Genomic DNA, 48,700 nt, shown 5'->3' with positions numbered 1-48,700 from the left:
ACCGAGACATCCGCTGGAATCCGCATTCCCGCCTCTGTCGCTGCCTTCATCGCACCGATGGCCATGTCGTCGTTGCAGCAAAACACCGCAGTTGGCCGCTCCGGCAACGCCAGCAACTTGTGCATCGCCAGATAACCGCTCTCCACGTCGTAGCGGCCCTCGACAAGCCATTCCTCCCGTACGGCCAAGCCCGCATCCTTCATCGCCCGCAAATACCCTTCCTTGCGCTCCTGCGTCGACTTATAGCCGGCAATTCCCTCTACCAGGCCAATGCGCGTATGCCCGCAGCCCGCCAAGTATCGCGTCAACTCGTAAGCCCCTGCCCGGTCATTGGACACGAAATTGACGATGGTCGGATCGTCCGCATTCCGATTCAGCACGACCAGAGGAATTCCTTGCTCCCGCACATGACGAATAAATGTGTCGTCACGCTCACTTTGGCTCATGAGCAGGATACCGTCGAACCGCCGCCGATGGATTGAGCTAAAGTCCTCAAAATCGTCGATCCCCCGCAGAAACAAGTTGTACTGGACGCCAACCTCCTGACTCACACCGCGGATCGCCTCGGCCAAGAAGCTGGAGGAAGTCCCTTGAACCATACTCGTAAAAAACAATCCAATCGTATGCGAACGCTGCAGCACTAAACTTTTGGCATTATAATTCGGCACGTAGTTCAGCTGCTCAGCAATCTCCATAATCTTGCGTTTGGTCTCCTCTTTAATCAGCGGGCTGTTGTTCAACGCCCGGGAAACCGTCATATGCGAGACATTCGCCAGCTTGGCGATGTCTTTGATCGTAGCGGACATGAAGCAGCGTCAATCCTTTCTATGCCTCAGGAAAAGCAAAATACCGCTTAGCATTGCCGTAGCAAATATCCGTGACGATCCGGCCCAGCAGAGCATAGTCCTCCGGCGCCTCGCCGCGCTCCACCCAATCGCCAAGCACGTCGCATAAGAGGCGGCGGAAGTATTCATGCCGCGTATAGGACAGGAAGCTGCGGGAGTCCGTCAGCATCCCGATGAACTGCGACAACACGCCGAAGTTGGCCAGCGTGTGCATCTGCTGAATCATACCGTCCTTGTTGTCGTTGAACCACCAAGCGGTGCCAAATTGGATTTTACCAGGAACGCCGCCGCCCTGGAAGCTGCCCATGATGCTGGCGAGCGCCCAGTAATCATTGGGGTTCAGCGAATACAGGATCGTCTTCGGCAGCCCGCTCTCCTGCTCGATGGCGTCCAGCAACCGGGCCAGCGCTTCAGCCAAAGGACCGTCGTTAATCGCATCATAGCCCGTATCCGGACCCAGCCGCCGGAGCATCGCCGTATTCGTGTTCCGCAACGCATGGATATGCAGCTGCATCGCCCAGCCCCGAGCGGAGTACTCCTTGCCAAGGAACACCATCGTATACGATTTGTATTTCCGTTCCTCCTCCGGCGTCACCGAACCCTGACTCAGCGCCTTAGCAAAGATCGCTTCCACTTCCTCCAGCGTCGCTTCCTCGTATTCCAGCGTATCCAGCGCGTGGTCTGATACGCGCCCGCCGGCCTCATGGAAGAAGTCGATCCGTTCCCGTAACACATCCAACAGCGTTCCATATCCCTGAATCGACTTACCCGCCGCCGCCTCCAGCTTCGCCAGCCAAGGTTTAAAGGTATCGCGATTAATTTCCAGGAACTTGTCTGGACGGAAGCTCGGCAGCACCAACGTATCGAAGCCTTCCAGCTCCTTGATCTTCAAATGGTACTCCAGCGAATCCGCCGGATCATCCGTAGTGCAGACCACCGTCACCTTCGACTTCGTAATCAAATCTCGCGCGCCAAATCCTTCACTTTGCAGCTGGGCATTCGCTTGTTCCCAGATGACCGGTGCAGTCTCCTCATTCAGCAACTCATCAATCCCAAAAAAACGCTGCAACTCCAAGTGCGTCCAATGGTACAGCGGATTCCCCAGCAGCTGCGGCACCACCTTCGCCCAAGCGAGAAACTTATCGTAATCATCCGCCCCGCCGGTGATCCGTTCCTCGTCGATGCCGCAAGCCCGCATCACCCGCCATTTGTAATGGTCGCCGCCCAACCAAGCCTCGGTTAAGTTGCGGAACGTCTTGTTTTCGTAGATTTCCTGCGGGCTTAAATGGCAGTGATAATCGATAATAGGCAGGTCCTTCGCATACTGATGATACAATTTCTCCGCCGTCTCGCTGCCAAGCAGAAAGTTTTTCCCTAAAAATGTCTTCGCCACTTCTCATTCTCCCTTCCCTTTAATTCCGAAGTTCAACCAATTGTTAACGTTAACAATAGCCGTGATGCTTATATTGTAAACGTTTTATCAGAAAACGCAAGAGAGAATATCGGCCCTGGCCCGCAGATCACATTCAGCAAAAAAGCCCCCTCAGCCGCGAATGCAGCCAAGAGGGCATGAGCCTAGATTCGACAAAACCTCAGCGTGTGTTGAAATCAAACGGATTCGTTCCCGGCGGCAGCAGTTGGCTAAACGGGAAGTAGAATTCCGGGAAGCCAAACACGTAAGGCAAGTATTCGTATAGTTGGAAAAAGATCGTCACGCCCTCGTCCTTCACATAATACGACGGATTCGAGCCGATCGTTTTGAAGTTCCCGAAGTAACCTTCCGTCTCCTGCAGCTTCTTGGCAATTTCCGGATCCACGATGCTGCGATAATTCGGGTTTGCCCGGAGCAGCTCGTCCAGCGTCAGCAGCTTTCCGTTATCCAGCCGGAAGGTCAAGCCGTCACGTACGGTAATCCCGTGCGCACCGCCAGTGTAAGAGTACCAATCCTGATAAAGACTGAGCACCCCGTCACGGTTGTACGTCACTTTGTAAGTCCCGACATACTCATAAGGGTTCCCGCTGGGGGTTGAAGGCTGTCCCGCTTTCGCTTCCTTCAACGCATTGGCCACAAATTTCTCGGCTTTTACCTTAAACAGCTTATTGATCTTCTTCTGTACCGACTTGTGCTTTAATCCGCTCACCTGCGGATAGTCGACTTTAATCGACGCTTCGGGAATTTTCTTCACGATCGTATGATTCGTGATTTTAACGCCTTGCCGCTCCTGCACCATTGCCGAGCCTGTCTCTGGCTTCTCCCCGCTGATCTGGACCGGAGCCTGCGGCGCGGCTTCTGCCGGAACAACGGTCAAGCCGGAGATCATCAAGCCTGCGGTCATCAGCGAAGTGATCATTTTTACCGTATTACGCTTCACTTGTTATCGCCACCCTCTATCGGTTAATACCTAAATTATGACCCGGGTGGCAAAAATTCATGTACGCAAAAACGCCAGCACGCCTTCCCTCACGGAAAGCGCCTGGCGCTGTTGCAATAGGTAAGCCGATCTTACTCGCGGCCGCTCTTCAATTCGGTCCAGTACCGGTCGTACAGCTGCAGCTTATCGCCTACGTCACCCAGCCATTCAGTACGAGACAGCTCATCCTCGGACAGATTAATCATCTTGTCGTTCCGGTATTCTTCGCTGTGGAACTCCGCAGCTTTCACATTCGGATCGCTGTATCCGATTGCTTCGTAGTTCTTCGCGCTTACTTCCGGATCAAGCATGAAGTTGATAAACTTCTCAGCCAGCTCTTTATGCTTCGAATCCTTCGGAATCGCGTAGTTATCCGACCAGATCGTGCCGCCTTCCTTAGGTACCACATAAGCGACATCCGGATTGTCTTGGGCAATGTAGGAAGCGTCACCCGACCATACGGTGGCGATCCAGCCTTCTTCTTGAATCATTTTTTGCTTGATGTTGTCGGTATCGAAAGCCAGCACACTTGGCAGCAGCTTCTTCAAATCCTCCACAGCCGTCGTGATTTCACCTTCGTCGGTGGAGCTGTTGGAATAGCCGTTCTTTTTCAAGGCCATGCCAATCACTTCGCGGTTATCGTCCAGCAAAATGACCTTGCCCTTGTATTCCGGATTCCACAGGTCCTCCCAGCTGTCGATCTCGTCTTTCACGTATTTCTTGTTATACGCAATCCCCGTAACCCCCGAAGTGTATACGATCGAGTATTTGTTCCCCGGATCGTAGGAAGGGTTTTTATACGCGTCAGACACGTTCACAAAGTTCGGAATGTTGTTCATATCCAGCGGTGCCAGCAGATCCTGCTTGATCATCGTAGCCACCATGTAATCGGACGGTTGAATCAAATCGTAACCGCCGCCGCCCGCCTTAATTTTAGCCAGCAGATCCTCATTGTTGGCAAACACGTCATAATTGATTTTTACGTCAAACTCTTTCTCGAACTGCTCCAGCACTTCCTCGTCAAAGTTATCCGCCCAGCTGTAAATGTTGAGCGTCTCTTTCGACGATCCGCAACCCGACAATAGTCCGGCAACCAACATCCCTGCCAGTACGAGACCAGCCCATCTCTTTTTGTTCAATTCCCAATCTCCCTTCGATTTCGTCTTATGGAATATCAAAAATCGCCTAAAATGGCAGCACTGATTGTTTCTTCTGGCCCTTGCCGCGATTGAGTACAAATTGCGCCAGGAAGATCAAAGTGACCGTCACCAGAATCAAAATCGTACACAGTGCGTTAATTTCCGGGGAAATACCCCGTTTGACCTGCCCATAGATATATATCGGCAATGTGGTCGAATTTGGCCCGCTGACAAAGAAGCTGACCATGAAATCATCCAAAGACAGCGTAAACGCGATCAAGGCCCCGGAGATAATACCCGGAGCAATTTGCGGCAACGTCACATATCGGAAGGTTTGCCACGAGCTCGCCCCCAAATCCTGCGCCGCTTCCTCCAGTTGACCTCCCATACCGGAAAGCCGGGTGGTGACAACAACGTAGACATAGGACAAGCTGAACGTGATATGAGCGATGATGATCGTTATTTTGCCCAGCGGCATATGGAGCTGATTAAACAACACCAGCAACGACAAGCCCATGATGATATCCGGAATGATAATCGGCAAATACAGCAAGCCGCCCATCCCCGACTTCAAGCGACGTCCGATCTTCCGCATCGCCAGCGCCGCCAGCGTGCCAAGCACCGTCGAGATTACCGTTGAGACGATCGCCACGGTTAAGCTGTTGGCCAAGGCCTCCATGACATGGCGGTTATCAAACAGCGAGATGTACCAGTCGAACGTAAAGCCGCTCCAATCGGCCGCTAGCCTGGAACTGTTAAACGAATACGCAACGATAAACAGGATCGGCACATAGATGAAAATCATCATGATCAGCGAATGAACGCCGAGCAGCGGATGGCTTTTGGTTTTCATGAACGCACCTCCCGCACCCTTTGATAACGGGACGTCATCGCCCGATTAAACAGCGCAATCAGAATCAGCGAGGTGATCACGAAGATCACGGACAGCGCCGAACCAAACGGCCAGTTGCGCGCCCCAAGAAACTGACTTTGAATGATGTTGCTGATCATCGCCGATTTCGCCCCGCCGAGAATATCCGTCACGACAAACATGCCGGTCGTCGAAACGTACACCAGCACAGAACCCGTCATGATCCCCGACTTCGTTTGCGGCAGCGTAATGTGCCAGAACGCTTTCCAGCGCGACGCGCCCAAATCGCTGGCCGCCTCCAGCAGTCGTTTGTCCATCTGCTCCAACGCGACAAAGATCGGCAACACCATAAACGGAATAAACGTATACACCATACCGAGCAACACCGCGCCCTTCGTGTACAGCATCTGCAGCGGCTCAGAGATCAGTCCGATGCCAAGCAAGAACTCATTAACGATCCCTTGCGTCCGCAGCAGCAGCACCCAGGCATAGGTACGGATCAGGAAGTTGATCCAGAACGGCACGGTAATTAGCACAAGGCCCCAGGTTTGCATTCTCGGACCGGTGTTTGCGATATAATAGGCCAACGGGTAACTAAGCAATAGACATAATGCGGTCGTCAGCACGGATAACACAATCGTATCCCAATAGATGCCCAAATATAACGGGTCAAAAAATAACGCATAGGCATCCAAATTAAAGTCCAGTACCACATTGCCCAGCTCGTCACGTCCCATAAAAGAGATGCCTACGACGATCAGCATCGGCACAACTAGGAACAGGCATAACCACAGGAACACCGGCAGCATGCTTAAGCCAGATTTTTTCATGATCCGATGACCACCTCATCCTCCGGCTTCCAATCCACCCCAACCGTCTCCCCGATTTGCCACGTACGCTCATCGTTGACATCCAGCACAATGGATACGGTCATCGGTTCATTCTCCAGCTGCACGATCAGCTTATGCACGCCGCCGAGGTATTGCACGTCCATCAGCTCGCCGCTGCGCTTCGTTTCGACGCCTTCCCCGCTCTGTACGGCCTTGAGCTTCTCCGGACGCACAGCGAATAACTGCCCGTCTCGGGAGAAAATATTGTTCTCGCCCACGAAGGTGGCCGAAAACAACGTGGCCGGCTGTGCGTAAATTTCCCGCGGGGTGCCGATCTGCTCCACTCTGCCGCTGTTCATCACGACGATGCGGTCAGACATCATCATCGCTTCTTCCTGGTCATGCGTGACGTAAACGAATGTAATGCCCAAGCTGCGCTGCAGCTGCTTAAGTTCAGCCTGCAGGCTCTTACGAAGCTGCAGGTCGAGCGCGCCCAGAGGCTCATCCAATAGCAGTACCCGCGGCTTGTTGGCGATCGCCCGCGCGATGGCCACCCGTTGCTGCTGCCCGCCGGACAGCTGGTGCGGGTATCGCTTCGTGAGCGCGGTCAGTTGCGTCATTTCAACCGCCTCCCGCACACGTTCCTGTTGCTGCTTGATCGGCATCTTCTTCATCTTCAATCCAAAGGCGACATTCTCTTCCACCGTCATATGAGGAAATAAAGCATAATGTTGAAAGACAAGGTTCAAATCCCGGCGATTTGGCGGCAAATTCGTCAGGTCCTTTCCGTCCAACAGGATTTTCCCGGAGGTCGGTTGCTCGAACCCAGCGATCATGCGCAAAATCGTCGTCTTGCCGCAGCCGCTTGGGCCCAGCAAGGTGAGGAATTCCCCTTCCTTAATCGTGAGCGATAGCGGATGCAAGGCGACCTGTCCCGCAAAGTGCTTCTCCACCGCGGCCAGTTCTATCATCTTTGCATCAACTCCTTCAATGTAGGCTTGTCTTCCTAAGAAAAAAAAGCCATATCCATTGGTATGGCTTTATCGGGTACTTCGATTCATTTTTTCGCATATTCACTATACCTTGTTTTGGCGCGGGTTACAATAGTTTTGCTATAATTCCCTTGGGTTTTCAAGGAACCTCTGAGTAACTTTACTCACTGTCTCCGAGCCTCATCATTTGATCTATAACTTCAGAAATCCCCCTATTAACAGAAATCATGGTGTCTCTATATTGGGGTTGCGTAATGAATTCCCTGGGATAGCTTGTAATATTATACAAGGTTAAATCCTCCGTGGATGAAGATGCTAATAAAGGTCTTATTTTCATCAGTGAGCCTTTTACTTCCGCCCAATTTTCAGGGAATTCTGAATTATTTTGTTGACTAAATAAATATTTATTTAGAACATAGACCATCCTTTGCAAGTTCTTATTCGTTTCAACAATGTTAGTAAGTTCATAATTGTATTCTTTCCCATCCATTTTTTCCAATAATAAATCCAGTTTTGTATAATAATCAGAGCTAATTCCCATTAAAAAACCCTCTGAGAATAAGTACGCTTCCTTTGGTGTTCGATCATCATCTTCTAATTCAATTAAAAATCTATAGGTACTTAGAACGCGATCAGAATAAGTAGTAAATATATCATAAATATTTTGAGTTTCAGATTTCTTTTCTACCTTGGTTTGATCGAATATGATGTATTGGATTAAATTCGATAACAATACAACTATAGCTGTGATTAAAATCCACTTGAAATTAACATCTTTTTTCACTATTGGGAACACTTCCCTTTATTAGGAATAATAATCCAAAAAAATAAAGTAAACGGGAACAAAATCACTTCCCATTTACTTTATTATACATAAAATGTACTATTTTGAAAGTGTAACAGAGGCAGTTGCGGCCTTTGTCCAATTTTTTTCGACATCTGTTGTTGTTACTGTGTAGTTCACACCTATCTCAAGAGGACTACCCCATGTCCAGCTTGCTGTACCTGAATATTGTTCTGATTTTTGAGTTGTATCATAAGTATGAGTATACTTGGCAGCTGTTGTAGTTTGTCCTGTTGTTTTTGCAGATAATTTTGCATATGCACTTACTGTCCATGCATCTCCACCGCCCTCAAGGTTATCATAGATGTTGAAAAGTATTGTTCCTGAGTTTCTATTATCGGCATCGGCTAACCACATATTCGCAGAATTACTTGTCCCACTCGACACGTAATCAAACTTTTTAGAATCCCAGTTAATAGAAACAACGTCGTATGAAGCTGGATACAATTCATAGGTAGCATCTGCAGGAAGTGATGCTTTTTTCTCAACCTGTACCCAAGCGTAGTACCTGTCACTATCCTTCGTAATATAGTTTGTAAGTACTCTTAATTGGGGACTGAGTGCCATTGGAGTCATGCTATTAGATTCATTTCCTTTAGCATCAAAAATAACAGTATCACTTGCTAGTACTTCAATACCCTTTGATTCCAGAAATTGTATGACATCTTGTTTTGTAGCACCGTTAGTTTTCATTCGGTCAACTTGCTGTACTATTTTGCCGAAATCTTCTTCACTGCGCCCTATATCTGCACTTGCAACTCCTGAAAAACTACTGAGAATAAAAGATAAAACCAATAAAAATAAACTTAATCTTTTCATTTTTCTTTCCTCCTTAATTTTAGTATTTTATACCTGTTTCTATCTTATTTTCCCATGTTAAATTTGTCAATATTTACTATATAAATTCCTTTTTCTATCTTAATTTATGGCACACTTCTATATGGCGCCTGCCCCGTTGTCATTCAATGCCGATACCTACTAATGCAGCAAAGGACAATTTTCGATATAAACTCCACCGCCACTCTTAGGTTGAATATAAATAGCGTCGACTGTAGACAGGGTTTCAAGAATCTTCAATTGATCTGGGCTAACTATCAAATTAAATGTGTTATATCCCACTTTCTCAACAGTCATTTTATCTCCAAAGGCTTTAAAGTTAGTAAAATACAAAAATGAGCTATCACACAAACCTATGCGGTAGCTCATTAAGTAACTGATATAGATTCCCTATATGCCCTATTTCAACTCATACATCACTGTTAACGTGGTTTGCAGGTCGATTTCGCCTGGTTCCACCGGTGTGCTCACCGCAGAATCCGCTGCCGCCATTTCCATCATTTTCACGTTCTGCGTGAAGATCGGTGTGCTTGTGCTGCCTTGGCTGATGCTAAGCACAATACCCAGCTGGCGGTTGGCGGCTTTCGCGATCGAGGCGGCTTTCTTGTTCGCATCATTCATCGCTTTTTGAATCACTTGGTCTTGATACTGATCCGGATTTTCGGTGCTGAAGCGAATATTATTGATCCGGTTGGCTCCCGCCGCAGACGCCGCATCCAGCAATTGTCCTACCTTCGACAAATCCCGGTAAGTGACCTCCAGCGAATGCGAAGCGCTGTATCCCTTGATCTGTTGGCCTTCCTTGTCGCTGTACGTATAGTTCGGCTGTACGTAGAATTGACCGGTTTGAATGTCCTTGTCGGCAATCTTCCACGTCTCCTTCAGCAGCTTCGTCAGCGCAGCCACTTTAGTCGCATTGGCGCTTTGAGCCTCTTTCGCTGTCTTGGCCTCCGTCACCACGCCAATGGACAGATACGCCACGTCCGGCTTCACGGACAGCTCACCGCTACCCACCACTGTCACGACATTCTTTTGCATTTCGCCATCCGCATAAACCGGCACCGGCGCGTTAAGGGCACCGCTTACAAAGATTCCTCCGGCAATCAAGGTTCCCGCAACCAGCAAAGAAGCTGCCGGCTTCAACCAGGTTTTCATTTTTCATGACCTCCATTCTGTTTTCGGTTAAAGATTGGTAATTTTACCTTCTAAACGTAAATCGTGGACAAATGTTGCAGTATAAAGCAAAAAAGGATGATCCCGTGATCCTTCCACGGAAACATCCCCTTGTTTCGCTAAGGCTTAACCAGCGTTTACTGGTTCTCCAGCTCCTCTTTGCTGACTAAATTGATTAAAGCGTTTGCAGCCTGCTCAGCGTCCGCACCTTCCGCACTAATGTAAATCTCGGTACCTGTGCTGATTGCAAGGCTCATAATCCCCATGATGCTCTTGGCGTTCACTTTTTTATCGTCTTTCTCAACGAAAATCTCTGAAGAATATTTATTCGCTTCCTGAACGAAAAGCGCAGCCGGCCGAGCATGCAGCCCCGTTTTCAAACGAACGGTAACCGGGTGTTTAACCATGAAAACTTACCCCCTATACGAATTCAATCCATTTCGTCACATTCGTTGACATTATAATTTCTATCATTATAGCATACGGAATACAAATCACACTAGCAGCAAAACCAGATTAGCCTCCGCGAATTTTTTCAGCAAGCTCATCGATCTTGCGTAACCGGTGATTTACCCCCGATTTGCTGACGGTTCCTTTCAGCAGTTCGCCCACTTCCTTCAGGTTCATATCCGGATGAGCCAAGCGAACCTCGGCGACCTCCCGCAGCTTCTCCGGCAGGTTCTCGAGCCCAACTTCCTTCTGCAGCAGCTTGATGTTGTCAATCTGCCGGACCGCAGCGCCAATCGTTTTGTTCAAGTTGGCCGTCTCGCAGTTCACGATGCGATTGACGGAATTGCGCATGTCGCGCATAATTCGCACGTCCTCGAATTTGAACAACGCCTGATGTGCGCCGATGATGCTGAGGAGCTCGATGATTTTTTCGCCTTCTTTGATGTAGAAAATAAAGCCTTTCTTCCGCTCGATACAACGTGCGTTCAGATGAAACTCGTTCGCCAGATCGACCAGCGCCTTGCAATGCTCTTCGTACATCGAGGCGATCTCCAAATGGTAAGACGAACCCTCCGGATTGTTGACCGACCCGCCGGCCATGAACGCCCCGCGCAGATAAGCCCGCTTACAACAGTTTTTCCGAGTGAGCTCCGGATTAATCCCGGGATTAAAAATAAACCCCTCGGAGACGATTTTCAGCTCCTTTAGAATCTCCTCCACCCGGGCCGGAATGCGAACGATGTAGACATTGTTTTTCTTGAGGCGCATCTTTTTGCGGACCAGCAGCTCCGTGTGAATGTGGAAATGCTTCTTCAACAAGGAGTAGATCCGCCTTGCGATCGCGGCGTTTTCGGTGGAAATATCCAAAACGATCTTCTTGTTCGAAACCTGCACCGATCCGTTCATTCGGATGAGGGCGGATAGTTCAGCCTGCTCACAGCAGTCTGAGGCTTCGACCATCGTCAGCTCTTTTTTGGTTTGCGCCGCAAAGGACAAGAGACTCACCTCTTTCGTAAAATCCAGTTTTCTACTAGTTGGTATATATGATGGCTTAATTTATCGGCATCATGCCGCAAATATCTGCGGAACAACACCAGGGTATCGGCAATCACCTTATAGCCTTGACCCGTCACGTTATCCCAGTCCACCTGGACGGGCTTGGCGCCCTTCTCCGCGTAAAAGTCTTGAACCTGCGGTGGAATTTCGCCATCGTTCACGATAACGTAGTCGAACAAATGCTTGCCCACGTGATTATACACGGCTTGCAAATGGTCGCTGACCGTATAATCGTCCGTTTCGCCCGGTTGGGTCATGACGTTGCATATGAATATTTTGATCGCGGAGGTATTCTCCAACACGGCCTCTGCCAGCTTCGGTACAAGCAAATTCGGAATAATGCTGGTGTACAGGCTGCCCGGTCCAATCAGAATGGCGTCCGCCTCCCGAATGGCCTCTACGGCCTCCGGCAATGGCTCGACCTCCTCCGGTTCAAGGAAAATTCGCTTGATCTTGCCTCGAACCTCCGGAATCTTCGATTCCCCGGTTACGATCGTACCGTCTTCCATCTCCGCATGCAGCACGACCGCCTGACCCGCAGCCGGCAACACGCGCCCGCGTACGGCAAAGACGCGGCTCAGCTCACGCACCGCGGTCACGAAATCGCCGGAAATATCGGTAATTGCCGCTAAGATCAGATTGCCCAAGCTGTGCCCGGCCAACCCCGAACCCGATGCAAACCGGTAGTTCAGCATATCCGACAGCAACGGTTCGACGTCAGCCAGTGCCGTAAGTACGTTGCGAATATCCCCGGGCGGCGGCATTTGTAATTCATTGCGCAAGATCCCGGAGCTGCCCCCATCGTCGGCTACAGTTACGATAGCCGTGATATCGAGCGGTCTCTCTTTCAACCCGCGGAGCATGACAGACAAGCCAGTACCGCCGCCCATCACAACGATCCGCGGAACTCTTATATCCTTAGCCCGATGTATCACTAGGTTCACCTCTTAATGAGGGTTCAAAAAGGGAACAGGTTATCCTTTTGAATGTCCTCTATACTTGCAGGGGGCTTGGTTAGCGGTCCCGGCCTTCGTCGCGATGACTGACGCGAACCGTTTCCGTTTCGCTGACGCCAAGCATCTTACCCAGGTACTCGGCAATGGCAACCGAACGGTGTTTGCCGCCGGTACAGCCGATGCCGATGATGACTTGGCTTTTCCCCTCTTTATGGTATTGCGGCAGCAGGAAATGCAGCATATCCAGCAATTTAGCCAAGAATGTCTGCGTCTCCGGCCACTTCATAACATATTCATATACCTCGCTGTTTTGTCCCGTGAGCGGCCGCAGCTGCTCGATATAATGGGGATTCGGCAGGAAGCGCACGTCGAACACCAGGTCGGCATCGATCGGAATCCCGTATTTGAATCCAAACGAAGTGATGTTCACCGATAAATTGCTGCTCTCCAAATGCGAGAATCGGGAAATGATCTTCTCCTTAAGCTGTGCCGGCTTCATGTTGCTGGTATCGATCACTTGAGTTGCCGACATCCGCAGATCATCCAACATTTTGCGTTCCAGCCGGATACCGTCCAGCGGCATCCCGTCCGGGGCCATCGGATGGCGGCGGCGGCTCTCCTTATACCGCTGCACGAGGATCGAATCGGTGGCATCGAGGAACAGGATTTCACACTTAATGGTGAAATGCTCCTTAATAAAGCTAAGCGACTCCGAAAGCGCCGTGAAGAACTCCCGGCCGCGCAGGTCGATGACCAGCGCAACCTTGGCGATTTTCCCTTTGGATTGTTCAATCAATTCTGCGAATTTGGGAATCAGCACCGGAGGCAAATTATCTACGCAAAAAAATCCGAGATCCTCCAAACTGCGCACGGCCAGCGACTTGCCTGCCCCCGACATGCCCGTGATAATGATCAGATTGGCGACCGAACTTGTTTCTTTCTCCGGCATGAGTATTCCCTCCTCGCGTACTTCTCCTTGTCCATAATCTAATTGTAACGGACCGTAATGACTCTATTTCTCGATTTCCCGGCTATTTCCCACTGTAACGGACCCCAGATACCTTAAAGGGCTCTGAGAATGGCCACTGAGCAGCATTTCCCACAAATAAGGTCTCCTCAGTCCGCTAGAAACTGTCATCCGTTCACGACAGGCAAATAACGGCTCTGGTGTCCGTTAGATGCTTCGTGATGGAAAGACGACCTCTTGAACTACCTTATGATTAAGAACGGAGGAAGAGGCCAGCGGCACCGACCATTCCCGCGTCATTGCCCAAGGTTGCAGGAACGATTTGCATGCCGCGTTGCACCGGCTCCGGCGTCAATTTGGCGAATACGCTGCGAACTTCGTTAAACAGAATGTCACCGGCTTTGGACACGCCCCCGCCGATAATAAACAGCTCTGGATTCAGAACGACAGCGACAGCCGCCATCGATTTGCCCAGATAGAAGGCCGCCCGGTTCACGATGCGAATTGCCGCTTCGTCACCCGCTTTAGCTGCGTCAAACACATCCTTCGCCATAATGTTCTCCACATGAGCCAGCGAGGTCCGGTCACCGCGCGCCACAGCGTCTTTTGCCATGCGAATAATCCCCGTAGCCGAGGATACGGTTTCCAAGCAGCCCATTTGGCCGCAGCCGCAGCCGATCGCTTCCAGATCCGGAACTACAGACATATGTCCAAGCTCTCCGGCCATTCCGGAGAAGCCTTGATAAATCTTCCCGTTAATGATGATCCCGCCGCCAACGCCGGTTCCCAGCGTGTAGCATACGCAATTGTCGATGCCTTTGCCTGCACCGCCCCAAGCTTCACCAAGTGCGGCCACATTGGCATCATTGTCTATTTTGATTGGCTTGCCCAGTCGCTCCTCCAAAATGGCGCGAATCGGGAAATCCTTCAAACCTACATTCGGCGCCAAAATGATGATCCCTTCGCGGACATTCGTAAACCCGGCGACCCCGGCGCCTACCCCGGCCACCTGTTCCCAGGCGAACGGCGATTCTTCCACGACACGCCGGACGTACTTCTCGATATTCGCCACGACCGTATCCGCGCCCTTATCGACTTCGGTCGGTCCTTCGTACGTATGAAGAAGCTGCCCTTCTTCATTGCAAATGCCGACTTTGACTGCCGTACCTCCCAGGTCAACGCCAATGTAGATTTTTTCAGACATTTTCACAAGCCACCTTTTTCATAAATATATAGATCATTTACATACCTATACGTGCAAAAAGGCCATTCTCGATCCATCGCCGCTTTATTCCGCGCCATGACTGAAAACGCCTTCGCAAGTAGTTTTCTCCTACGTACCAACTATAAGCGAACCCATCGGTTCGGTCAAGAGAAGGGAAGAAACGGCAATCCCAATACCGATAAGGGATTTTGCGTAAATGACACAGATCACAGGCAAGCGTCAGCGAGTGTAGTTTCCGTTATATGAAAAAACCGGCATTCGCAAATGCAAACGCCGGATGCAAGAAGAGGAGTGAGCCATATTGGACAGGATCGAGCCGCTTTTGCTCGGAACTAGGACAAAATACGTTTCTGCCCTTGCAGCTCGCGAATAGGAGCGATGTTCTGCGTGAACTCCAGCGTTCCTAAATAACGTCCATCCTCACTGCGTACAGCGAAATAGCGGATGTACACAAATTTGTCCTTCACCGGAATCCAGAAGTCCTCGACATCCTTCCGCCCCGCCTTGAAATCCTCCAACAGCTGGTTGACGACATGGACGCTTTGCGGCGGGTGGCAATTTTGTACGGTCCGGCCAATGACCGCCTTCGTCCGGGCAAAGATGCGCTCTTTACCGTGGGAGAAATATCGGACGACATCGTTCTCATCGATAAACGTCAGATCCACTGGGAGATGGTTCATTACCGCCTCCAGCTGTTCCATCGAGAGAACGCCGGTCTCAAATTTAACGTACCCTTGCGGAACTCCTGCTTCCGTACCTGCCTGCGCGGTTCCTTCCTCTTCTTCACCCAAGGATTGCAGCGGTACGCGCTCTGGAATCCATTCGCGCTCCGGCGCGGTTAAGCAGAAGCCGATCTGATCGCTTTCCCGGGCAATGCTGACCCATTCGTCCTCCGTTAACTTCTCAAGGGCCATCGGGAGCAGAATATTTTCTTCTTTAAAAATCATCTCATTGACTTCCTTAATAATCCGTTCCAGATCCATCACTATCGTCTCCGGATCCGCGCTGCCGTCCGCCAGCTTGCCCTTCGTTTCCTTGATCATCATGCGGATGCCGTCGTCCACGCCCCACATCACCTTCGTCGGTCCGTAGATGCCGTACTTCTCCAGATACGGGAACAGCAGGTTTTCCTTACGGCTATAGTGCTTATCAAGATCCATCAGCAGGTTTAAATCCTCTAACAATTTGTATACGATCTCGCTGCTGGGGGCCTTTCGGTACTTGTCCAGATGAAGCTGAAGCTTGAAATTCACCAGCCGCTCGATCTCGCGATTTTCCAGCTTGAAGGTATGCACCGGGTGCCCCGGCTGCTCCTCCGGCTTGGACGACCGGTGAATGTCCTCGATCGAGCCCTTAAAAATCGCCGTATGCACCGAGCACAGCCGCTGAACCTCTTCGACTGGAATGCCCTCCTCATCCATCAGCGCATGCTCCATCGCAGAAATTTCCGCAACCGTCACGTCACCGACAGCCTCTTCAAACCGCGCCTTCACTTCCTCCACGCTCTTCCCCTGATGAAGCTCCTTAATAATCTCCTTTAGCATCTGCTGCCGGCGGCTTTGTTCCGGTGCGCCATACTCCCGGTTATTAATCAGTTCGCTCATCGCCTAACCCCTCCTTATAGAAATCGATCTGATTTCAGCTTCGAAATGTCCCGTTGACTTTCGTTGATAACCATTCTCAATAACAACGTAGCACAGGGAAAATCACCGACTTGTGATTGCAATCACAAATATTTCACGGAACCCCCCGTTTCTTTTTGTTCCGTCTTTTGCCAAAATAGAGTCAGGAGGAGTGTCATTATGCCTACTACACATTTGCTATATATTGAAGACGATCCCGAAATCGGGGAATGGGTCAGCTCCAACCTGGAAGCGCGCGGGTATACAGTCACCTGGCTGAAGCACGGGGATCAGGCGGTGGAGAAAGCTGTCGATTGCCAACTAGTTATCCTGGACGTAATGCTGCCAGGGTTAGACGGCTTCACGATTGGGGGACGGTTGAAGCAGAAGTATCCGAAGCTGCCGGTATTGATGCTATCGGCTCGCACTTCGATTGACGACAAACTGCAAGGATTGAAGTTTGCCGACGACTATTTAACGAAGCCGTTCCATCCGGATGAGCTCGCCGCGCGAATCGAGGTGCTGCTTCGCCGCAGCGGGGGGATTGCTGACCCGGCGCCGCTGCGGATCAAACATTTGCTTGTGTATGAGAAAGAAAACCGGATTATCCATCAGGATACCAACGAGGAGATCGTGCTGACCGGCAAGCAGTTTCATATTTTCGCCTACCTGCTGCGCCACCTCGGGCAAATCCTGACCAAGGAGCAGATCTATGAGGCGGTATGGAACGAGCCCTACCTCGACGGGGACAAAACCTTGATGGTGCATATCCGCCACCTGCGCGAGAAGCTCGAACGGGATCCTGCCAATCCTGAAGTAATCGAAACCATCCGCGGGATCGGCTATCGGGTGAGAACATGAAATTTCGTCCAGTGCGCAAGTTCCGTAAATCCCTGCTGACGCGATACGTTTTGATTTTAGGGATCGCATTTGTCTTTATTCCTGTCATGATTCCTATCAGCTTCATTGCAGCCTGGGGGGTGAATGTGCTCCTAAACCCTGACCATTACGGACACGAGATCCGTCCTTATGGCACCGGAAAACAAATTGAGGCCGCTTGGCATCAAGCGGCTGCTGAACTCAAGGGAGCTCAAGATGAGACCATCGACGCGAAGCTCAAAGAGATGAAGCAGCGGTATCCTGACGCCGCGCTGTATTGGGTCGACACCGCCGGCATGACCCGCCTGCAGCTGCCGGAACAAGCGTCGGTGCCCCCGCAATGGTCCCTAGAGGATACCATCGCCTTCATGAAGCAGCGTGTAGATGCTGATCCTTTTACGGTCGTCGCTTTTATTGGCGGGGACGAACAAGCTCAACAAGGCTTCATGGTGCTGGAGCTCCCGCGTAAATATATGGTGATTCAAAAAGGGGAGCAGTTTAGCGACAATCGCTTTTACGGCGTGTTCATCGCGATTCTGCTAGGGGCGTTCGTCTTGCTCTCCTATCTGTTCTTCAGCGATATCCGCAAGCGCCTGCTGCGCCTGGAAGCCGGCATGACCCGTCCGGGTCCCGATGGTCTGCCGTCCCCCATCGAGGAAGGGCGTCCGGACGAAATCGGCCGATTGGAGCTCGCTTTTAACCATATGGTGTTCGCCCTGAAGGACAGTCGCCAGCGGGAGCGTGAGGAAGAGGAGCTGCGCAAGAGCCTGATCAGCCACCTGTCCCATGACTTGCGGACGCCGTTAACCGTGCTGGGCAGCCATTTGTATTCGCTCCGTCAGGAATCTCTATCCGAACAGGGAAAGCAATCCCTGGCTTTGATGGAGACGAAAATCAGTGATTTATCCGGACTGATGGATCATCTGTTATCGTACAACCTGCTCTCCAGCGGACGGTATGCCATGTCCTTGGAGCGGCTGGATATCCTGCGGATCGTGCGGGAAAGTGCGGCGGCCTGGTACCCTGTCTGGGAGAAGAACGGGATTACAGCCGATATTGAGCTGCCAGAGCAGCCGATTTACTGGAACGTGGATGCCCAAGGGTTCCGCCGCGTACTCGATAACCTGTTCCAGAACCTGGTCCGCCATGCCGGATCGGGTCGGTATGCCGGGATTGCGGTAGAGCCATACGAGGGCACTACGGCTCTCACGATCAGCGACCACGGCCCTGGAATGGAGTCGGTTTCCGCAAATGGAGGCGCGGGGCTAGGCCTGCAAATCGTCGATCTGCTGCTCCGAGAAATGGGACTCACACGAGCCACCATATCCAGTGAAGCCGGAACGAAAGTGTATATTTATCCAGCGGCGAAATTGTCGTTGAAATAAGGAGAGAGACTGTCTCCAAAGCTGCTTCCTTTCCCTCGATTCGGAGGAAGTATCTCAGCGATTCGCGATGCCTTCAATGATACATTTTTGTGAGGGAGCAATCCCCGTTTTGTGTGTAAAAATGTTTCATGCCCCAAAATTAAACGAATCTTAAACTTATCCCGCCTTTGCCTTTAACCTCCGGGCGATATGATCATGACGAGGTGATAATTCGTGAGTGAAATGATCATTCAAACGGAAGGTTTAACCAAAAAATATCGCGGCCGTTACGCCGTGGACCACTTAAACCTGGAGATTGCGAAGGGGGACATCTACGGGTTCCTCGGACCTAACGGTGCAGGGAAAACCACAACAATCCGCATGCTACTGGGCTTAATTCAGCCCACTTCGGGCAGCATCCGCATCTTTGGCCGCGAGCTGCAACGCGATAAGCTGGCGATTCTGCGCCGCATCGGTTCGCTGGTCGAATCCCCGTCCTATTATGGACATTTGAGCGCCATCGACAACTTGGAAGCGATCCGCCGTATCTTGCAGGTGCCGAAATCGCGCATCGACGAGGTGCTGGATATCGTCTCGCTGTCTAGCGAAGCACGACGGCCGGTGAAGGGCTTCTCCCTGGGGATGAAGCAGCGCCTGGGCATCGCCGCATCGTTGCTGGGTAACCCTGAACTGCTCATCCTGGACGAACCGACCAACGGACTGGACCCGTCCGGGATTCATGAGATCCGCGAATTAATTAAGAGCATGCCGAAGCGTTACGGCATCACTGTGCTCGTATCCAGCCACCTGCTCGGGGAGATGGAGCTGATGGCCAGCAAAGTGGGCATTATCCGCGAAGGTCGGATGGTGTTTCAGGATACGATCGACAATCTGCGGCTTCAGGCGGCTCACGATATGGAACTCGTTGTTTCAGAGCCGGATGAAGCCCTTTGGGTAGCCCGTGATCTAGGCGCCATCGGCAAGCTGCGAAGCGGAGTTCTCTCGTTCCCGGGGATGGCTGACGCCCAGGTCGCACGCCTGGTCAAACAGCTGGTGGAGAACGGACATGCGATCTATCGCGTTGAGCAGAAGAAGAAGTCGCTGGAGGATATCTTTATGCAGGTCATTGGGGAGGGGACCGCGGTATGATGTTACGCTCCCTCTCAGCCGACTTTTTGAAGATCCGGCGTAAAGGTATCTGGTTTCTTATCTTTCTCGCTCCGCTCGGATTGGTCGCCATGCAGGCGCTCAATTTCGGGCTGCGCTACGACTGGTTGACCAAGCAATATGCCGATGACCTGTGGGGAGGTCTCCTGCAGAATATTTCCTTCTTCGTGCCGATTGCGATATATCTCGGCTGTACCTTGGTCAGCTCGCTAGTGGCGAACGTCGAACATCAGCTTAGCTCCTGGAAACAACTGCTGGCTTTGCCGATCTCACGGACCGCGGTGTATTGTGCCAAGTTCCTGTTATGCTTCCTGCTGCTGTCCGTTTCCTGCGTGCTGTTATCGGTCGTAACCGTAATTCTAGGTATCGCTCTCGGTTTCGAGGCCAGTTCCATCCCTTACGCGGATTTGGCTCGCCTTGGGTTCTATCCGTTTTTTGCCGCGTTGCCGCTGCTGGCCCTCCAGCTCTGGCTGTCGCTCTCCTATCGGAACCAGTCGTTGCCGGTATCTCTTGGCGTCACGATTTCCATCCTTTCGCCGTTTACATTGAACCTGTCCGAGTGGTTTCCACTGAACTGGCCGTTGTTCGGCTTCGAAGGACCGCACCGCGAATGGTTTGTCGCTGCCGGACTTGCCTGCGGCGCAGTTATCCTGTTGACTGGACTTGTTCATTTCAACCGAAAGGACGTGGATTAAGATGAAGACGTTCCTGAACGTACTGGCCGCAGAACGGCTCAAAATGTCACGCTCGCGCCTCTGGCTCGTCCTGCTGATCAGCCCGGCCCTGTCTGCCTTGATCGGCGCCCTGGTTAATCTGCCAAAGGGGGCTGATGCAGCAGTCTGGCCGCTCTTGATCAGCGCCATGTCGATGCTTCATGCACTACTATTTCTGCCAATCATGTCCGGCTTATTTCCGTCGTTCCTCTGCCGTTATGAGCACACGGGCGGCGGTTGGAAGCAGCTGCTGGTGCTTCCTGTCTCACGGAGCGCAGTTTATCTGGCCAAATTCACCGTCGTTGCCGTCTTATTAGCCGCCTCTCAGCTGCTCTTTCTAGCTGCCCTGTTGATTGTAGCCCTATTCCAAGGGATCTCTGGCCCAATGCCATGGGGGATGATCGCCACGAGCCTTATCGGCGGCTGGATTGCCTGTATGCCACTGGTTGCCTTACAGCTGGGCGTCTCGCTGGTGTGGTCCAGCTTCGCAGCGCCGCTTGCGGTGAACGTATCCCTGACGATTCCAAATCTGCTGATCATCAATTCAGACAAGATTGGCCCTTTCTATCCTTGGGCACAGCCGTTGCTGGCCATGATGCCGCGCGGGCAAGCGGATTACGGTGCCTTTAACCTGCCGTACGAGAGTTTGCTCATTACGGTTCTCGGCAGCTTCCTGTTGTTCCTGATCGCTGGGATGTTGTACTTCCGCCGCAAAGCGGTATAAATCAATCAAACTACATCAACCTGATCCACTGAATACAAAAAAGGCCTTGTAGATGAGCCGGATGAGCATGTTAGCCATCCAGACCCTCTACAGGCCTTCTATTTAATGGGGAGGTTATTCATCTTTCATTTGGCTTTCAAGCCAGGCAAGTGAGTTGCCCGATTATTCTTTGACGCCGCCCAACGCTACGCCGGCAATAATGTACCGGGACAGCAAGAAGTAGACAATAAACAGAGGCAACGCCGTCAAAGCCAGACCCATGTAGATCGAACCGAATTCTGTCTTGTAAATATCGCCGCGCAGCAAGCTGACCATAATCGGCATCGTATATTTACTCTTATCCGTCAACAAAATGAGCGGCATAAACAGGTTATTCCAGTTCGCAACAAAGGCGAAAATCGCTTGCGTTGCAATCGCTGGCATCATCAGCGGCAGAATGATCCGGTTAAACGTCTTGAATTCACCGGAGCCGTCAACACGCGCCGCTTCCACGATTTCAAGCGAGAGCGTACCCAGCAGGTACTGACGCATGAAGAACACAACGGCCGGAGCCGCAATAGCTGGCAAAATCAAAGGCAACAGGTTGTTGGTCCAATGAATTTTGTACATAAATTGATAGAAACCGATCGAGCTGGCCTGAGCTGGAATCAGCATGACCGCCATAATAAAGGTAAAGAACGGCTGACGCAGCTTCCAGCTATAAGCGACCAGACCATAAGCTGTCAAGGACGAAAAATAAACCGTCAACAAAGTCGCTGAACCCGAGATAATAAACGAGTTCATGAAGCCTTGAAGCGGATCAAAGCTCTTGTCCAGCAGCACCTTCAGGTTGCTCATCATATGAGTAGATGGGAGCAACGAGAGGCCCGCTTGGATTTCCGCCGTCGAACGCGTAGCGTTCACGAACATGATCCAGAATGGAAGGATGCTGAGGAGTGCCAGCAAAATACATACGACATATACGATCGTCCGATTAATTCGGAGAGCGACCGCACTGCCTTCTTTAATTTTTTCCATGGCTTACACCTCCCCTTTCATAGCTGCACGTTCTGCTTTCTTTTGTTGCTTAATCAATTTATTTAATTTCGCCGCATCCCGGTCACGCATCAAATAGAACAGGATGGCGGACAATGCAGCGGCAATGACGAACAGAATCATACTTGCGGCAGCCGCACGGTTATACATATAGCTTCCTTTAAATGCTTGCCCATAGATAAACATCGAGGTGGTCAGCGTTGAGTCGTCCGGTCCGCCTTGAAGGAACAATTGCGGAATATCGAACATCGTCAGACCGCCGATCATGGACGTAATTAACGTATATAGCATGATGGTGCGCAGACTTGGCAAGGTAATCTTGAAGAAGGTCTGCCAGCCGTTAGCTCCATCAATCGCAGCAGACTCGAAGATCGCTGGATTGATCCCCATGACACCTGCAATCAAAATAATCATCGTGTTCCCGTACCACATCCAGAATTGAATGAAGGAAACGATCCCACGTGCTGTCGTCTTATCCTGCAGGAAGAAAATTGGAGCATCCGACCAACCTAACAACTGGAACAGACTGTTTACCGGCCCCATCGGATATGCAAACAGAGAGCTAAAAAGCACTGCAATCGTACTTGCAGTGATAATATTCGGCATATAGAGCATGATCTTAAACGCGCCTTGGCCTTTAATGTTCAGACGTTTGTTCGTAAACCAGGCCGTAAGCAGCAGCGCAAGACCGATCTGCGGAATAAAGTTCACAATCCAAAGAATAAACGTATTCACAAGCGACTTCTTGAAAGAAGCATTTTCAAGGATCAGATCTTTAAAGTTCTGAAACGGATTATCGAGAATTTCCAATGGTTTAGGGATAATCCCTTGTAAGTTAGTAAAGCCAATCACGGCCGTATAGAGAATCGGATACAGTGAAAAAACCAAAAAAGCCAACACAAATGGCAACGTAAAATAGTAACCGTATCTCGAATAGTTAACACCTTTGCGGCGCATGCTTTCACCTCTTTCATGGATATGAAGGGGCGGGTTATATTCCCCGCCCCTTCGCATCTACTGCGTATTCTTATTCGCTGTCGATGCCAAGTTGGTCTTTAACTTGTTGTTTGAAGGTTTTGATCGCATCTTCACGGGATTTGCTGCCTGCCGTGTATTCGCGAACTTGGTCGCGCCACAGTTTGTTGATCGTTTCGTCGTATTGCGTCAAGTTCTTACCGGAAGCGTTCTCGTTCGCTGGAACGAAGATGTCAAACATGTTTTGACCGCCCAGCATTGGAACTTCACCGTTCGATTTTGACATCACCACGGAGGAAGCTACGCTATCCTTCGTACCTGCTTCGCCCTCTTTCATCGTACCGTTTGCCCAGAAATATTGGAGGCCGGTTTCAGAGGTATCCAACGTTACCCAGTTAATGAAATCAGCAACCGCTTTCTTCTTCGCTTCGTCTTTCGTTACGTCTTTGTTAGCCAAGAGCCAAGTACCGCCCCAGAAGAACCCTGTTGGTGGTTCAGTTACAGCCCAGTCACCGTTTGTATCTTTAACTTGACCGTTCATGACATAGTTGATCAACCAAGCTGGACCAAAGAAACCAAAGATCGGTTGAGCACCGGAGCCGGACATGTCAGCATACCATGCTTCTGTCCAGTCTGTCGTGTCGTTGTGGTAACCGTTGTCTTTCAACTTCTTGGAGAGATCCAAGAACTGTTCACGCTTCGGATCGATGTGCAGTTTGCCGTCAACGATCCAGCCTTTGTCGGAGCTGTTCTCGATCGCGTGCCAGATATCACCGTCACCGGATACGATACCATAGCCTTTAGCTTTCAGCTTCGCAGCTGCATCGAAGAACTTATCCCAACCAGGACCAACTTCATTTTTGATAGCAGCTGGGTCATCTGTCCCGAATACGTCTTTCGCAATCGAACGACGATAGATGAAAGCGCCGCCAGTTGCTTGGTAGCCAAGAGCTTTCAGCTCGCCATCTTTACTACCGATATCTACGGAGTATTGAGCGATGCCAGCATCTTGAACCATTTGGTCAGTCAAGCCCAGGTCAGCGTAGTTCGCTGCATACCCGGAAGCGTCGCCTTGCGTATATTTCAGAACGAACGCTGCTTCAGCAGCATAAATGTCCGGGGCGTCTTTGCCGCCGCCAGCCAAAGCTTGGTCAAGCGCAGGTTGGTAAGCGCCATCAGTTGTAGCGATAACCGTTGTTTTGAATTCAACATTAGCGTCTGGATGCGTTTCCAAATATTTTGTAGTCATATTTGGAATTTCATCCGTGAAGCTCCACAGATTGATGGTAACCTTTTCGCCGCTGGAACCTTTACCTGCGGAAGAATTCGTTTCCGTAGGTGTTGTATTGTTCGAGGACGACTCATTCTTGGAATTGCCGCCGCAAGCCGTGAGAGCTGTTGTCATCACCAGCAAGGCGGAGATCCCGATCAACAGGTGTTTCATACGTTTCATGCGTTTCATGCTTTGCCTCCCCTTTTGTTTACTCTTCTCGGTATTTTGTAACCGCATTCACATTTTAATACATCTTTTTGTTCTCCATAAGTAAGCGCTTATTGGGAAAAGTTCAACTATTTTTGGGTCTTGAGATCGAGGAGGCCTTTTCAGACTCAAATCAGAATGACAATTGTCATCTCAATGTCATGACAGTCCTTACTAACAGAGGGGCCGCAGTTCCTTTATGCTTAAGTTAACCGAGGAAGAAATAACCAAGATGAAACCTTGATCGGAGGCGAAGCTTTCGTGGAACCTATTATTGAAATGAAGGACGTCAGCAAGAGCTTCAAAGATAAAAAAGCGGTAGATCATCTATCATTTACCATTTCCAAAGGCACCATCACCGCCATTCTAGGACCAAATGGAGCCGGGAAGACGACGGCGGTCTCGATGCTGCTCGGCTTGCTGGAACCAACAGCCGGAACGATTCAACTGTTCGGAAAGCCGCCGAAAGACCGCTTGGTCCGCGAGCGGACTGGGGCGATGCTGCAGGAGGTCAGCGTGATGGATCGGCTAAAGGTACGCGAAATCCTGGAGCTGATTCGCAGCTACTACCCCAACCCGATGGCGATGGACGAATTGGTTCGTCTGACGGGGTTGTCCAATAGCGATTTAAACCGCTATGCCGAGAAGCTGTCCGGCGGGCAGAAGCGCAGTCTTAGCTTTGCCCTTGCCTTGGCAGGGAACCCGGAGTTGCTCTTCTTTGATGAGCCCACAGTGGGGCTGGACATCACGTCGCGCCGCCGCTTCTGGGACAGCGTTCGCAAGTTGGCCGCACTAGGGAAGACGGTTGTTTTCACAACGCATTACTTGCAAGAAGCCGACGATATTGCCGATCGAATCTTGTTGTTTAACCGGGGCTCCTTAGTCGCAGACGGCACGCCTGAAGCGATCAAATCGCGGATTGTCAAACGTTCGATTTCCTTCCTTGCCGACGGCGATGGTCCCGAACTGCGGAGCCGATTGCTGGCGCTCTCCCCTGTCGCGGAATGCTACAACAAAGACGGACGTATCCATGTGACAACGGAGGATACCGACGCAGCATTGGCAGCGTTGTTTACCGCCGGTCTGCCCGTGCACGACATCCAGATCGAGCAAGGACGGTTGGATGAAGCGTTCGAACAGCTGACGACAAACCATGAAGAGGAGGCAATTTAACGATGCGTACCATTACGATGCAATGTAAAGCGGAAATGCTTCGGGTGATCCGCAACCCCTATTATGTATTTTGGTCGTTGTTGATGCCGGTCTTGTTCTACTTTATCTTCACGCGGGTCGTTAATACCGGGGCCGACAATCCGAGTGAATGGCGGGCGTATTACCTGATGTCCATGACGACCTTCAGCGTAATGGGGTCGGCGATTATGACGCTTGGCATCCGCCTGGTGCAGGAGCGTACCCAAGGCTGGGCGACCTTCATGCGAATCACGCCGCTGCCCGGTTCGATTTATTTCTTCGGCAAAATGTTCGGCCAAACCATGATGCACCTGTTTTCCGTAGTGTTTATTTTTATCGCGGGGTATTTAATTAACGGGGTAACACTGCCTTGGTATCTGTGGATTTCCAGCGGGTTGTGGATCATTGCAGCTTCGCTTCCTTTTCTCGCGTTAGGGACGCTGGTGGGTCTGATGAAGCGCGTGGATACGGCGAGCGGCGTCAGCAACGTTGTGTATCTGCTTCTCGCCGTCGCAGGCGGTATGTGGATGCCGTTCGAAGTGCTGCCTAAGGTGATGCAGGCCATCGGCAAATGGCTACCCTCCTACCAGTTCGGAAGCGGGGCCTGGTCCATCGTTCAAGGGGATGCCCCGAGCTGGCAAAGCGTGCTGATTTTGCTGGGCTACCTCTTCCTGTTTATGATACTATCCACATATATCCGAAAAAAACAGGAAGCGGTGTAACTCCAAATGAAGTTAGGTAAGTTCCAGTTTGAATGGTTTCCGAAAAAATACGGCTGGTTCCCCTACGTCTGGCCGATCTACTTGATTCTTCCCTTCTTCAATATTCGGGGAGAGCATGGAATCAAGCTGTGGATCGGCTGCGCAATGATCGTCTTGTTTGCCGTGACTTATCGCCAGTTATACTGGGTTACCGGCAAAGTCTTCAACTTGTGGCTTGCGCTGCAAATGGCCCTCATTCTGGCGCTCTGTATGTTCTATAGTCCGTATAACTTCTATTTGGGCTTCTTCACCTCGAACTTCATCGGTTGGTACACCGATCACAAGAAGTTCCATATCGCCATTTCCTGCTTCGCTGCAGTAGAAGTACTGTCGCTCCTGTTTGGCGCCCGGAATCTGGTTGCCAGCGATCTGCCGTTTATGTTGCCTTTTCTGGTCATTATGCTGGTGATGCCTTACGGCATCCGTTCAATGTCGAGACGGCAGCAATTGGAGCGGGAACTGGACCGGGCGAACGAGCAGATTAAGGAGCTGATCAAGCGGGAGGAACGTATGCGCATCGCCCGCGATTTACACGATACGCTCGGCCATACTTTATCTCTAATCACGCTCAAAAGCCAGCTGGTCGAGAAGCTCGCCGCCAAAGATGCGGAACGGGCCCAAGCTGAGGCGCGGGAGATCCAGCGTACCTCCCGGGCCGCGCTGCGACAAGTGCGGGAGCTCGTCTCCGACATGCGGGCGATCACCGTCGCGGAGGCGTTGGCGGAAGCCAGCGAAATCCTTCGCGCAGCCGACATCGCCCTCGACGTGGAAGGCGACCCGCGACTCGCCGGCGTGTCGGACTTGATGCAGAACATCGTCAGCCTCTGCATCAAAGAGGCAGTGACGAACATCGTCAAGCATAGCCGGGCCACGCGCTGCGTCGTCACGATTGAGACCGCACCGGCGGAGGTGCGGCTGCAGATCGAGGACAACGGGATCGGGTTGTCCTCGGGGAAGGCGGGCAGCGATCGGCTGGCCCCGCCTTCGGGCGACAGTGTCGCAGGCAATGGCTTGAAGGGCATGGCCGAGCGGTTGTCGCTGATCGACGGCACATTAACCGTCGGAGCGGGGAGCTTGGAAAGTGCGGATGGTTCCGAAGCCGGGGTAGGCCAGGGCACTCGGCTGCAGATCACCATCCCGCTCATCGTGAAAGAAGCTGCTAAAGAAGGTGAAACCGCATGATACGCATCGTCATCGCCGAGGATCAACGGATGCTGCGGGGGGCGCTGGCCTCCCTGCTCGATCTGGAGGACGACCTTGAGGTCGTCGGCCAGGCCGGAGACGGCGCGGAGGCGCTGGCGCTCATCGAGAAGCTGCGCCCCGATGTCTGCCTCATGGACATCGAGATGCCGCTGATGAGCGGGCTGGAGGTGGCCGAACGGCTGCAGGCCCAGGGATCGCCGTGCCGCGTCATCATCTTAACGACGTTCGCGCGTCCCGGCTACTTCGAACGGGCAGTGAAGACCGGCGTCCAAGGCTACCTGCTCAAGGATGAATCCAGCGATCGGCTGGCAGAGGCGATCCGACGGGTGATGGCCGGCCACCGCGAAGCTTCGCCGGAGCTGGTCTTCGGCAGCCTCCGCCGGGACAATCCCTTGACCGCCCGCGAGCAAGATATTCTGCGGCTGGCTGCTAAAGGCTGCACCGCCAGCGAAATCGCGGTTTCTCTGCACTTGTCCTACGGCACCGTTCGTAATTATATTTCCGAAATTTTGAACAAGCTGGAGGTCAAGAGCCGCATCGAAGCGGTTCGCCTCGCCGAGGAGAACGGATGGATTTAAGTACGCAAATATCATAACGCCAAAAAGAGGACGCCGATCTCGGCGTCCTCTTAAATTTTCACGTTGCAATCTATTCGATTTTTCGTGTTCATTCAGGTGTTAGATGATCGAAAACCTGAAATGTACTCGATTTTTCATATAGTTTCTTGCGGTTTAGGATCGGATCGGCAAAATGTGTATGAAATTTCATATACAATCCTTTGAAATCGCCGAAATCCCCTCAATATACTCGATTTTTCGAATACATTTCGGACAGCAAAAGACCGTCCTGTGTCCCCAACGTTAACTCCCCGTCGGGCCGCTCCAATCATGCACCATGCTGCCCTCCAGGAACTTCTCGCAGTCCATCGCCGCCATACAGCCGGAACCCGCCGCGGTGATCGCTTGGCGGTAACGCGTATCCTGGACGTCGCCGCAGGCAAATACCCCCGGCACGTTCGTCTCCGTGGTTCCCGGCTTCACCACGATATAGCCGTGGGCGTCGGTCTCTACGGCGCCGCCGAGAAACTTCGTGTTTGGCGTATGACCAATCGCCACGAACACTCCGTCGGCCTCCAGCAGCTCCTCTTGCCCATCGGCATTGTTCCGCACCTTCAGGCCCTTCACTTTGACGCCGTCCTCATCCGTCACCACTTCCAACGGTGTGCGGTTAAGTGCCCAGTGGATTTTCTCGTTGGATCTGGCGCGATCCTGCATGATTTTGGAGGCGCGCAGCTCCTCCCGACGATGCACGATCGTCACTTCGGTCGCGAATCGCGTCAGGAAATTCGCTTCCTCCATGGCGGAGTCACCGCCTCCGACGACGATGAGTTTTTTGCCGCGGAAGAAGAACCCATCACAGGTGGCACAGGTGCTGACCCCTCGTCCTACATTCTCTTGCTCGCCCGGGATGCCCAAATATTTCGCCGAGGCTCCGGTCGATATAATCACCGATTCGGATTCCAGCACTTCACCGCCTTCGAGCGTCACTTGAAACGGCCGCTTGGAGAAATCCACCTTCTCCACCCAGCTGGCCCGAAATTGTGCGCCAAACCGTTCTGCCTGCTTGCGCATATTGTCCATCAGCTCAGGGCCCATAATGCCTTCCGGAAAGCCGGGGAAATTCTCTACTTCCGTCGTCGTGGTCAACTGGCCGCCCGGCTCCAGCCCCTCGATCACCACCGGGCTCAGATTCGCCCGCGCCAAATAAATCGCCGCCGTTAATCCGGCCGGCCCCGTTCCAATCACCAATACTTTGTGCATACGCTCGTACCTCCTTGGTTCCTAGGAAATAGCTCGACCCGTCGATTCCTATGTAAATGGAATACTCCATCAAATTTTCCCCAAGTTGGACCTGCTTTACCCATCAAACTATTGGACCGAAGGAAAAATGTCCGCGAGCTTCTCCTTCACGCCGCAAACTTCATCCACCCGTTGAACGTAACGACGAGCCGTAGAAGCGGAAATATTGTATTTCTGCGCCACCTGCTCGTAGGTGACGGATTGCCCGTGCATTTTGGCCGTCAAATATTCAAGCGCTGCAGCCCAGCCCTCCAAATGGGAGACCGTTGGCGTATCCGGATATAACCGGGTAAGAAACTCCGCCCACAACGTCTCCATATCATGCTGCTGCTGAAGATCGAAGCTCGGCTTCATCCGCTCCAGCGCTAAATCTACCACCGCTTGCCACTCGCTCCGCCATACCGGCAGCTGTGTAGATACCCGGCTCGGATCAACCAGCGTTGTCGTTGCACCAGAACGAACGGGCAGCGGCTGGTTCACGCCAAGATTGCGGAGGACAAACAAAGCCATTTCTTTCAAATACGCATCCTCATCCGGCTCCAGCAAGAAGGCTTGCAGCGCCTCCTCAACCTCCTGGTCAGCAATCAGGCCCATCGCTTGAATGACTTGAAGCTTGGTTTTATGATCCCCGTGGCGCAACGCCCAGAAGAACGAGGAACGAATCAGCGGGTTCTCCTTCATCTCGGCCGGGATCCCTTCTTCCGAAGCCTCCCAGCGTTTCATTTGCTCCTCAAATGGGAGCAGATACTGGTAATTCACCGGAACCGGATCTGCCTCGGGATGTTCACGCTCCTGGGACAGAATGTTCAAGTAATAGCCCGGCACACTCGAGCTGGGGTCCATTCTTTTCGCAGCCTTCCAGAGCTTCTCGGCTTCCTCCTTCTGCCCCGTATGGTAGGCAGCCACAGCCGCATAGTGATACAGGCTGGCATCCAAGTTCGTCTCACTCCCGCGCATCAGCCGTTGAAAATGGCCAAAGGCCGCTTCGTGCCGCCCCAAGATGCCCATCGTTGTTGCCAGCTTGAATACGTGCTCTTGGTGGAAAGGAACGATATTTTCCAATCGCCCGGCCAACTCTTCCAACGCCTCACGGTTCCCGGCATGCTGGTAAAAAATCGCCAGATTACACAAGCCGTGCAAATTACCCGGATCCTGCACCAACACCTCTTCCACGGTCTCTACCGCTTTGCGGAACAAGCCGAGGTAGTAATACCCTAAGGCCAGATTATTGCGGGCCGCCAGAAAATCAGGACGAGTCTGCACCAGCTCCTCCAGCATTTTAACGGCTTGTGCGAACTTGCCTTCCTCCAGCAACGCACGTGCCTGATCGTGCTCATAGACGCCATGGCGCGATTTGATGCTCTTTAATTTCGTCGGGCGATCCAGCTCGTATTGCAGCAGGTCGATCATCTCCTCGGCCTCGCTCAGGAACTGTCCTTGTTCATCCTCCTCCAAATAACGGATGAGCGCTTCTTCGGCCGCCTCAAACATATCCATATTGGCGTAATTGTTCGCCATATAGAAATAACATTCCGTCATGGACGGGTCGATCTCCTCCAGCACGGTCTGGAGCACCTCATTGGATGCCGCATAGTCTCCCATCTCCGATAGAATCCCGGCCATATTGCAGTGGTTCACCGGGTTGCTCGGCTCGTATTCCACGGCTTTGCGGAAATATTTTAATGCCTTGTCATAGCGATAACGGTCCAACGAAGAAACGGCTCTCTCGAAGAAAAATCCCGCATCCATCGAGATCGGCAGTACTTTCCCCCGCTGGTTCTTAGCCGGTCGCTTTCTTTCCTTCAAGCAAGGCACCTCCTTTGATTTCAATCTTCCAAGTCTACTTTCCGTACGTTTCAGGTAAACTCTCCATTCCACAGTATAACATAGGAGAAGCTGTCCTCCCACGGGGAATCCAAGCGGAAAATAACGGATGTGCCGCGTCTGGGAGGAAATCCACGCTCCGCAATCGAATGACTAAGATATTTGCAGAGAAAGGATCTATTCCTATAATGTATTTCGTTTGGGAAAACACGGTTATTACCTTATTGATTCTCTTTCTGGTCATTTACGGAATCTGGTTTTTTCTTCTTAGAAAAAAACGACACTAAAGGAGGGCTTCCGGACGATGGACACGAACCATCCCCTATTTGCGACGATCGACGAATATATCGCCCAATTTACGCCGGAGATTCAGGACAGATTGCAGCAAATCCGTAAGCTGGTCCATGAGATTGCGCCTCACGCCACCGAGCGGATCAGTTACAAAATGCCGACTTTTGAAACTGATGGCAAAGTCCTGGTGCATTTCGCAGTGTTTAAGAAACATATCGGTTTCTACCCAACCCCGAGCGGAACTGAACAATTTGCCGAGGAACTGTCCCAGTACAAAGGCGGAAAGGGGTCAGTACAGTTTCCCTTGGACCAGCCGCTGCCGCTGGATCTGATTCGCCGCATGGTTCTCTTCCGCGCAGAGGAAAATCGCCGGGCCGCCGAAGTCAAAGCGGCTAAGAAGCCGAGGAAGAACCCATAACTCGCCAACAAAAAAAGCCGCTTCCTAAGCGGCTTTCTCATCGAACGAGATGGACGGTTAAATCCCCCGATCCTTGAACAAAGCGGCAATTGAACCGCCCTCTAGAATAAACTGCGTCGCCCGAGCCAGCATCGGCGCTACGGAGAGCACCTGCACATGGGGCGAATGCTGCTCCGGCTGCGCAATCGAATCCGTAACGACCACTTGCCGGATATTGGGATGCTTCAGCTTCTCCAGGGCATTGTCTGAGAAGAGCCCGTGCGTTGCGCACACATAGGCGTCCGCCGCCCCCCGTTCCTTCAACCCTTCGACAACGTTTACAATTGTGGAGCCCGTGTCGATCAAATCCTCGATGATGATTGGCGTATGCCCGGACACATCACCGATCACATGCGTGATCACCGACTGGTTGTGTGCGGGACGCTTCTTGATCATGATTGCAAACGGCGAATCCAGCCCGTTGGCCAGCTTCTCCGCCATCGAGGCCCGTCCCGCATCCGGCGAGACGATCACGGGATTCGGAATTTGCTGAGCCCGCAGGTAATCCGTCATCAAGTCTAACGCGGTCAAATGATCGACCGGAATGTTGAAGAAGCCCTGAATTGCCGGCGCGTGCAAATCGATCGTCACGACCCGACTCGCCCCCGCCGTCGTCAGCACATCAGCGAGCAGCTTGGCAGAGATCGGTTCCCGCGGCGCCGATTTACGCTCCTGCCGGGCGTAGCCGTAATAGGGCATGATGACGTTCACCGTGCGAGCGGAAGCCCGCTTGGCCGCATCGATCATCACCAGGAGCTCGACGAACAACTCATTGATCGGATGGGATAGCGACTGTACGAGAAACACATCATAATTACGGATACTTTCCTCATAATGCACATAAATTTCTCCGCTCTTGAAGCGCGACAATTTCACCTTTCCGGGTTCGATCCCAAGCCGACTGCAGATATCCGATACCAGCTTCGGATTGGACGAACCGGAAAACATGCGCATTTTGGCTTCCATAACATCCTCCCGAATCCTTGATTTATGACATTTCAGACTTGGACATTCCTACACGATTATCGTACATGGATTCAACCTGGTCGTCCAGCATTTTCCAGATAGCGGCTCTGGAGCTCTTATTGCCCTGCTTCCAAAGGAATCATCGTTCGCTTGCGGCCCTCGAAAGTTGCCAACTCCCGCACTCCCAGTTTATACAGCAGTGTTCGCGCTTGATCCAAATGTTCGCTTAGCTTCTGGGGATCATGGGCATCCGACCCTACGGTCAGCGGAATCCCCATCTCGATAGCCGCCTGCAAGATCCGCTCGCTGGGAAACATCTCCGCGCAAGGCTTGGATAGCCCCGAAGCATTGAGCTCGATGGCGATTCCGGCTTCCTTCACGGCAGACAAGGCCCTCCGCTCCAGCGCAATCGTCTCTTGCTCCAGCTCTGGCCCGGGCTTGTGCCCAAAACGCTTGATCACATCGAGATGGCCGAGGAAATCATACAACCCGGTTTGCGCCGCTTTGGTCACAGCATCATAATATTGCGTATATACCGCGAATACATCCTTTTCTTCCCAGTTGTGAACCTGGCGAAAATCCGATACATCCCATTCCCCGAGAAAATGCACCGACCCGATCACATAATCCCACGGATAGCCCGTGACGATCCGTTCGATCTGTTCCTCCCAGCCTTCGATATAATCGCCCTCCAGGCCGACGCGTACGTCGATCTGCCCGCGGTATTTGTCCTTCAAACGAAAAGCTTCCTCCACGTACCGCGGCAACTCCTCCATCGGCATCGCCATTTCCGGATAGTAGGCAGCCGGATCCACATGCAGCAACGGCATATGGTCAGAGACACCGAGCTGGGACAATCCGATCTCGATTCCCCGGCGGATATAATCCTCCAGCGTGCCAACGGCATGCCCGCAGCGTTCATGATGGGTATGGTAGTCGATCAACATTCGTTGCCCACCTCCGCTTTAGTCACGCCGCGGCCGTTCATGACGACGCTCCAGCTCCTGCATAATCTCATCCAACGGCAAATTGCGTTCGCGCAGCAGCACCAGCAGATGGTAGATCAGGTCGCTGACTTCGTAACGCAGCTCATCGTTGTCGCCGTTTTTGGCGGCAATGATCGATTCTGCGGTCTCTTCGCCAACCTTCTTGAGGATTTTATCGAGACCCTTATCAAATAAATACGTGGTATACGCCCCTTCCGGACGCTCCGTGTAACGCTCGGCAATCAACTGCTCCAGCTCAGCCAGCACCTTGAACCGCTCGTCGGTACTTCCCGATCCCGTGGAGGTTGCAGCAACCTCAGCAGCAGCCGTCCGATAGAAGCAAGTAGACTCTCCAGTGTGGCAAGCCGGTCCGTTCGCGATAACCTCGACCAGCAGCGTGTCGCCGTCACAATCATACTTCAAGGCCGTAATCTGCTGCGTGTTGCCGGAGGTCGCCCCTTTGTTCCACAGCTCCGCGCGCGATCGGCTCCAGAACCAGGTCTGGCCGGTTTCCACCGATTTACGCAACGACTCGCGATTCATGTAAGCCAGCATCAGCACTTCCTTGCTGCGCGCATCCTGAACAATGGCCGGCACAAGACCGGCTGCGTCCCACTTCACCGTCTGCTCCAACGCTTCAATCGAAAGCGATAGCTGCAGAGCCTGTTGATTTCCTGCGGTCATCGTATCTCCACCCCTTTAGCTTTTAACTCCTGTTTTAAATTCGGTATGGCAATTTCTTTATAGTGAAAAATCGTCGCCGCCAACGCCGCATCCGCATGTCCTTCGGTAAATACCTCGTAGAAATCTTCCGTCTTCCCTGCTCCGCCCGAGGCGATAACCGGAATCCCTACCGCCCGGCTCACTGCGCTGGTCAGAGGCAGATCAAATCCGTCCTTAGTGCCATCGGCGTCCATGCTCGTCAGCAGAATTTCCCCGGCGCCTCGTTTCTCGGCTTCCCGCACCCATTCCAGCGCCCGGATGCCCGTTGGTTTGCGTCCTCCGTGGGTGTACACTTCCCATTCGCCCCACTCGGCGTTATATTTGGCATCTACAGCCACAACGATGCATTGGGAGCCAAAACGGCGTGCACCGTCCGAGATCAGATCTGGATTGATAACCGCCGCCGTATTAATGCCAATCTTATCGGCCCCGGCCCGGAGCAGACGCTTCATATCCTCCACCTGGGAGATCCCGCCGCCTACCGTAAACGGGATGGCGATTTCCCCGGCCGTCTGCTTCACCACCTCGATCATGGTCGCCCGGCCTTCGTGGGATGCGGAAATGTCCAGAAAGACAAGCTCATCCGCCCCCTCGCGATCATATAATGCGGCCAGCTCCACCGGATCACCGGCGTCACGCAGGTTCACAAAATTCACGCCTTTGACGACCCGCCCGTCCTTTACGTCCAGACAGGGAATAATTCGCTTTGCGAGCATGCTGGTTCGACTTCCTTTCCGTAATTCGTCTATTCGTCGATTTCGAGATCAACTTCGTCGATTTCAAGATCATCGATTCAAAGCTTCAATTGCCCCGATCGCCTGAGCCAGATCGATATTCCCCGTGTACAGCGCCTTACCAACGATAGCTCCGCCGACACCTTGATCTCGGTGAGCAGCGAGGCGCAGCAAATCGTCCTGCACCGTGACGCCGCCGGAGGCAATTACCGTCTTGCCAGAGGCCTGAGCCAGCGACAAAATCGCCTCCACATTCGGCCCTTGCATCATCCCGTCGCGGGAGATATCGGTGAAAATAAACGTCTCCGCCCCTTTGGCCGCGAGCTCCTTCGCCAACACTTCTGCCTGAACCTCGGAGGTTTCCAGCCAACCGCGAGTTGCGACGAAGCCGTTCCGGGCATCAATGCCGATGGCGACTTGATCGCCATAGGTGCCCAGCACCGCCTCCGTGAACGCCCGGTCCTCAATCGCTGCCGTCCCGAGAATGACCCGGCTCACACCCAGCGACAACAGGCGCTTTACGTCGTCCAGCGTGCGCAGGCCGCCGCCGACCTGTACTGGCACCTGTACGGTGCGAGCGATCTCGCCGATCAGCTCATCGTTAACCGGATGCCCCGCCTTCGCCCCATCTAAATCGACCAAATGGATAAACGACCCGCCTTGGGCTTCCCAAGAACGGGCCACCTCAACCGGGTTCGCGTTATACACCGTTTCACGATCATAATCGCCCTGGACCAATCGCACACATTTTCCGCCGCGAATGTCGATCGCCGGATAAATAATAAAAGATGACATATGTTCGTACCTCCCGCCGTTCATGGTTAGAATGAATATTTAAAATTCCGCACTTCCCTTAGGTTTAAAGATCCATGTGGCTCCCGTTCTGAAATAGCGGTAATTTATGGTGTTATTTCAACGCAAATCTGCCTCTCCATGAGACTAACGGTATTTCTTGGCGCTATTTCAGCCAAAATCCTTGGATTCAAGCAACCGGACCTCAGATAACGCCACTTTTTACCGCTAATTCTCCGCAAAGCCTATCTACCTGCCAAAATAAGGCCATAAATTACCGCTACCTTCTCTATACGCAGCCACGTTAGCAGCTGGCAGCAGGGGCGCATCGTGTAGCATCGTGTGCTTCGTGTGCACCCCACTCCCCTTCGCACCCAGCGCCTCAAGCTTCAGGACGTCCCTTGCCCGCGAGTGCTCCAAGCGCGCGCCGAGAGCTTCAAATGCGTCTAGCTGGCGCTTACTTGCATCCTTCGCGCCCAACCCTCTAGACAATTCAGGCGTCCCTTGCTGCAAGTGCCCTAAGCGCGCCGAGGACTTCAACTGCGTCTAACTGACGATTACCTGCAGCGTGCGCGTCGATCTCGCGGCATTATCCCTGCCGCCCCACCAGCGTCAGGAAATTGCGCAGCAACGCCATGCCGAGCTCGCCGCTCTTCTCGGGATGGAACTGCATCCCGAAGACGTTACCGCGGCCGACGATGGCGGTCACCGGATGGCCGTAGTCGGTCACGGCCAGCACATCCCCCGGCTGCTCCGCCAACACGTGATAAGAATGGACGAAGTATACATGTCCCTCTTCCAGCCCGGCGAGCAGCGGATTCTCCGGCTGCAGGAACGACAGCCGGTTCCAGCCCATATGCGGCACCTTGTACCCCTCGGTGCCCGCAAACCGCACCGCGCGGCCCGGCAGCAAGCCCAGCCCCTCGTTCCGCCCATGCTCTTCGCTCTCGCCGAAGAGCAGCTGCATCCCGAGGCAGATGCCGAGCAGCGGTGTGCCCCCAGCGGCCGCCTGCCGCACTACGGCGTCCAGGCCCGACGCGCGCAAATGCTTCATCGCGTCGCCAAAAGCCCCGACTCCCGGCAGCAGTACGCCGTCCGCCGCCAGAATCTGCGCCTCGTCTCCGGTAATCGTCCCCTCGTAGCCGAGGCGTTCCACTGCCTTGCTCACGCTGTGCAGGTTGCCCATCCCGTAATCGACGATGGCAATCTTCATTAGCTACAGCACTCCCTTCGTCGACGGCACCCCGTTGACGCGCGGATCAATGCTCGTCGCCTCGTCCAGCGCCCGTCCCAGCGCTTTGAACACCGCCTCGATCATGTGATGCGTGTTCTGGCCATAGTGCACGATCACGTGCAGCGTGATCCGTGCCTCCAGCGCCAGCTTCCATAGAAACTCATGAACGAGCTGCACGTCGAAGCTGCCCACGCGGTCCGAAGGATATTCCGCCCGGTATTCGAAATGCGGACGGTTGCTGACGTCGATCACCACTTGGGCCAACGCCTCATCCATCGGAATAAACACGCTGGAATAACGTTTGATCCCTTTTTTATCACCCAGCGCCTCCCGGATCACCTGCCCCAGACAAATGCCGATATCCTCCACCGTGTGATGGTCATCGATTTCGATATCGCCGCGCGCCTGAACCGAGAGATCAAAATGTCCGTGCTTCGTGAACAAATCCAGCATATGGTTCAAAAAAGGCACGTCCGTCTCCAACTGCGCGTTCCCGCTCCCGTCCACCGCAAAGGTCAGTTGAATATCTGTTTCATTCGTTGTGCGGCTGATGCTCGCTTGGCGTGGCGCCGCTCCCCCGTTACTGTTGGCCATCTTCGTTCCCCGCCTTTCCTTCTTGCTGCAACCGGATTTCGATCGCCCGGGCATGGCCTTCCAGCCCTTCCCGCCGCGCCAGCTCCATAATGGTAGCCCCGTTCTCCAGCAGCGCTTCCTTGCTATAGTAAATCAAACTGGATTTCTTAATAAAATCGTCCACGTCTACCGGTGACGAGAATCGCGCCGTACCGTTGGTCGGAATGATATGGTTCGGCCCGGCAAAATAATCCCCCACCGGCTCCGAGCTGTACGGTCCGAGGAAAATTGCCCCGGCATTTTCCACCCGGCCCAGATAGCCCATCGGATTGTCCACGATCAGCTCAAAATGCTCCGGCGCCAGCTGATTAATCACGTCGATCCCCGCTTCGATCGAATCGACGAGAATGATCGCACCGTAGCGCTCGATCGAAGCTCCGGCGATCGCCTTGCGCGGCAGCGCGGCAAGCTGCCGCGCCACCTCGGCCTGGCACGCCTTCGCAAACGCCTCCGACGGCGTCACGAGAATCGCCGACGCCATCTCATCGTGCTCGGCCTGGGACAGCAGATCCGCCGCCACATAGGCGGGATCGGCGCTGTCATCGGCCAGCACGGCGATTTCACTAGGACCGGCGATACTGTCGATATCGACGACACCGTACACTTCGCGTTTGGCAAGCGCGACGTAAATGTTCCCCGGCCCGCAAATCTTATCCACGGGCCGGATCGTGTCCGTGCCATAAGCGAGCGCCGCAATCGCTTGGGCCCCGCCGACCCGATAGATCTCGTGCACGCCGGCTTCGGCCGCCGCCACGAGAATGTACGGGTCGATCCCCGCTTTGCCGCCCGTGGCCGGCGGTGTCACCATCACGATCTCCGGCACGCCGGCCACCTGTGCCGGAATCACGTTCATGAGCACGGAAGACGGATAAGCCGCCTTCCCGCCAGGAACGTACACGCCAACCCGCTTTAACGGGCGGATGATTTGTCCCAACAAGCTCCCATCCGGCTGCAAATCCATCCAGGAATTGCGCTTCTGCCGGGCATGGAACGCCCGGATGTTCTGGGCCGCCCCTCGGATCGCTGTTACAAACGACGGCTCTACAGCCGCATATGCCGCCTCCAGCTCCTCCTTCGTCACGCGCAGCCCGGACGTCTCCAGCTTCATGCCGTCAAATTGCTCCGTGTACCGAAGCAAGGCCGCGTCCCCTTCCGCTTTGACCGCTTGAACGATCGCTTTGACCGCTTCGTTTTGCTCCGGCGAGCCGTATTCCACTTCCCGCCGCAAATCAAAATCCTGTGCCGATACCAGTTTCATCATCCGGCATCCCCCTGCTTTCTTCATCCTTATAAGTTCTTGTGTCTGCCCTTGGCCCGTCTCAAGCTCAAGCCTGCGAGACTTCATCCCGCTGAATCACTTTACTCAGCGCATCGCATACGGCCTGAATCTCGGCGTTTTTCATCCGATAGCTGACTCGGTTCGCCACCAAACGGCTGGTGATGTCAAAGATCTTCTCCAGCTCAACTAATCCGTTCTCCTTCAACGTCTGCCCGGTCTCCACCATATCCACGATGCGGTCCGCCAAACCGATGAGCGGTGCCAGTTCGATCGAGCCGTTCAGTTTAATGACCTCAACCTGCTGTCCGTGCTCGCGGAAGAACTGCGACGCCACGTTCGGATACTTCGTAGCCACCCTTTGCTGAATCCCCGGCTTCCAATCGGGCAGCGCAATCACCGACATGCGGCAACGCGCGATGCCAAGATCAAGCAGCTCGTAGACATCCCGATTTTCCTCCATCAGCACGTCTTTACCAACGATCCCGATATCGGCCACGCCGTATTCCACGTACGTCGGCACATCGACCGGCTTCGCAAGAATGAACTCCATGCCGATGTCCGGCAGCGGAATGACCAGCTTGCGCGTTTCATCTACATCATCTGGAATCTCGATACCCGCCTCACGGAACAAGGCGGATGCTTTTTTATAAATACGCCCCTTGGGCATTGCGACTTTAATAATTTGATTCAATGGATTGTGCCCTCCTTCTCAGGCAGCTGCCTTCACTCAAAAGCTGACGAACGTCAGGATATCGCCGTATGTTGGTCCCAGCGGTCCCGCCTTCCGCGTCGACTCCGGCGCGCTGAGCAGATCCTCCGGCCCCTCTGCACGGCGCATCAGCACGCTGCGGCCTTCACTGCGCAGCCGCTCCGCTTCGGCGAACGCCCGCTTCCGGTTCGGCGCGTCATACTGCAGCACCACCGGCAGCTCCGGTTCCGTCTCCAGCCCGCCAACTCCGTCGAGAATCCGGTTCGTCTTGAGCGAGAATCCGGTAGCTGGCGCCGGCCGTCCGAACTGCTGCAGTAGATTGTCATACCGACCGCCGCTGCACACCGGGAACCCCAGCTCTGCAGCATAGCCCTCAAACGTCATCCCCGTATAATAGGAGAAATCTCCGATCATCGTCAGATCGATCATCACATGTTCGGCTACGCCAAAGTCCTCCAAAGCATCCCACACCTGGCTCAGATGCTGAACCGAGTCTTGGGCTAGCGGGTTGGCGCTCAGCTCCAGCGCTTGGCCGCAAATTTCTTTACCGCCGCGCAGACGGAGAATCCCTTCCAGTTCATCACGCTGCTCCTGCGAGAGAGACAACTGGGAGAGTGTCTCCCGATAGCCTACAAAATCGCGATGCAACAGCCCGGCTTTTAACGCCTCCTGAACATCCTCCCGGCCCGGGACCGCATCCTCCAGCAGACCATTTAGGAAGCCAACGTGACCAACCGCGATCTTAAATGACTTCACGCCCGCTGCTTGCAGCGAGGCTACGGCTAACGCAATCACCTCAGCGTCCGCATCCGGGGAATCATCTCCAACCAATTCGACTCCCGTTTGATAAAACTCCGCTTCCCTTCCTGCTTCTTCCTCAATCGCCCGGAAGACGTTGGCGTGATATGACAAGCGAAGCGGCAACGGCTCTTCCTTCAACAAAGAAGCGACGACCCGCGCGATGGGCGCCGTCATATCGGAACGGAGCACCATCGTGGTCCCCCGGTTATTTAGCAATTTAAACAGCTTCTGATCCGACGTCGAGCTGGCTACGCCCACGGTATCGTAATATTCCATTGTAGGCGTCATAATTTGCCGGTATCCCCAGCCGGCCATGCAATCCAGCACACGCCGTTCGATCGCCCGCAGCTTATCCACGGCAAAAGGCAGATAATCGCGGACACCCGCCGGTTTTTCAAAGCCTTTTGGTTTCGACAAGTGTTTCACCTCACCGTTTTTCTCTCTTATATATAATTTCTTTATTATATTAAAGTACTACCATACTACCAAATTAAAGAGTAGCCCAATTTTATCATAATTTCTTTTCGGCCGTCAATTGCTTCTCTCCGGTTCCTACGTCTCAAATTAACCTGCCCTACAGTATTCCCCAAGCATGAGCCAAAACCCTTGCGACTTCCCACTCCATGCAAAAAAACCGGCCGGGTATGCCCGAACCGGTTCAACTGATCGAAGTTACGTATTTGCACCAACAGATGGTCTTTGCCCGCTTTCCTGCCGTTCGGACGGTTTATTTTTGCGCAAGGAAGCCGGTACACTCCCCAGAAACCATGCGGCAAACGGCAGCCGCCGGAAACTAAGCTGCACAAACCCCCATGAAAGGAATAGCGCTGCGAGGGAACCCACAATGATGTAAACCAGGTAGCCGTAAGAAGCCCCCGGCAGCCGTTGTTCATTCCAGAAGAGCCGGTACGCGAACAACACGACAGGATGGAACAGATAGATCCCGAAGGAGAGCTCCCCCACCCGAGTCAGCGACCGAACCCAGAAGGCGGAGCCTCTTCGCTGAATGGAGAATGACAGTTTGAGCAGCACTAACGCCGAGAACATCGTGTGAACGTTCCATAACAATTCAAACCATAGGGTGTTGGGCGAAGCATAACCTTGGCGGTATACATACCAGATCTGGACATGAACGAAGGCAACAACCAGCCATCCGATCCACAACGCGGCAGTCCATCCTTTTTGGGATTGGGGCATTTGCTTCCAGTCCGTTCTCAGCCAACCCTTCAATTTGCTGAAGTAAATCGCCAGCACTGCACCCAACATGTAATACCCCATATAGCTCAGTGCGTAGCTCCCTTTATTCGGCAGATGCAGTTGGTATTTGTTCCAGAATACGAAGCCCCACTGCAGCGCCAGACCCAAAGGTAAAATGAGCGCAATCAAGAAGCGGTGATTTCGGAAGGACTGGAATAACCACAAGAAGAGCGGGAACAACAGGTAGAACTGTATGCTGATAAATACGAAGTAGAGGTGGGTATACGCTGTACCCGTCAGGAGCGCCGTCCCTAACGACTTCAATTCATACAGCTTGGAATTATTGACAAAATCGTTGCGGTAAAGCGCAATCAACATGAAATAACAACAGGAGACCAGGAGATAGGGCAAGATGATATAGGTCAAGCGCTTCTTGTAGAATTTGCTTACCAGCTTGCGGCTAATCGGCTGATCGTAATAATTGTAAAAAAGGACGAAACTGCTTAGCAGGATAAACGACGGGGTACCGATTTTAAAGAAAATGTTCATCCAATTATAAAAGTAGTAGACCGGTGAATTCAGCGCTTGTTCTGCCGCCGCGAACGATGAAGCGTGCACCTGGATGACGCTGAAGATCGCTAACGCACGAAAGATGTCCAACTGCGGCAAACGTTCCTTGACCACCTTGCTCACTCAACCAACTCCTGTTCATAATTAAAAGAAGCCTGATTTACGTACTAGACATCTAAACTTTACAAATGTTTCTAGTTCACTCTCTCCACTATACCAGAATTTGAACGTTCATAAAACCGTTTGGCCTTCTTGGCTGTCCTTACTTAGGGAATCAAATTACCGGCCGGTAATCCCTGTTTCGCTGCATTTTACATGGAAGGAAGGGGCCCGAATTGGAAGAGAGAGAATGGGCTGTCGCTGCCTGCAGCGGAGACGAACAAGCCTTTTATCAATTAATCTCACATCACCGGCGAAAGCTCTATGGCATTGCTTACAGCTATTTGCGCAACGAATCGGATGCGCTGGAGGCCATTCAGGAAACGGTGTGCAAGGCCTGGATCAAATGCCGGCGCTTGAAAGACCCTGAAGCTTTCATTCCATGGGTCATCCGGATCTTAATTCATTCCTGCCTCGATGAATTGAAACGGCGGAAACGAGTTCTTCCGTACGTGGCAGAACGTATGCAAGTAAATAGAGAAATGGTGAGTGTGTTCAAAATGGATCTGGACTCCGCGTTGGACCAGCTTAAGCCCAAATATCGCCATGTCCTCACCTTAAAGTACTATCAGGACATGACCTTGACGGAGATTGCCCGGGTGCTGGACTGTCCGGAGGGGACGGTTAAGACCTGGCTGCATCAGGGGCTCAAGCAGCTGCGCCGCCATATGAATGTGGGAGGTGAATTGTATTATGGTTGATCGGGAGGAAGACCAGCTGGTCCGTTATTTTGATGGAATCCGCCTCGCCGAAAAGCAAGTCCTGGACGAGAAAATGGACGCTGCGATCCGGCGTGGGATCGAACAGGGGCAAACTCTACGCAGCAGATGGCGTGTGCACCGAGGGTGGACTTGGATCTCTGGCACTGCCGGGGTGATTGCGGTTTGTATGCTGATGTTCTTCATCTGGCAAGGTGGCATACCGCTTGGAGGTTCAATATCCACTAACGCGAGTTCAACGGAAGTGATCCCTAGTTATGTCGATGGCTTGATGACTTCCGAGATGGAACGTGCCGCCGAACATGGATTGTACCAACCTATTGGGAAATCAGCGGAAGTGAAGGGAACGAAGGTCACCGTTGACGGGGTGTTGGCGGATGGGAGAACAGTGGTTGTGTTTTACTCGCTGGTGAATTCGAAGGATCCTAAGGCTGTCGATGGATATTTTGCTCATATGGTTGATGATGAGCAACGATTTAGCGGTACGATATATGATCCCGGCACATCCTTTGTTGATTCCGAGAATGTCACACATACTTTCTTCAGAATCACCTTTCCGAAGGGGAATGCACCCACGAGAATGACTTTTGGGATCAATTCCGGCGTCATGCGCGATCAACTGGTCGTAAAATTCCCTATTGAGTGGAGCAGTCGTCCATATGAGGGACTGGAGAAGATCATTCCCGTCAAGCAAACCGCGACGGTGGATCGCACCAAGATCGCCATTCGTGAAATGGTCCTCCGACCTTTGAGCACCACGATCGTCTTTGAGCCTGAAATGCGTACGAATGTTTACATGGCGGTTAACCTTGAGGCTAAGCTCTACTTGGGTGAGAAACAGGAGAACCAGTTCCACTACTATACGTCATCCAGAAGTAGCTTTTATGATCGAGAGTCTCTGGCTAACAACGAAGTGATTCTTCAAGGCATTGACTTTGAAAGCCTTTATTACTCGGATTGGAACGAAGTTACACTTCAAATCGATGGCTTCAGAGTAACCAAAACCAGCACGAGATCCTTTGATCTGGTTATCGATACAGAGAAAAATGAAATCCTAACCACCGACCCCTCAATCCAAAAGGTGTTAGTGGCACCTGATCAACAAAGTACACAAGTCAGCATCTATGCGTTGAAAAAACAAGAAAACAAAGTGAAGCACCCATTTGAAATCAAAGAAGAGTTTACGGATCATGAGGGGAATAAGCATCGCTTCTTACAAAAGGAGATGGAAGTTTCACCGTTTTATTATTCAAGCGATTTAACTGAAGTGATCCGATTCAAACTGGAGCCCAAAACGTATGCACAACCATTAACTTTTACCCTAACTGAAACCACAGAGAGCACGTTCAAACCCCATGAATTCAAGATCAAACTCAAATAAAACACACAAAAGCGGTCCCACCCGGCAAATTGCCTGGTTCAAGGACCGCTTTTATTTCTAACGCTTATCACAAACCTTATTGCAGTTAAAATCAACGTATTACGATTCTAACGCTTATCACAATGCTTATTGCTCCATTCTGCTGACGAATTCAGGTGTTTTTCTCGAAATAGCGTGTCTCAGCGTCGTTAGAAATTTCAAAGCACCAAAATCAGCAAAATAGCGCTCCTGGTCAGCGTTAGCGCGCCCGCAGAGGCGGGCTGAGCCACATCGGACTCCGGATGATGACATAGGACACGCCCACAACTCTAGGGATTCTTCCGCTCCAGCACCCTCAGCGGGTTCCCGCCAACAAACGTGCCCGGAGCCACGTCCTTATGTACCACTGATCCGGCGGCGACGACTGCACCGTCTCCGATGGTCACACCCGGGAGGATTGTGCTGTTCGCACCAATCATCACCTCATCGCCGATCCGCACCTCACCCAGGCGGTATTCCTTGATCAAATACTCGTGGGCGAGAATCGTCGTGTTGTACCCGATCACCGAATTGCGTCCCACCGTAATCAGCTCCGGGAAAAACACATCCACCATCACCATCAACCCAAACGCGGTGTGCTCGCCCACCTTCATGCCGAGAACCCGACGGTAAATGGCGTTCTTCAGCGATAATATCGGGCAATACCGGGCGATTTGGATAAAAATAAAGTTCCGGACGCCCTTCCAAGGGCTTACCGTCCGGTACAGCTGCCAGAGTGCGTTGGGTCCTTCAACCGGATAACGCCTCACTCGTCTCACGATCTCACCGGCTCCAAACCTAGGATTCCATAGAGATCTCGCATCTCTTGCAGGATGTAATCCGGATGATACTGGCGCAGCACCGCCTCACCTTTCAACGACCAAGCTACACCGGCTGCCTTCACACCCGCTGCCTTCGCACATTGCAGATCGGCGGCACTATCCCCCACCATCAACGTGTGTGCCGGGTCAGCCCCCAGCTCGCGCAACGCCGTCAGAATTGGCTCAGGATGCGGCTTGGGATGTTTCACGTCCTCCACCGTCACGATCGATTTCATGTACGGCTTTAACCCGAACATGTTTAAGGCGAGCATCGTGGTCTCCTTAATTTTCGTCGTGACAATTCCCATCGTGATCCCCCGTTCGTGCAAATCGGAGATCACTTCTTTGACCTGGGGAAATTCACGGATCAGTTCATCATGGCGTTCCCGGTTGTATTTTCGGTAATCTGCTACCAGATCCGCTACATCCTCACGGCCTGAGAACACTTGCAACTGGTGCTCTAACGTTTGCCCCATATGCGGGATGATTTCTTCTCTCGTGCGCGGCTGGAAGCCATGCTTATCAATGACGTGCAAAAAGGTTGTAATGATCAGTTCATTGGTATCGATGATCGTTCCATCAAGATCAAATAACACGGTGTTTATCATGTGGCTGCTACTCCTTCTTGTCTTCCGGCGCTTCCGCCAACTCCTCCACAGTCGTTTCCTCCGTCTTAGACAGCTTCGCTTGCTCAGATTCAGCCGCTCCACCCGTTACCGGCAAAGCATCCGCTGCGGCGGCTTTCGTAGATGTAATAGGATCACTGTAGTACGGCAGGTCACGAACGGTACTGCGACGTACGATAATGAAGATGATCGCCGCAACCACAATGCCCAAGGCAAGCAGCTGGGAAATGCGAACGTTACCGTAAGAAGGCGCCAGATACCCTTGTTCGAATCCAAGCCAGGTCATTGGCGTCCATAGCCCATTCACGAACGACGCTAGCCAGGATGCTCCCTGGAACGCTAAGCTGTCCGTCCGCAACGCTTCAATGAAGAATCGTCCGATCGAATACCAGATGAAATACGAGGCGAACAATTCCCCTGCGCGCAAAAATTTCTGTCTCCGTAAAATCATCAGCAAGATCAAGCCCACCAGGTTCCACAACGATTCATACAGAAACGTCGGGTGATGGAATGTCCCCTGCACGTTCATTTGATTCACAATAAATGAAGGTAAATGCAGGTTGTCGCGAAGGAAGCTCTCCGTTGTTGGTCCGCCATAAGCTTCCTGGTTCACGAAGTTCCCCCAGCGCCCAATCATCTGCCCCACAATCAGGGAAGGCGCACAAATATCAGCGATCCGCCAGAAGTTATAGCCGCGACGCCGAACAAAGATCACCGCGCAGATGATCGCGCCGATCAGCGCCCCGTAAATGGCGATACCGCCGTTCCAGATTTTAAATACATCCCAGAAGTTATCCTTGTAATCGTCCCACATAAACGCGACGTAATAAATCCGCGCGGCGACAATCGCCGACGGTACGCCCAATAACAGCAAGTCCATAAAAAATTCCTGAGGGATGCGGAACCGCTTCCCTTCCCAAACGGCTAACAGAAGGCCGACCAAAGCCGCGCAGCCCAGAATCAGGCCATACCAGTGTACTTTCAAGCCCCCGATGGAAAAAGCGATCGGGTCTAATAACAAAGTGCCCATCGTTCACGCTCCTACTCCAAATCGTCGATATCTTCTGAAATCGTTTCGGTCAGTTTTGTCGTAAACTGCAGCGCAGCGTTGTACCCCATTCGCTTCAAACGGAAGTTCATCGCGGCTACCTCGATAATGACGGCCAAGTTCCGTCCAGGACGCACCGGGATCGTCACCAGCGGGACATCGGTATCGATAATCCGCGTAGTCTCTTCATCCAGACCTAATCGGTCATACTGCTTCTCTTGTTGCCAAGCTTCCAGTCTGACAACCAGCGAAATTCGCTTGTTGTTGCGGATGGCCCCGGCACCAAACAACGTCATGACGTTGATGATCCCTACGCCGCGGATCTCAAGCAGGTGGCGAATGAGTTCAGGTGCTGTACCGTGTAATTGGTTATCCGACGTTTGCCGGATTTCTACCGCATCGTCCGCAATCAGACGGTGTCCGCGCTTCACCAGTTCGAGGGCCGTTTCACTCTTCCCGATACCGCTGCTGCCGGTAATTAGCATCCCCACGCCATAGACGTCAACGAGAACCCCGTGAATCGTCGCGGTTGGCGCCAGCTTCCGTTCCAAGAAGCTGGTGATCCGGCTCGACAGGATTGTCGTCGCCATGCTGCTGCGAAGGACTGGGATTTGCTTCTCTGAACTGATCTCAATCAGCTCCTCAGGTACCTTCCAAGAGCGGGTAACGATGATACAAGGGGTCTCATCGCTGCTGCATAACCGCTCCATGCGATCTTTCCGTTCCTTCTCCGGTAGCATCTCGAAGAAGGCCAGCTCGGTTTTCCCCAGAATCTGAACGCGCTCCGGCGGATGGTATTCAAAATACCCGGCCATCTCCAGGCCCGGACGATACAAATCGTCGACCGTGATCGCACGTTTTAACCCTTGCTCTCCGGAAACCACCTCGAGCCCGAATTGGTTCACTAATTCGGATACTTTCACTTTTTTAGCCATGGTGCTCTTCCTTTCCCCTGCCGGCATTCAACATGAGGGTGCCCGTCAACTAACGAGCTCCGGCTCCGATATCAGCTGCCTGAATTAAGGCATGAATTCATCTTGGTTCGAGATCACTCAATGTATTCATCGTATAGGAAATTGTCACGTAAATCAATCATTGGGCCGTGAGCGTCAGTGTCAAGCTAGCGTGGGCAGTCATTTAAGATGCCTGGAACGCGAACCCCG

The 48,700-nt window shown here is 52.6% G+C and carries 50 protein-coding genes; 12 read left to right on the top strand and 38 right to left on the bottom strand.

Annotated elements, in window-relative coordinates; genetic code table 11:
* From RW092_RS05225 to RW092_RS05145, 17 genes are all read right to left on the bottom strand, one after another.
* On the bottom strand, positions 1–806 hold an 806-nt coding region (locus tag RW092_RS05225; protein WP_316009700.1), incomplete at its 3' end, for a LacI family DNA-binding transcriptional regulator.
* 19 nt (positions 807–825) lie between these two features.
* Entirely contained in the window at positions 826–2,238 is a 1,413-nt protein-coding gene (uxaC, locus tag RW092_RS05220) for a glucuronate isomerase (protein ID WP_316009699.1), read from the bottom strand.
* 199 nt (positions 2,239–2,437) lie between these two features.
* The gene (locus RW092_RS05215) at positions 2,438–3,217 is read right to left on the bottom strand and encodes a DUF3298 and DUF4163 domain-containing protein (RefSeq protein WP_016314014.1); all 780 of its coding nucleotides are present in this window, start codon (positions 3,215–3,217) and stop codon (positions 2,438–2,440) included.
* A 131-nt stretch (positions 3,218–3,348) separates the two neighbouring features.
* Complete coding sequence (locus RW092_RS05210) at positions 3,349–4,395, bottom strand: ABC transporter substrate-binding protein (RefSeq protein WP_316009698.1); 1,047 nt, start codon at positions 4,393–4,395, stop codon at positions 3,349–3,351.
* Between the two features lie 46 nt (positions 4,396–4,441).
* Positions 4,442–5,248 (bottom strand): ABC transporter permease, encoded by an 807-nt coding sequence (locus RW092_RS05205; protein ID WP_016314016.1) that lies wholly within the window; start codon positions 5,246–5,248, stop codon positions 4,442–4,444.
* Positions 5,245–6,096: an ABC transporter permease gene (locus tag RW092_RS05200; protein WP_016314017.1), complete on the bottom strand. Its 852-nt coding sequence runs from the start codon at positions 6,094–6,096 to the stop codon at positions 5,245–5,247. Before RW092_RS05200 ends, RW092_RS05205 begins: the two co-directional genes overlap by 4 nt.
* Positions 6,093–7,067, bottom strand: coding sequence for an ABC transporter ATP-binding protein (locus tag RW092_RS05195; protein ID WP_028539604.1), 975 nt, complete (start codon positions 7,065–7,067; stop codon positions 6,093–6,095). Before RW092_RS05195 ends, RW092_RS05200 begins: the two co-directional genes overlap by 4 nt.
* Before the next feature lie 181 nt (positions 7,068–7,248).
* Complete coding sequence (locus RW092_RS05190; RefSeq protein ID WP_157273412.1) at positions 7,249–7,872, bottom strand: hypothetical protein; 624 nt, start codon at positions 7,870–7,872, stop codon at positions 7,249–7,251.
* 99 nt (positions 7,873–7,971) lie between these two features.
* Positions 7,972–8,751, bottom strand: coding sequence for a hypothetical protein (locus RW092_RS05185; protein WP_009224991.1), 780 nt, complete (start codon positions 8,749–8,751; stop codon positions 7,972–7,974).
* 159 nt (positions 8,752–8,910) lie between these two features.
* Complete coding sequence (locus RW092_RS05180) at positions 8,911–9,138, bottom strand: hypothetical protein (RefSeq protein ID WP_009224992.1); 228 nt, start codon at positions 9,136–9,138, stop codon at positions 8,911–8,913.
* Positions 9,139–9,168: 30 nt separating this feature from the next.
* A complete protein-coding gene (locus RW092_RS05175; RefSeq protein ID WP_028539603.1) occupies positions 9,169–9,924 on the bottom strand; it encodes an SIMPL domain-containing protein in 756 nt (251 codons plus the stop codon).
* A gap of 155 nt (positions 9,925–10,079) precedes the next feature.
* The gene (locus RW092_RS05170) at positions 10,080–10,349 is read right to left on the bottom strand and encodes an HPr family phosphocarrier protein (protein WP_009224994.1); all 270 of its coding nucleotides are present in this window, start codon (positions 10,347–10,349) and stop codon (positions 10,080–10,082) included.
* A 109-nt stretch (positions 10,350–10,458) separates the two neighbouring features.
* Complete coding sequence (gene whiA / locus RW092_RS05165; protein WP_316009697.1) at positions 10,459–11,388, bottom strand: DNA-binding protein WhiA; 930 nt, start codon at positions 11,386–11,388, stop codon at positions 10,459–10,461.
* 5 nt (positions 11,389–11,393) lie between these two features.
* A complete protein-coding gene (locus RW092_RS05160; RefSeq protein WP_009224996.1) occupies positions 11,394–12,338 on the bottom strand; it encodes a gluconeogenesis factor YvcK family protein in 945 nt (314 codons plus the stop codon).
* A 124-nt stretch (positions 12,339–12,462) separates the two neighbouring features.
* Entirely contained in the window at positions 12,463–13,353 is an 891-nt protein-coding gene (gene rapZ, locus RW092_RS05155; protein ID WP_316009696.1) for an RNase adapter RapZ, read from the bottom strand.
* 271 nt (positions 13,354–13,624) lie between these two features.
* Positions 13,625–14,575, bottom strand: a complete 951-nt coding sequence (locus RW092_RS05150) for an ROK family glucokinase (protein WP_009224998.1) — start codon at positions 14,573–14,575, stop codon at positions 13,625–13,627.
* Positions 14,576–14,928: 353 nt separating this feature from the next.
* Positions 14,929–16,200, bottom strand: coding sequence for a DUF438 domain-containing protein (locus RW092_RS05145; protein WP_028539600.1), 1,272 nt, complete (start codon positions 16,198–16,200; stop codon positions 14,929–14,931).
* A 198-nt stretch (positions 16,201–16,398) separates the two neighbouring features.
* Between RW092_RS05145 and RW092_RS05140 the strand changes: the two genes are divergently transcribed.
* The 5 genes from RW092_RS05140 (at position 16,399) to RW092_RS05120 (ending at position 21,065) form a co-directional block, all read left to right on the top strand.
* Positions 16,399–17,079, top strand: coding sequence for a response regulator transcription factor (locus RW092_RS05140; protein WP_028539599.1), 681 nt, complete (start codon positions 16,399–16,401; stop codon positions 17,077–17,079).
* Positions 17,076–18,482, top strand: a complete 1,407-nt coding sequence (locus RW092_RS05135) for a sensor histidine kinase (RefSeq protein WP_316009695.1) — start codon at positions 17,076–17,078, stop codon at positions 18,480–18,482. Before RW092_RS05140 ends, RW092_RS05135 begins: the two co-directional genes overlap by 4 nt.
* A gap of 213 nt (positions 18,483–18,695) precedes the next feature.
* Positions 18,696–19,610, top strand: a complete 915-nt coding sequence (locus RW092_RS05130; protein WP_016314026.1) for an ABC transporter ATP-binding protein — start codon at positions 18,696–18,698, stop codon at positions 19,608–19,610.
* Positions 19,607–20,323 (top strand): ABC transporter permease, encoded by a 717-nt coding sequence (locus RW092_RS05125; protein WP_028539597.1) that lies wholly within the window; start codon positions 19,607–19,609, stop codon positions 20,321–20,323. The genes RW092_RS05130 and RW092_RS05125 overlap by 4 nt, the downstream gene beginning before the upstream one ends.
* Before the next feature lies 1 nt (position 20,324).
* On the top strand, positions 20,325–21,065 hold the full coding sequence (locus tag RW092_RS05120; protein WP_028539596.1) for an ABC transporter permease: 741 nt from the start codon (positions 20,325–20,327) through the stop codon (positions 21,063–21,065).
* Positions 21,066–21,227: 162 nt separating this feature from the next.
* Here RW092_RS05120 and RW092_RS05115 read toward each other — a convergent pair whose 3' ends face one another.
* The 3 genes from RW092_RS05115 to RW092_RS05105 form a co-directional block, all read right to left on the bottom strand.
* Positions 21,228–22,082: a carbohydrate ABC transporter permease gene (locus tag RW092_RS05115; RefSeq protein ID WP_016314029.1), complete on the bottom strand. Its 855-nt coding sequence runs from the start codon at positions 22,080–22,082 to the stop codon at positions 21,228–21,230.
* Between the two features lie 3 nt (positions 22,083–22,085).
* Positions 22,086–23,057, bottom strand: coding sequence for a carbohydrate ABC transporter permease (locus tag RW092_RS05110; RefSeq protein ID WP_028539595.1), 972 nt, complete (start codon positions 23,055–23,057; stop codon positions 22,086–22,088).
* A 70-nt stretch (positions 23,058–23,127) separates the two neighbouring features.
* Positions 23,128–24,537, bottom strand: coding sequence for an ABC transporter substrate-binding protein (locus tag RW092_RS05105; RefSeq protein WP_316009694.1), 1,410 nt, complete (start codon positions 24,535–24,537; stop codon positions 23,128–23,130).
* 279 nt (positions 24,538–24,816) lie between these two features.
* Here RW092_RS05105 and RW092_RS05100 point away from each other — a divergent pair, with 279 nt between their 5' ends.
* From RW092_RS05100 to RW092_RS05085, 4 genes are read left to right on the top strand one after another with little or no spacing between them, the layout of a single operon-like run.
* Positions 24,817–25,728, top strand: coding sequence for an ABC transporter ATP-binding protein (locus tag RW092_RS05100; RefSeq protein WP_316009693.1), 912 nt, complete (start codon positions 24,817–24,819; stop codon positions 25,726–25,728).
* 2 nt (positions 25,729–25,730) lie between these two features.
* Complete coding sequence (locus RW092_RS05095) at positions 25,731–26,468, top strand: ABC transporter permease (RefSeq protein WP_028539592.1); 738 nt, start codon at positions 25,731–25,733, stop codon at positions 26,466–26,468.
* A gap of 6 nt (positions 26,469–26,474) precedes the next feature.
* Positions 26,475–27,689, top strand: coding sequence for a sensor histidine kinase (locus RW092_RS05090; RefSeq protein WP_316009692.1), 1,215 nt, complete (start codon positions 26,475–26,477; stop codon positions 27,687–27,689).
* Positions 27,686–28,288 (top strand): response regulator transcription factor, encoded by a 603-nt coding sequence (locus RW092_RS05085; protein WP_028539590.1) that lies wholly within the window; start codon positions 27,686–27,688, stop codon positions 28,286–28,288. The genes RW092_RS05090 and RW092_RS05085 overlap by 4 nt, the downstream gene beginning before the upstream one ends.
* A gap of 282 nt (positions 28,289–28,570) precedes the next feature.
* Here RW092_RS05085 and trxB read toward each other — a convergent pair whose 3' ends face one another.
* Complete coding sequence (gene trxB, locus RW092_RS05080; RefSeq protein ID WP_085170362.1) at positions 28,571–29,530, bottom strand: thioredoxin-disulfide reductase; 960 nt, start codon at positions 29,528–29,530, stop codon at positions 28,571–28,573.
* Between the two features lie 108 nt (positions 29,531–29,638).
* Positions 29,639–31,375, bottom strand: a complete 1,737-nt coding sequence (locus tag RW092_RS05075; RefSeq protein ID WP_316009691.1) for a tetratricopeptide repeat protein — start codon at positions 31,373–31,375, stop codon at positions 29,639–29,641.
* Positions 31,376–31,697: 322 nt separating this feature from the next.
* Between RW092_RS05075 and RW092_RS05070 the strand changes: the two genes are divergently transcribed.
* Positions 31,698–32,102: an iron chaperone gene (locus tag RW092_RS05070; protein ID WP_316009690.1), complete on the top strand. Its 405-nt coding sequence runs from the start codon at positions 31,698–31,700 to the stop codon at positions 32,100–32,102.
* Positions 32,103–32,159: 57 nt separating this feature from the next.
* Here the strand turns inward: RW092_RS05070 and RW092_RS05065 are convergent, their stop codons facing one another.
* From RW092_RS05065 to RW092_RS05010, 12 genes are all read right to left on the bottom strand, one after another.
* Positions 32,160–33,107 (bottom strand): ribose-phosphate diphosphokinase, encoded by a 948-nt coding sequence (locus RW092_RS05065; protein WP_316009689.1) that lies wholly within the window; start codon positions 33,105–33,107, stop codon positions 32,160–32,162.
* Positions 33,108–33,223: 116 nt separating this feature from the next.
* Complete coding sequence (gene hisJ, locus RW092_RS05060; RefSeq protein ID WP_316009688.1) at positions 33,224–34,054, bottom strand: histidinol-phosphatase HisJ; 831 nt, start codon at positions 34,052–34,054, stop codon at positions 33,224–33,226.
* A gap of 18 nt (positions 34,055–34,072) precedes the next feature.
* Positions 34,073–34,777 carry a bifunctional phosphoribosyl-AMP cyclohydrolase/phosphoribosyl-ATP diphosphatase HisIE gene (gene hisIE, locus RW092_RS05055; protein ID WP_016314042.1) on the bottom strand — a complete coding sequence of 235 codons (705 nt, stop codon included), beginning with the start codon at positions 34,775–34,777 and terminating at the stop codon, positions 34,073–34,075.
* Positions 34,774–35,532: an imidazole glycerol phosphate synthase subunit HisF gene (hisF, locus tag RW092_RS05050; RefSeq protein ID WP_316009687.1), complete on the bottom strand. Its 759-nt coding sequence runs from the start codon at positions 35,530–35,532 to the stop codon at positions 34,774–34,776. The genes hisIE and hisF overlap by 4 nt, the downstream gene beginning before the upstream one ends.
* Before the next feature lie 69 nt (positions 35,533–35,601).
* The gene (gene hisA / locus RW092_RS05045; RefSeq protein WP_016314044.1) at positions 35,602–36,345 is read right to left on the bottom strand and encodes a 1-(5-phosphoribosyl)-5-[(5-phosphoribosylamino)methylideneamino]imidazole-4-carboxamide isomerase; all 744 of its coding nucleotides are present in this window, start codon (positions 36,343–36,345) and stop codon (positions 35,602–35,604) included.
* A 246-nt stretch (positions 36,346–36,591) separates the two neighbouring features.
* Positions 36,592–36,882, bottom strand: a complete 291-nt coding sequence (locus RW092_RS05040; RefSeq protein ID WP_316009686.1) for a hypothetical protein — start codon at positions 36,880–36,882, stop codon at positions 36,592–36,594.
* A gap of 49 nt (positions 36,883–36,931) precedes the next feature.
* Positions 36,932–37,555 (bottom strand): imidazole glycerol phosphate synthase subunit HisH, encoded by a 624-nt coding sequence (gene hisH / locus RW092_RS05035; protein WP_316009685.1) that lies wholly within the window; start codon positions 37,553–37,555, stop codon positions 36,932–36,934.
* Positions 37,556–37,558: 3 nt separating this feature from the next.
* Complete coding sequence (gene hisB, locus RW092_RS05030; protein WP_016314046.1) at positions 37,559–38,170, bottom strand: imidazoleglycerol-phosphate dehydratase HisB; 612 nt, start codon at positions 38,168–38,170, stop codon at positions 37,559–37,561.
* Entirely contained in the window at positions 38,157–39,467 is a 1,311-nt protein-coding gene (gene hisD, locus RW092_RS05025; RefSeq protein WP_316009701.1) for a histidinol dehydrogenase, read from the bottom strand. Before hisD ends, hisB begins: the two co-directional genes overlap by 14 nt.
* Positions 39,468–39,534: 67 nt before the next feature.
* Positions 39,535–40,155, bottom strand: a complete 621-nt coding sequence (gene hisG, locus RW092_RS05020) for an ATP phosphoribosyltransferase (RefSeq protein ID WP_397376636.1) — start codon at positions 40,153–40,155, stop codon at positions 39,535–39,537.
* A gap of 60 nt (positions 40,156–40,215) precedes the next feature.
* Positions 40,216–41,415 carry an ATP phosphoribosyltransferase regulatory subunit gene (locus RW092_RS05015; RefSeq protein WP_316009684.1) on the bottom strand — a complete coding sequence of 400 codons (1,200 nt, stop codon included), beginning with the start codon at positions 41,413–41,415 and terminating at the stop codon, positions 40,216–40,218.
* A gap of 255 nt (positions 41,416–41,670) precedes the next feature.
* Entirely contained in the window at positions 41,671–42,888 is a 1,218-nt protein-coding gene (locus RW092_RS05010) for an acyltransferase (protein ID WP_316009683.1), read from the bottom strand.
* A gap of 212 nt (positions 42,889–43,100) precedes the next feature.
* Here RW092_RS05010 and RW092_RS05005 point away from each other — a divergent pair, with 212 nt between their 5' ends.
* Both RW092_RS05005 and RW092_RS05000 read left to right on the top strand, forming a co-directional pair.
* Positions 43,101–43,625: a sigma-70 family RNA polymerase sigma factor gene (locus RW092_RS05005; protein ID WP_316009682.1), complete on the top strand. Its 525-nt coding sequence runs from the start codon at positions 43,101–43,103 to the stop codon at positions 43,623–43,625.
* Positions 43,618–45,024: a DUF4179 domain-containing protein gene (locus RW092_RS05000; RefSeq protein WP_316009681.1), complete on the top strand. Its 1,407-nt coding sequence runs from the start codon at positions 43,618–43,620 to the stop codon at positions 45,022–45,024. Before RW092_RS05005 ends, RW092_RS05000 begins: the two co-directional genes overlap by 8 nt.
* A 308-nt stretch (positions 45,025–45,332) precedes the next feature.
* Here the strand turns inward: RW092_RS05000 and RW092_RS04995 are convergent, their stop codons facing one another.
* Genes RW092_RS04995 through hprK form a run of 4 tightly spaced genes read right to left on the bottom strand, consistent with a single transcriptional unit; the run spans position 45,333 to position 48,472 of the window.
* On the bottom strand, positions 45,333–45,821 hold the full coding sequence (locus tag RW092_RS04995) for an acyltransferase (RefSeq protein WP_016314053.1): 489 nt from the start codon (positions 45,819–45,821) through the stop codon (positions 45,333–45,335).
* Complete coding sequence (gene ppaX, locus RW092_RS04990) at positions 45,818–46,471, bottom strand: pyrophosphatase PpaX (protein ID WP_316009680.1); 654 nt, start codon at positions 46,469–46,471, stop codon at positions 45,818–45,820. Before ppaX ends, RW092_RS04995 begins: the two co-directional genes overlap by 4 nt.
* 7 nt (positions 46,472–46,478) lie before the next feature.
* Complete coding sequence (gene lgt, locus RW092_RS04985) at positions 46,479–47,519, bottom strand: prolipoprotein diacylglyceryl transferase (RefSeq protein WP_016314055.1); 1,041 nt, start codon at positions 47,517–47,519, stop codon at positions 46,479–46,481.
* Between the two features lie 11 nt (positions 47,520–47,530).
* The gene (hprK, locus tag RW092_RS04980; protein WP_016314056.1) at positions 47,531–48,472 is read right to left on the bottom strand and encodes an HPr(Ser) kinase/phosphatase; all 942 of its coding nucleotides are present in this window, start codon (positions 48,470–48,472) and stop codon (positions 47,531–47,533) included.
* Positions 48,473–48,700 lie beyond the last annotated feature (228 nt).

This window comes from Paenibacillus sp. 3LSP (assembly GCF_032465655.1).
Classification (GTDB): Bacteria; Bacillota; Bacilli; order Paenibacillales; family Paenibacillaceae; genus Fontibacillus; species Fontibacillus barengoltzii.
This window is presented reverse-complemented; position numbering and strand designations above follow the sequence as displayed.

Excerpts from the sequence above, each read along its gene's own strand:
- RW092_RS05205 (WP_016314016.1), bottom strand. The coding sequence starts at position 5,248 with ATGAAAACCAAAAGCCATCCGCTGCTCGGCGTTCATTCGCTGATCATG.
- RW092_RS05200 (WP_016314017.1), bottom strand. The coding sequence starts at position 6,096 with ATGAAAAAATCTGGCTTAAGCATGCTGCCGGTGTTCCTGTGGTTATGC.
- RW092_RS05195 (WP_028539604.1), bottom strand. The coding sequence starts at position 7,067 with ATGATAGAACTGGCCGCGGTGGAGAAGCACTTTGCGGGACAGGTCGCC.
- RW092_RS05185 (WP_009224991.1), bottom strand. The coding sequence starts at position 8,751 with ATGAAAAGATTAAGTTTATTTTTATTGGTTTTATCTTTTATTCTCAGT.
- RW092_RS05180 (WP_009224992.1), bottom strand. The coding sequence starts at position 9,138 with ATGAGCTACCGCATAGGTTTGTGTGATAGCTCATTTTTGTATTTTACT.
- RW092_RS05175 (WP_028539603.1), bottom strand. The coding sequence starts at position 9,924 with ATGAAAACCTGGTTGAAGCCGGCAGCTTCTTTGCTGGTTGCGGGAACC.
- RW092_RS05170 (WP_009224994.1), bottom strand. The coding sequence starts at position 10,349 with ATGGTTAAACACCCGGTTACCGTTCGTTTGAAAACGGGGCTGCATGCT.
- RW092_RS05160 (WP_009224996.1), bottom strand. The coding sequence starts at position 12,338 with ATGGGCGGCGGTACTGGCTTGTCTGTCATGCTCCGCGGGTTGAAAGAG.
- rapZ (WP_316009696.1), bottom strand. The coding sequence starts at position 13,353 with ATGCCGGAGAAAGAAACAAGTTCGGTCGCCAATCTGATCATTATCACG.
- RW092_RS05150 (WP_009224998.1), bottom strand. The coding sequence starts at position 14,575 with ATGTCTGAAAAAATCTACATTGGCGTTGACCTGGGAGGTACGGCAGTC.
- RW092_RS05145 (WP_028539600.1), bottom strand. The coding sequence starts at position 16,200 with ATGAGCGAACTGATTAATAACCGGGAGTATGGCGCACCGGAACAAAGC.
- RW092_RS05140 (WP_028539599.1), top strand. The coding sequence starts at position 16,399 with ATGCCTACTACACATTTGCTATATATTGAAGACGATCCCGAAATCGGG.
- RW092_RS05135 (WP_316009695.1), top strand. The coding sequence starts at position 17,076 with ATGAAATTTCGTCCAGTGCGCAAGTTCCGTAAATCCCTGCTGACGCGA.
- RW092_RS05125 (WP_028539597.1), top strand. The coding sequence starts at position 19,607 with ATGATGTTACGCTCCCTCTCAGCCGACTTTTTGAAGATCCGGCGTAAA.
- RW092_RS05120 (WP_028539596.1), top strand. The coding sequence starts at position 20,325 with ATGAAGACGTTCCTGAACGTACTGGCCGCAGAACGGCTCAAAATGTCA.
- RW092_RS05115 (WP_016314029.1), bottom strand. The coding sequence starts at position 22,082 with ATGGAAAAAATTAAAGAAGGCAGTGCGGTCGCTCTCCGAATTAATCGG.
- RW092_RS05110 (WP_028539595.1), bottom strand. The coding sequence starts at position 23,057 with ATGCGCCGCAAAGGTGTTAACTATTCGAGATACGGTTACTATTTTACG.
- RW092_RS05105 (WP_316009694.1), bottom strand. The coding sequence starts at position 24,537 with ATGAAACGCATGAAACGTATGAAACACCTGTTGATCGGGATCTCCGCC.
- RW092_RS05095 (WP_028539592.1), top strand. The coding sequence starts at position 25,731 with ATGCGTACCATTACGATGCAATGTAAAGCGGAAATGCTTCGGGTGATC.
- RW092_RS05090 (WP_316009692.1), top strand. The coding sequence starts at position 26,475 with ATGAAGTTAGGTAAGTTCCAGTTTGAATGGTTTCCGAAAAAATACGGC.
- RW092_RS05085 (WP_028539590.1), top strand. The coding sequence starts at position 27,686 with ATGATACGCATCGTCATCGCCGAGGATCAACGGATGCTGCGGGGGGCG.
- trxB (WP_085170362.1), bottom strand. The coding sequence starts at position 29,530 with ATGCACAAAGTATTGGTGATTGGAACGGGGCCGGCCGGATTAACGGCG.
- RW092_RS05070 (WP_316009690.1), top strand. The coding sequence starts at position 31,698 with ATGGACACGAACCATCCCCTATTTGCGACGATCGACGAATATATCGCC.
- RW092_RS05065 (WP_316009689.1), bottom strand. The coding sequence starts at position 33,107 with ATGGAAGCCAAAATGCGCATGTTTTCCGGTTCGTCCAATCCGAAGCTG.
- hisJ (WP_316009688.1), bottom strand. The coding sequence starts at position 34,054 with ATGTTGATCGACTACCATACCCATCATGAACGCTGCGGGCATGCCGTT.
- hisIE (WP_016314042.1), bottom strand. The coding sequence starts at position 34,777 with ATGACCGCAGGAAATCAACAGGCTCTGCAGCTATCGCTTTCGATTGAA.
- hisF (WP_316009687.1), bottom strand. The coding sequence starts at position 35,532 with ATGCTCGCAAAGCGAATTATTCCCTGTCTGGACGTAAAGGACGGGCGG.
- hisA (WP_016314044.1), bottom strand. The coding sequence starts at position 36,345 with ATGTCATCTTTTATTATTTATCCGGCGATCGACATTCGCGGCGGAAAA.
- hisH (WP_316009685.1), bottom strand. The coding sequence starts at position 37,555 with ATGAAGATTGCCATCGTCGATTACGGGATGGGCAACCTGCACAGCGTG.
- hisB (WP_016314046.1), bottom strand. The coding sequence starts at position 38,170 with ATGGCCAACAGTAACGGGGGAGCGGCGCCACGCCAAGCGAGCATCAGC.
- hisD (WP_316009701.1), bottom strand. The coding sequence starts at position 39,467 with ATGAAACTGGTATCGGCACAGGATTTTGATTTGCGGCGGGAAGTGGAA.
- hisG (WP_397376636.1), bottom strand. The coding sequence starts at position 40,155 with ATGCCCAAGGGGCGTATTTATAAAAAAGCATCCGCCTTGTTCCGTGAG.
- RW092_RS05000 (WP_316009681.1), top strand. The coding sequence starts at position 43,618 with ATGGTTGATCGGGAGGAAGACCAGCTGGTCCGTTATTTTGATGGAATC.
- ppaX (WP_316009680.1), bottom strand. The coding sequence starts at position 46,471 with ATGATAAACACCGTGTTATTTGATCTTGATGGAACGATCATCGATACC.
- lgt (WP_016314055.1), bottom strand. The coding sequence starts at position 47,519 with ATGGGCACTTTGTTATTAGACCCGATCGCTTTTTCCATCGGGGGCTTG.
- hprK (WP_016314056.1), bottom strand. The coding sequence starts at position 48,472 with ATGGCTAAAAAAGTGAAAGTATCCGAATTAGTGAACCAATTCGGGCTC.